General features: G+C 47.0%; 53 protein-coding genes (1 of these 53 only partly in view). 22 read left to right on the plus strand and 31 right to left on the minus strand.

Annotation, left to right across the window (positions count from 1 at the left end; genetic code table 11):
- The 15 genes from RJ47_RS18230 to RJ47_RS18300 all read right to left on the minus strand — a co-directional run.
- Positions 1–1279, minus strand: partial view of a GumC family protein gene (locus RJ47_RS18230; protein WP_038134520.1) — the 5' portion only. 146 nt of this gene lie to the left of the window's left edge; only the first 1279 of its 1425 coding nucleotides appear in the window; the start codon lies at positions 1277–1279; the stop codon falls past the left edge of the window.
- Positions 1276–2391, minus strand: a complete 1116-nt coding sequence (locus RJ47_RS18235; protein WP_039486030.1) for a glycosyltransferase — start codon at positions 2389–2391, stop codon at positions 1276–1278. Before RJ47_RS18235 ends, RJ47_RS18230 begins: the two co-directional genes overlap by 4 nt.
- Position 2392: 1 nt before the next feature.
- The gene (locus RJ47_RS18240; protein WP_039486033.1) at positions 2393–3115 is read right to left on the minus strand and encodes an acyltransferase; all 723 of its coding nucleotides are present in this window, start codon (positions 3113–3115) and stop codon (positions 2393–2395) included.
- A 90-nt stretch (positions 3116–3205) separates the two neighbouring features.
- On the minus strand, positions 3206–4591 hold the full coding sequence (locus tag RJ47_RS18245; RefSeq protein ID WP_039486036.1) for an O-antigen ligase family protein: 1386 nt from the start codon (positions 4589–4591) through the stop codon (positions 3206–3208).
- A 13-nt stretch (positions 4592–4604) separates the two neighbouring features.
- Positions 4605–6026, minus strand: coding sequence for a lipopolysaccharide biosynthesis protein (locus RJ47_RS18250; RefSeq protein ID WP_039486038.1), 1422 nt, complete (start codon positions 6024–6026; stop codon positions 4605–4607).
- 10 nt (positions 6027–6036) lie between these two features.
- Positions 6037–7209: a glycosyltransferase family 4 protein gene (locus RJ47_RS18255; RefSeq protein WP_039486039.1), complete on the minus strand. Its 1173-nt coding sequence runs from the start codon at positions 7207–7209 to the stop codon at positions 6037–6039.
- A complete protein-coding gene (locus RJ47_RS18260; protein WP_038134534.1) occupies positions 7202–8410 on the minus strand; it encodes a glycosyltransferase in 1209 nt (402 codons plus the stop codon). Before RJ47_RS18260 ends, RJ47_RS18255 begins: the two co-directional genes overlap by 8 nt.
- Positions 8411–8557: 147 nt before the next feature.
- Positions 8558–9577, minus strand: a complete 1020-nt coding sequence (locus tag RJ47_RS18265) for a glycosyltransferase family 4 protein (protein ID WP_039486041.1) — start codon at positions 9575–9577, stop codon at positions 8558–8560.
- Positions 9555–11024, minus strand: a complete 1470-nt coding sequence (locus RJ47_RS18270; protein WP_039486043.1) for a sigma-54-dependent transcriptional regulator — start codon at positions 11022–11024, stop codon at positions 9555–9557. Before RJ47_RS18270 ends, RJ47_RS18265 begins: the two co-directional genes overlap by 23 nt.
- Before the next feature lie 19 nt (positions 11025–11043).
- Positions 11044–13368 (minus strand): response regulator, encoded by a 2325-nt coding sequence (locus RJ47_RS18275; RefSeq protein ID WP_039486055.1) that lies wholly within the window; start codon positions 13366–13368, stop codon positions 11044–11046.
- 9 nt (positions 13369–13377) lie between these two features.
- Positions 13378–14181, minus strand: a complete 804-nt coding sequence (locus RJ47_RS18280) for a phosphate/phosphite/phosphonate ABC transporter substrate-binding protein (RefSeq protein WP_039486058.1) — start codon at positions 14179–14181, stop codon at positions 13378–13380.
- Positions 14182–14189: 8 nt separating this feature from the next.
- A complete protein-coding gene (locus RJ47_RS18285) occupies positions 14190–14885 on the minus strand; it encodes a chromosome partitioning ATPase (RefSeq protein ID WP_005473835.1) in 696 nt (231 codons plus the stop codon).
- Positions 14885–16984: an SLBB domain-containing protein gene (locus RJ47_RS18290; RefSeq protein WP_005473843.1), complete on the minus strand. Its 2100-nt coding sequence runs from the start codon at positions 16982–16984 to the stop codon at positions 14885–14887. The genes RJ47_RS18285 and RJ47_RS18290 overlap by 1 nt, the downstream gene beginning before the upstream one ends.
- Positions 16971–17807, minus strand: a complete 837-nt coding sequence (locus tag RJ47_RS18295; RefSeq protein WP_039486061.1) for an OmpA family protein — start codon at positions 17805–17807, stop codon at positions 16971–16973. The genes RJ47_RS18290 and RJ47_RS18295 overlap by 14 nt, the downstream gene beginning before the upstream one ends.
- Positions 17808–17831: 24 nt before the next feature.
- Complete coding sequence (locus RJ47_RS18300) at positions 17832–18152, minus strand: STAS domain-containing protein (RefSeq protein WP_005473746.1); 321 nt, start codon at positions 18150–18152, stop codon at positions 17832–17834.
- Positions 18153–18435: 283 nt separating this feature from the next.
- On the opposite strand from RJ47_RS18300, the gene RJ47_RS18305 reads away from it, so the two are divergent.
- Positions 18436–19287 (plus strand): DNA ligase, encoded by an 852-nt coding sequence (locus RJ47_RS18305; protein WP_039486063.1) that lies wholly within the window; start codon positions 18436–18438, stop codon positions 19285–19287.
- A gap of 3 nt (positions 19288–19290) precedes the next feature.
- Here the strand turns inward: RJ47_RS18305 and RJ47_RS18310 are convergent, their stop codons facing one another.
- Together RJ47_RS18310 and RJ47_RS18315 are read right to left on the minus strand one after the other, a co-directional pair.
- The gene (locus tag RJ47_RS18310; protein WP_039486066.1) at positions 19291–20289 is read right to left on the minus strand and encodes a DUF3080 family protein; all 999 of its coding nucleotides are present in this window, start codon (positions 20287–20289) and stop codon (positions 19291–19293) included.
- Between the two features lie 93 nt (positions 20290–20382).
- The gene (locus RJ47_RS18315) at positions 20383–21753 is read right to left on the minus strand and encodes an MATE family efflux transporter (RefSeq protein ID WP_039486069.1); all 1371 of its coding nucleotides are present in this window, start codon (positions 21751–21753) and stop codon (positions 20383–20385) included.
- Positions 21754–21898: 145 nt separating this feature from the next.
- Here RJ47_RS18315 and RJ47_RS18320 point away from each other — a divergent pair, with 145 nt between their 5' ends.
- On the plus strand, positions 21899–22513 hold the full coding sequence (locus RJ47_RS18320; protein WP_039486072.1) for a riboflavin synthase: 615 nt from the start codon (positions 21899–21901) through the stop codon (positions 22511–22513).
- A 71-nt stretch (positions 22514–22584) separates the two neighbouring features.
- Here RJ47_RS18320 and RJ47_RS18325 read toward each other — a convergent pair whose 3' ends face one another.
- Together RJ47_RS18325 and RJ47_RS18330 are read right to left on the minus strand one after the other, a co-directional pair.
- Positions 22585–22788 (minus strand): CPXCG motif-containing cysteine-rich protein, encoded by a 204-nt coding sequence (locus tag RJ47_RS18325; protein WP_038134565.1) that lies wholly within the window; start codon positions 22786–22788, stop codon positions 22585–22587.
- A 236-nt stretch (positions 22789–23024) separates the two neighbouring features.
- On the minus strand, positions 23025–23891 hold the full coding sequence (locus RJ47_RS18330; protein ID WP_038134567.1) for a fructosamine kinase family protein: 867 nt from the start codon (positions 23889–23891) through the stop codon (positions 23025–23027).
- Positions 23892–24253: 362 nt separating this feature from the next.
- Between RJ47_RS18330 and RJ47_RS18335 the strand changes: the two genes are divergently transcribed.
- Entirely contained in the window at positions 24254–24598 is a 345-nt protein-coding gene (locus RJ47_RS18335) for a DUF3802 family protein (RefSeq protein WP_038134570.1), read from the plus strand.
- 6 nt (positions 24599–24604) lie between these two features.
- Here RJ47_RS18335 and RJ47_RS18340 read toward each other — a convergent pair whose 3' ends face one another.
- Positions 24605–25114, minus strand: coding sequence for a C40 family peptidase (locus RJ47_RS18340; RefSeq protein ID WP_039486075.1), 510 nt, complete (start codon positions 25112–25114; stop codon positions 24605–24607).
- A 95-nt stretch (positions 25115–25209) separates the two neighbouring features.
- On the opposite strand from RJ47_RS18340, the gene RJ47_RS18345 reads away from it, so the two are divergent.
- Entirely contained in the window at positions 25210–27240 is a 2031-nt protein-coding gene (locus RJ47_RS18345) for a methyl-accepting chemotaxis protein (RefSeq protein WP_039486078.1), read from the plus strand.
- Positions 27241–27246: 6 nt separating this feature from the next.
- On the opposite strand, the gene RJ47_RS18350 is transcribed toward RJ47_RS18345, so the two are convergent.
- Positions 27247–28035 (minus strand): sterol desaturase family protein, encoded by a 789-nt coding sequence (locus RJ47_RS18350; RefSeq protein WP_038134578.1) that lies wholly within the window; start codon positions 28033–28035, stop codon positions 27247–27249.
- 81 nt (positions 28036–28116) lie between these two features.
- On the opposite strand from RJ47_RS18350, the gene RJ47_RS18355 reads away from it, so the two are divergent.
- The 4 genes from RJ47_RS18355 (at position 28117) to RJ47_RS18370 (ending at position 30946) form a co-directional block, all read left to right on the plus strand.
- Positions 28117–28857 (plus strand): tRNA-uridine aminocarboxypropyltransferase, encoded by a 741-nt coding sequence (locus RJ47_RS18355; RefSeq protein ID WP_038134580.1) that lies wholly within the window; start codon positions 28117–28119, stop codon positions 28855–28857.
- Positions 28858–29001: 144 nt separating this feature from the next.
- A complete protein-coding gene (nagK, locus tag RJ47_RS18360) occupies positions 29002–29910 on the plus strand; it encodes an N-acetylglucosamine kinase (RefSeq protein WP_039486082.1) in 909 nt (302 codons plus the stop codon).
- Positions 29911–29981: 71 nt separating this feature from the next.
- A complete protein-coding gene (locus RJ47_RS18365; RefSeq protein ID WP_039486084.1) occupies positions 29982–30455 on the plus strand; it encodes a GNAT family N-acetyltransferase in 474 nt (157 codons plus the stop codon).
- A 32-nt stretch (positions 30456–30487) separates the two neighbouring features.
- Positions 30488–30946 carry a GNAT family N-acetyltransferase gene (locus RJ47_RS18370; RefSeq protein ID WP_039486087.1) on the plus strand — a complete coding sequence of 153 codons (459 nt, stop codon included), beginning with the start codon at positions 30488–30490 and terminating at the stop codon, positions 30944–30946.
- Between the two features lie 39 nt (positions 30947–30985).
- Here the strand turns inward: RJ47_RS18370 and RJ47_RS18375 are convergent, their stop codons facing one another.
- The 6 genes from RJ47_RS18375 to RJ47_RS18400 form a co-directional block, all read right to left on the minus strand.
- Complete coding sequence (locus RJ47_RS18375) at positions 30986–31252, minus strand: DUF2960 domain-containing protein (protein ID WP_039479445.1); 267 nt, start codon at positions 31250–31252, stop codon at positions 30986–30988.
- A gap of 61 nt (positions 31253–31313) precedes the next feature.
- Complete coding sequence (locus tag RJ47_RS18380) at positions 31314–33092, minus strand: bifunctional molybdopterin-guanine dinucleotide biosynthesis adaptor protein MobB/molybdopterin molybdotransferase MoeA (protein ID WP_039486089.1); 1779 nt, start codon at positions 33090–33092, stop codon at positions 31314–31316.
- Positions 33089–33676, minus strand: a complete 588-nt coding sequence (gene mobA / locus RJ47_RS18385; protein ID WP_039486091.1) for a molybdenum cofactor guanylyltransferase MobA — start codon at positions 33674–33676, stop codon at positions 33089–33091. The genes RJ47_RS18380 and mobA overlap by 4 nt, the downstream gene beginning before the upstream one ends.
- Entirely contained in the window at positions 33654–34370 is a 717-nt protein-coding gene (locus RJ47_RS18390; protein ID WP_039479441.1) for an energy-coupling factor ABC transporter ATP-binding protein, read from the minus strand. The genes mobA and RJ47_RS18390 overlap by 23 nt, the downstream gene beginning before the upstream one ends.
- Positions 34371–34379: 9 nt before the next feature.
- On the minus strand, positions 34380–35078 hold the full coding sequence (locus RJ47_RS18395; protein ID WP_038186927.1) for an ABC transporter permease: 699 nt from the start codon (positions 35076–35078) through the stop codon (positions 34380–34382).
- A 5-nt stretch (positions 35079–35083) separates the two neighbouring features.
- Positions 35084–35902 (minus strand): substrate-binding domain-containing protein, encoded by an 819-nt coding sequence (locus RJ47_RS18400; RefSeq protein ID WP_039486093.1) that lies wholly within the window; start codon positions 35900–35902, stop codon positions 35084–35086.
- 260 nt (positions 35903–36162) lie between these two features.
- Here RJ47_RS18400 and RJ47_RS18405 point away from each other — a divergent pair, with 260 nt between their 5' ends.
- From RJ47_RS18405 to RJ47_RS18415, 3 genes are all read left to right on the plus strand, one after another.
- Positions 36163–37608, plus strand: coding sequence for a sigma-54-dependent transcriptional regulator (locus tag RJ47_RS18405; RefSeq protein ID WP_038134599.1), 1446 nt, complete (start codon positions 36163–36165; stop codon positions 37606–37608).
- Entirely contained in the window at positions 37598–39625 is a 2028-nt protein-coding gene (locus tag RJ47_RS18410; RefSeq protein WP_038186919.1) for a sensor histidine kinase, read from the plus strand. Before RJ47_RS18405 ends, RJ47_RS18410 begins: the two co-directional genes overlap by 11 nt.
- Positions 39626–39796: 171 nt before the next feature.
- A complete protein-coding gene (locus RJ47_RS18415; protein WP_005475831.1) occupies positions 39797–41389 on the plus strand; it encodes an ABC-F family ATPase in 1593 nt (530 codons plus the stop codon).
- A gap of 78 nt (positions 41390–41467) precedes the next feature.
- On the opposite strand, the gene RJ47_RS18420 is transcribed toward RJ47_RS18415, so the two are convergent.
- Together RJ47_RS18420 and fdhD are read right to left on the minus strand one after the other, a co-directional pair.
- Positions 41468–43357 (minus strand): methyl-accepting chemotaxis protein, encoded by a 1890-nt coding sequence (locus RJ47_RS18420; RefSeq protein WP_039486095.1) that lies wholly within the window; start codon positions 43355–43357, stop codon positions 41468–41470.
- 127 nt (positions 43358–43484) lie between these two features.
- Positions 43485–44309 (minus strand): formate dehydrogenase accessory sulfurtransferase FdhD, encoded by an 825-nt coding sequence (gene fdhD, locus RJ47_RS18425; protein WP_039486097.1) that lies wholly within the window; start codon positions 44307–44309, stop codon positions 43485–43487.
- Positions 44310–44502: 193 nt separating this feature from the next.
- Here fdhD and RJ47_RS18430 point away from each other — a divergent pair, with 193 nt between their 5' ends.
- From RJ47_RS18430 to cobB, 11 genes are all read left to right on the plus strand, one after another.
- Entirely contained in the window at positions 44503–44967 is a 465-nt protein-coding gene (locus tag RJ47_RS18430) for a DUF3305 domain-containing protein (RefSeq protein WP_039486100.1), read from the plus strand.
- Positions 44957–45502: a DUF3306 domain-containing protein gene (locus RJ47_RS18435; protein WP_039486103.1), complete on the plus strand. Its 546-nt coding sequence runs from the start codon at positions 44957–44959 to the stop codon at positions 45500–45502. The genes RJ47_RS18430 and RJ47_RS18435 overlap by 11 nt, the downstream gene beginning before the upstream one ends.
- Positions 45503–45692: 190 nt before the next feature.
- A complete protein-coding gene (locus tag RJ47_RS18440; protein WP_039486105.1) occupies positions 45693–47354 on the plus strand; it encodes a 4Fe-4S dicluster domain-containing protein in 1662 nt (553 codons plus the stop codon).
- Positions 47355–47363: 9 nt separating this feature from the next.
- On the plus strand, positions 47364–47999 hold the full coding sequence (locus RJ47_RS18445; RefSeq protein ID WP_039486107.1) for a TorD/DmsD family molecular chaperone: 636 nt from the start codon (positions 47364–47366) through the stop codon (positions 47997–47999).
- A 61-nt stretch (positions 48000–48060) separates the two neighbouring features.
- Complete coding sequence (locus RJ47_RS18450) at positions 48061–48258, plus strand: twin-arginine translocation signal domain-containing protein (RefSeq protein ID WP_039486109.1); 198 nt, start codon at positions 48061–48063, stop codon at positions 48256–48258.
- A 10-nt stretch (positions 48259–48268) separates the two neighbouring features.
- Positions 48269–51124: a formate dehydrogenase subunit alpha gene (locus tag RJ47_RS18455; RefSeq protein WP_038134621.1), complete on the plus strand. Its 2856-nt coding sequence runs from the start codon at positions 48269–48271 to the stop codon at positions 51122–51124.
- Between the two features lie 11 nt (positions 51125–51135).
- Positions 51136–51744, plus strand: coding sequence for a formate dehydrogenase FDH3 subunit beta (gene fdh3B, locus RJ47_RS18460; protein ID WP_038134624.1), 609 nt, complete (start codon positions 51136–51138; stop codon positions 51742–51744).
- A gap of 14 nt (positions 51745–51758) precedes the next feature.
- Positions 51759–52826: a formate dehydrogenase subunit gamma gene (locus tag RJ47_RS18465; RefSeq protein WP_005475792.1), complete on the plus strand. Its 1068-nt coding sequence runs from the start codon at positions 51759–51761 to the stop codon at positions 52824–52826.
- Complete coding sequence (locus RJ47_RS18470) at positions 52810–53226, plus strand: hypothetical protein (RefSeq protein WP_039486111.1); 417 nt, start codon at positions 52810–52812, stop codon at positions 53224–53226. The genes RJ47_RS18465 and RJ47_RS18470 overlap by 17 nt, the downstream gene beginning before the upstream one ends.
- A gap of 315 nt (positions 53227–53541) precedes the next feature.
- Positions 53542–54762 carry an ammonium transporter gene (locus RJ47_RS18475; protein ID WP_038134632.1) on the plus strand — a complete coding sequence of 407 codons (1221 nt, stop codon included), beginning with the start codon at positions 53542–53544 and terminating at the stop codon, positions 54760–54762.
- Positions 54763–54922: 160 nt separating this feature from the next.
- A complete protein-coding gene (gene cobB, locus RJ47_RS18480; RefSeq protein WP_005475808.1) occupies positions 54923–55660 on the plus strand; it encodes a Sir2 family NAD+-dependent deacetylase in 738 nt (245 codons plus the stop codon).
- A gap of 22 nt (positions 55661–55682) precedes the next feature.
- On the opposite strand, the gene RJ47_RS18485 is transcribed toward cobB, so the two are convergent.
- Both RJ47_RS18485 and RJ47_RS18490 read right to left on the minus strand, forming a co-directional pair.
- Entirely contained in the window at positions 55683–56459 is a 777-nt protein-coding gene (locus RJ47_RS18485; protein WP_039486114.1) for a GGDEF domain-containing protein, read from the minus strand.
- Positions 56460–56517: 58 nt separating this feature from the next.
- A complete protein-coding gene (locus tag RJ47_RS18490) occupies positions 56518–57555 on the minus strand; it encodes an extracellular solute-binding protein (protein WP_039486116.1) in 1038 nt (345 codons plus the stop codon).
- Positions 57556–57671 lie beyond the last annotated feature (116 nt).

The raw sequence follows: 57671 nt of genomic DNA on the forward strand, positions 1-57671 counted from the left end.
TGAACACAATCACAGGTAAATTAGACGGGTGGCTAGGTGTGTAAGGTAAGTCGATGATCTTAACACGCTTACTTTGCTCGAATACGCCGAGTGAGCCAGTAAGCTGCGCCATTTCATAGCGTTGAACCAGTTCATCATACAGCTGTCGCTTGAGGTTAACTTCTCGCTCAAGTTGATAAAGCGTTCTTGCGCGGTCACCAAATTGATTGGCTGACGTTTCTAGCTCTTCAATCATGGCTCTCAAACTCTTGGTTTCTTCAGTGAGCGATTCATAGCGGCTACGTACGAGTTGCAAATTGTGCAACTGTGTCACCAGTAAAGGTTGGACTTCGCCAAGTTCGGATAAACGGCCGCTACTCGCGATATCCCACAATTGGTTACTGTCAACGCTGGGTTGCTCGAGATTAATCAGTTGGCTTCTCTCGCTTTCGAGGCGGCGAAGTTCACGCTCTTTACCTTGAACCGCACTGTGACTATTGGTGTACTTTGCTTTTAGCAAGGTGAGTGCGCTGCGCGTTTCGATGATCTGCTCCTCGATTTTACCGACGACGGGGTTTGTACGGGAGAGCTGTTGATCCAAGGAGCCCAAACTGCGTTTCACCCCCGCGAGCTCAGCCTCTTTCTCTGCCAAGCTCTGCTTCAATGAGGCAAGGCGAGAAAGGCTCTGACTTTGCATTTCAGGCGTGACGGATGAAAACTCGTTTTTGAAATTTGCCAGTTTGACTTCAGCGTTTTCCAACGCGGTTTTACGTTCTTCAATGTGGATGGCAAGAAATTCAGCCGAGTCTTTAATCGATGAACGTTCCGGAGCTAGAAGCTGCTCTATAAAGTGATCGCTGATTGACTCCAACAATCCTTTCATACCGTCAGGTCGAGGCGCGGTTAGCGTGATTTTCAAAAAGTCTTTGCCTGGCTGAGTCACGTTCAGACTGGCAGCAAGGCGGTTGATCACGCGATCTTTTTCAAGCGGCGACATGGCGTCATTAATGAGTTGGTGCTCAATGGCCACTGCGGTTAACACATGGCGACTTTTCAGCAGGGTACTCAAGGCGTTGAGTCGCTCTTTAAGCATGGTTGAGACGGCAATATCTTCCAGAAACGGGTTCATTTTTGCGGTTTCTTGAATCAACATACTGGTGTGTGAGACATAATTAGCGGGCGCCATTTTGCCAATAAAGTAACCCGCAAACGGAAAGATCAAGATGGGCAACACAATGATGTATCGCTGTCTCCACGCCGCATTCAGTAACACGATCAGTCGTAATTTAAGCTCGGTCATATGGCCTCCAACAAGCGAGATAACTCGATACTTCGGCTGTCCCAACTTTCGTCAATGAAATGCATGTGGGTTTGCTTACTGGGTTGTTGCTGGACACGGTCGAGTGCAGCGCTGAACTCGTTGACGGTTTGGGCAAACTGCAGCTGGTTTTGGTACGGATATGCCGCTGGAAAAGGCGATGAAATGACCGCCGAGCCTGCTGCGAGATACTCTTTGAGTTTTAACGGGCTGCAAGCGCGAATTTGATCATTAAGTAGAAACGGCAGTAATCCGACGGTCCAATGCTGGCTATATTGTGGAAGCTCGTGATGCGCTTTCGCGCCCAGATAATGCACATTGGGTAATCTTGGTAGTGGGTTATGCGATAGCTCTAATGGGCCGATAAAAACAAACTCCCAATCAGCGCGCTGCTTACATAGCTGTTCGAGCATCTTGTAGTCGAGCCAGTTCGATAAGCTGCCATAAAACCCCGCAATAGGCTTTCCGTTGCTGGGCAAATCTAGGGCGCGAGGGTGCGGCTGGGTAAACAAAGAGACATCAACGCCATGGGGCAGAAAGTGGGTTTTGGCGCGCGGAAACTTGAGGCATAGCTTGTCACTTGCCGCGAGCACAAGATTGGCGTGAGAAACTAAGTCCAATTCATGTTCGCGAACGACATCATGATCAACACCCGCTAAAGAAGTAAAATCATCGCCGCAGTAGTAGACCACCGCTGACTCGTTGAGGTGGCCACACACATCGGCGGCTGTCGGTAGTGAGGTCCAAAGGATCGGCTCTTTAAGCTGCAGCATTTTGATGATGGGTTTAAGCTGGCTGACCATCAGCTGTTTCGCCATGGCTCTCGCAAAGGCCGATGAAGGCGCTGGTATGGTTTTAATATTGGCAACATGGATGTTGGGATGCTGCTGCGACGAAGTTTGGTATCCTTGCTTCGCTTTACCGAGCAATTTATTCCAAGCTCTCCCGATGTCATTTTTGCTCAATCGTGGCTGACGCAAACCAATGGAGTTGACCCAGAGTACGCGGCGGTCATCGGTCAAACGTGTGATGAGGTGTTGGGTGCTAGAAGGCAGTCCGCCAAAGTCTTCACCAAAAACAATAAGATCACGCATCTTAAACCTCCGACTTATCCAGTGAACGAACGACTTTTGCAGGGTTACCGACTGCAACCACAAAGGGCGGTACATCCTTTGTCACAACACTTCCCGTGCCGATGATAGAACCTTGACCAATGGTGACGTTGGGGCAGATGGTGACGTTGGTGCCGATCCACACGTCTTTCTCCAGTAAGATGTCGCCAATGTCTTGTTCCAAATCGCCATCGCCTTTCGCTCGCAATGCAGCATCCATTGAGTGACCGGAATAGCCAAAGAAAAAAGCGCGACCCGCTATGCGAACGTTGTCTTGAATTTCAATTTTCCGACCAACGGCGAACGTGCTTTGCCAGCCGATATCCACATTGCTGCCAACGATCAATTGAGGACGGTGAGTCTGTGGGCGACCGCTGAAGGTGGTTTGTCCGGAAATGCGGCAATCATCACCGATCGAAATTTCGAGAGGACCAGATACAAATGGAACGCCCCCAAATAGATACAAACCTCGACCATACTGGCTCAGGCGCCCTTTAAATGCAGGCGTATGAATCAATACTCGCAAGACGCTGGCTATGACGCTGTTAAACAGGTTATACAGCGCAGCTATCAGAGTGTTGAACCACCTTGGGGTGGGTAGATCGCACGCTCTGACCGCTTTCAAAATGAGAAACACTTTGCGAGAGGTTGGGTTGTCACTCTCTTTAAGCCAAATTTTTAATCCGTTGAGTTGTTGCGTTAGCATAAGCCCATCCTCAATTTACGAGTTATGAGTTAGCTATTACACAGAGCGTGCCAGAAAATAACCTGAACAATTACAAATAGTTAAACTATCTTAACTGTCGCTTTGAGCGGTTTTCTCATTTTGAGTTGAATTTTGAGTGATGCGAGAGATAGCAATGCACAGCGCGGCCAAGATATAAATCGGCCAAGTGAAGCCTTGTGTCAGGAAAGTGCCAGAGACAATGGTGCCGACAATGCCAGCATAAACCGCCATAGAAGTCGCAACGAAGAGTGGTGAGAAAAGTGCAGGGTTTGCGTCGAGGCTTTTCATGGTTTGCCGACTGGTTTTGAGTAAGCCAATGATTAACCAGATAAACACGAGAAGCCCCAAAAAACCTGTTTCAGCTAAGACACCAAACCAAGTGCTGTGTACAGCGTGATTCAACCCGTCCCAATGTGGGCTGTAGAAGAAGTAGTTGACGTAAAAGTTATCTAGGCCAACGCCAGTTAGCGGATTGCTAACCGCCATTTTGAATGCTGCTTCCCACGCGTATAAACGCCCCATAGCTGACGCATCAATCCCTTCTTCGGCAGCGCCGCCTGATTGTCTGTCAGAAATACCCGCCGCCAAGAAAAGCGCGGATGCCGCGACAACCCCTAGGGATATGAGCAACGTTTTTGACTTTATCAATCGGAGCCCGAACATGCCAAAGACCGCCAATGAACCGAGCAACCCGCCACGACTTTGAGTCGCCAGTACTGCCCAAATGGCGAGAAGCACCCCAACAATCCCTAATAGCCTAGCCATGCCGATGTTCTTGGTGGTGGCAAATGAAATGGCAAACGCCAGCGGGAACATCAGCACCAATGAGAGATCATTTGGATCGCCGAGCATCGAGCCTAAATGGCGGCCTATCGTGACACGCGTTCCTTCGACCAATCCAATCCCGTTAAGGGAGTTAAAAATCGCGACCCCAGAGATGAGAATGCCCGAAATGATGATGAGTGTAGCGATTTTTTTCACCGCGTCTTCCGTGTCAACCAACCAAGCGATCGCGAGGGTCATCACGATGATCTTCCAGTAGATATTTTTAAAAAATGCAATCGAAATACCCGGGTTGGACGCAAAAACAATCCCAATAATGACAAGCAACCAAAAAGCAGCAAGTTGGGTTAAGTTTGGATGCCAGTAGGTTTTTACCTGACGACTGATAATGGTATGCCACATGAGCGCAGACAACGCCCCGAGTGAGAGTAGCAACGGGATTTTCAAAGAGTACAGCGCGGGGAAGGCTTCGTGAATTCTGAAAAAAGAGAACAGAACAAACAGGCTGACCAACCAAAAAGTTTGGTTGAGCACGAACAAGATTCCAAAGGGCACTAAGCATAGAACGGCAATGAGAGCAGGGTGCGGTGCTAAACTCCAAATGCCAATAAGGAGAAAGCACAGCACTGTCATGCCAATGATTGCGGTTCTTTGCTTATGTGCAGTCACCATTTGAATGTTCTCCCTACTTTTCACCCGCCGCAGCGGTGGTCGAGAACTGTTTACGGACCTGCTTGATGTCAATCAAGTTGACGCGCTGCGCGTAGGCGATCAGTGCTAACGGTTGAAGGACGAACATTAATAGGGTCACGGATTGCGGCTGTTCGAAACTGCCACTGATGACCAACAGCGAGCTCAAAGCGATCAGCCCTAGCGTAGCACCAGTATGATAAGGAAGTGGCAACAACCGCTGACTCATGATGAGTGCAAACAGGAATCGGCTGACTTGGCCACACAATAGCGCAACCAAAATGGCGTAGACCCCATGTTCAATGGTAAGCGCGCCAACGATAAACGCGATGACGATAGCAACGAGATTAATCGACAATAATTTGGTGGTCTGCTTGGCATGGAGAATACCAATATTGATCATTTCAGTGAGCTCTTTGAACACCATAATCAAAATAGTAATCGCGACCAATTGCGCTGCTTGATGATAGTTTGCTGGCAGCGCTAGCGTGATAAACAACTGGCTCGCCCAAGATAAAGTCACAGCAATCACACAAAGCAACAGCGCGCCCTGTTGAATGGTTTTTGCGACCGCCAAATTGCCTTGAGTCTGTTGTACCTGAAATCGTCTTGGCATCCACCACATGTGAAAGGGTTGAATCATGATGCCCACGCCTAGGGCAAACTTTGCTGCGATGGCGTAAATGCCAAGTGTTTCTAGATCTGTATAGCCGGCAATAAACCAACGCTCTGCGCCGCTTAGTGCAAACGCGACCATTGCAGACAGCATTAAAGGAGAGGAATAGCGCAAATAGCTTTGCAGTTGTTCACGGCTTGGTAGGCGAATGCTAAATGGCAAGTAGACATGCAAAAACAAAAACTGCCCCAGTGTGCAAATGACATTTGCAGCGAAAATAAGTGTCACGTCTGGGCGATAAAACAAAATCATAACCAGTAACGCCACTTGTACAATAACGGTGGTGACGCACAGTTTGAAAAACAGCATGGCTTGATTGTGAAGGCGCAACCAAGCAAGCCCAATCGCGAGCGGCGCTTCATAGCAAAGCACAATACCGATTAAAAATGACTGGCTTTCACTGATGCTCTCAATAGGCGCACCGATAAGGTTGTAAAGGGTGAAACACGCTATCCCTAGGCCAGATGAGATCAGCAGCGTTGCGGTATAGAGCTCACTCGCTTTGCGCTTTTGGGTGTCATGGCAATCAATGGTTCCAATGAAACGGTAGAGATTCTCGTGCATGGCTAAGCCAATGACCATCGAAAAAAAGACCGCTGTGATGCCGATAAACTCAAGCTGACCGAGTTGAACAGGAGAGAGGTAATGCGCCATCAATGGAAGGGTAAACAGCGAGATACCCTTCATCAAAAAGAGGCTAACTGCATAAAGGCTCATGTTTTTAAGAGGATTACTCGCCATGTCCGCCTCCTTAAGCGTGCTGTTCGACAGTTGCCGAATGACGGCACAGGTAACGCGCGAAGGTGTCGTAACGTACCGACGCCTTGTATTGCTGCGCAATATCGAGACCATTTTGGCAACAGCGCTGCATTGCTTGCTTATCATTGAACACGTACAAGAGAGCATCGCACAGTGAGTCAACATCGTTAGGCTGGTATTTGACGCAGTTTTCGTTATGAGTCAGGACTTGATCCCAATAAGCATTGTCACTGGGGATAAGCACGCACATCCCAGCCGCAAGCGCTTCAAGAATCGATAAACCAAACGGCTCATTGTGGCTGGTCGAGACAAAAATGTTGGACTGGCGACGAATCTCATCTAGGCCGATAGGGTCTTGATGCCATTGGGTGTGGGGCAGTTCAACAGGCGCGTTTGAGACGGGCATATTGGTGTTTTGTGGCTGGATGTAGCAAATATTGAACGGCAGCGGATGCAGAGTGTGAGCCAATTTCACTGCATCGATTAAGGTATCGACACCTTTCCACTTCAATAGCGACGCTGCCCAAAAACCAACAGGGATGTCACGTTGGCATGGAGTGGGCCAGCGTGATTCAGTGATGCCGTTAACCGTCTCAAAATAGTTCTCAGATTGAATGAAAAGTTCAGACAATGCACCTACGTCACCGGTATTCAAGCTAGACCAGAAGTATTGTTCGATGGCGTTTTGAATGCTTCTTTTGGTTGAAGGCAAGAAAAAGACCGCATCAGCATTGACGAGGCAATAACCGATTGAACGAGAAAGCCCAACATTACCATGAACCCATTGAATCACGCGTTTGCCGGTCAGCTTCTTGACGAGATAAAGGGGCATGTCGATCCCCGGACCTGAAGCGCCAAGCAGTTGCGAGGTTTGGTAAAACCGCACCATAAAAAAAAGAACAACAACGGTCGCGATCAGTTGCTCAAACCAGTAAAGCAACCCGTTGTGATGTTGAGAGGTCCATTTGCAAAGAGGCAGCGAGCAGATTTTGGCATCATGCAGCTGGTGGAATTCACTTTTTTGCCAGTATTGCTTATCTGCGGTTAACACGATAAACCGCTGCGTTTGAGGGTTACATTGCGCAAGCGCGTCACTGGTGGCGACTTTAGAGCCGCCTTTGAACATGATGGGGTCATAAATGAGAGTTACTGGGCGCTTATCCATGTTGACCTCCCAAAAGACTGAAACGTCTTGCCATCACTGCTTTCAGTGGCTGAAAGGTACTCAAAACACCGATTGAGCGAACAGGTTTGTTTTGCCATAGGTTTAGGTAGACTTTCTCGATCGCGCGACAAGTCACTTCAAGGTCATGATGAGCGATAATGTGTTCATAGCCTTTGGTCGCCAAGTAGGCGCTCAGTTTCGGATTTGCCATCACGAGGCGCATCGCTTTGGTCATGCTCCGGATACCCACATTTTTGTACAGAAGTCCTGTTTCACCATGGCGGACAAATTCTGGAATGCCTCCTTCGTACGGGGCTATCACAGGAATGTTGGCCAATGATGCTTCCGCGATCACCAAGCCAAACGCTTCATTGCGGGCTCCGCTGATGAATGCATCACAATCTTTTAGCCATCCGACCACATTGCTCTGTTCCCCGACAAAGTGAATGCAGTGAGTGAGTCTTAGTAGTTCTGCTTGGTTTTCTAGGTTACTGCGCAGCGGGCCATCACCGATGACAACTAGGTGGGCATTTGGGTATTCCAACGTTAGATGTCTCAGCGCAGTCATGATTCGGTCAACGCCCTTGCGGTGAATCAAAGAGCCAACGGTGGCGAACACAAAGTCATCGTCAGGGATATTGAGTTGTTTACGCACATCGACCTTGGGTTGGTCAATGAGCGCTTGGGTGTCGATACCGTTATGCACAACGGATAGGTTGGATTTCGGATAGCCATCATCGAGTAACGATTGCGCGGCATGTTTACTGACCGCGATAATATGTGGGCTGGCGTTGATACCAAGCGTCAATCTGTCTCGCGCGATGTAGCTGCAATGCAGTTGCGTAACAAGCGGTATGTGCTTGATTTTGGCAGCGGCTATCATCCACTGGCAGGGAGCGGCGCTGTTGACATGAACAAGGTCGATGGACTCTCGCTCAATGATTTTGCAGCCGTATTCGATAAGATTAAGCCAATTTGCAGCGTCAAAACGAGGGGCTTTCCAGCCAAGCAGTAACGGAAACTGATTAACCTCGTTGTCGATGTTCATTATGTCGAGTTGTCGAGACAGGGTTTGATTATTGGTCCAAATAAATGGGTGGTACTGGCGGTCGTCGAGATATTTCACCAGATCTAGCAAGCAACGTTCGCTACCACGAATCCAATTATCACCATAATGAACAAACAGTATTTTCTTCGCCATAACGTGTCCTTCCTGTTCCAAATTTGAACGTTATAAGGAAAGAGCAAGTTAGGTGCCAAGTTGTGCTTTGAATTAAGTTGCTGATTAATAATGAATTGTTTTTTGTTTGCTGACCAATTTTCAAAATGAAAATCAGATTGATAGCACTCAGCTTTGGTAGGTGTCTAAAAGTTGCGGGATGACCGCTTGTTGAGAGAAAGCGTCTTGAACGGTTTGTTTGGCATTTTGTCGAATGGATTCGCTATCTGGGGAGGGGAGTTCAACCCATTGGCGATAAAACTTGGACAATTGGTCAAAGTCATCAAACAGATAGCCGTTTTGTTGATGATTGACCAGAGTATCCAAACTGCCAACGTTCACTGCCATTACAATGATTCCTCGCGCCATTGCTTCTAGTGCCGTCATTGGTAGTCCTTCAAATCGAGAACAGATAATGAGGACATCAATCTGTTCCCAAACGGCGTTCATATTGGTTTGGTGCCCATGGAACGTGACGTTAGGCGGGGCGATTTGTTGCAGCTTGCTTTCGTCTGGTCCAGTGCCATAAATATCAAATTGGCGCTGAGGAAGAGACTGAGCAAGCCTGACAAAGCGATCGGCGGCTTTTTCATGACTTAGTCGACCAACAAACGCGGTCTGTTTTCCTGATGAGGGAGTAACGGTACCAGTATCAATGAAGTTGTTAAACCGCTTTGCGGCAACAGGAAGCTTATCACTGATTGGCGAACTGACGGCAATTGAGGTCGATGAAATCATTGCAGAGTATCGGTCGAGAAGGTCATAGAGTTTTACCCACCCAGTTGGCGTTTCCCCTGCATGATAAGTGGAGATTTGGCGGATTCCAGTGAACAGTTTAGTGAGTTTACACAGCAAACTCGCTTTGTAGCCGTGAGCATGTAGAGCGTTAGGGCGATGACGTTTAACCAGCTTCAATAGGTTCTCGAACGCTTCCCCCTTTTGATTGGCTAAATAGTCACATGGAATATCGAGCGCTACCAGTTTGTCATACAAAGGGGAAGGACGTTGGTATGCGCGGACTAACCAAACTTTGACGTCGACACCGAAATGTTTCAACCCTTTGGCGAGCTCAATAACGTGACTCTCGATCCCGCCAAAGGTTAAGCTGTCGATGACCAACCAAACACTAGTCGGTGTATTGTTGCTCATCTTCTGCTTCCCATGCTTGCTTCTTGCGGTAAACCGTCGATGGGCTTAGTTCCAAAAGAACCGCTGCATTGAGAACATTACCATCGCAATAATCAATGGCTTGTTGAATGGCTTCTCGTTCAATCTGCCACATTGGACGAATATGCGTTGGCGGATTGTCTGCAACTTGCGATGGGGTATACGTGCTCTCTATTTCATCGATGATCGGCTCAGCAGGGGGCGCTTCAACAGAGTGTGGCGTCGGTGGTGGCGCAGTTCTGTTATTTTTAGCCGCTGTGGATTGGCGAACCTGCTCTGGCAAATGATCAACCGTGAGCTTGGTATCATCATTTAATACCACAATATTGCGGATGATGTTTTGCAGCTGCCTAACATTGCCCGGCCAACGGTAACGTTTGAGCAAGGTTTCCGCATCGCGATTGATTGCTCTAAACTGCTTGCCATCTTCTTTGGCGTACAGCTTCAAGAAATGGTTAGCGAGCGTGACAATGTCGTTACTGCGTTCGCGCAGTGGCGGCATGTCGACAGGGACGACATGGACTCGATAATAGAGATCTTCACGAAAGCGTCCTTCTTCGACTTCAACTAGGGGCTCTCGGTTGGTGGCGCAAATGATGCGGACATCCACTTTAACCTCTCGACTACCACCGAGTGGCGTAAACGTCCCAGTTTGAAGAAAACGCAGTAACTTTTTCTGCATCTCCAAGTCCATTTCGCAAAGCTCGTCTAAAAATAACGTACCGCCGTGGGCTTGTGATGCTGCGCCTTTTCGGTCTGTCGTTGCGCCCGTGAATGCGCCTTTTACATGGCCGAAAATTTCACTTTCCATCAGATCTTTCGGGATCGCTCCGCAGTTAATCGCAACGAACGGTTTGTCTGAACGTTTGCTCTCTTTGTGAATGGCTTCCGCGCATACCTCTTTACCTGTGCCACTTTCACCAACGATGAAAACACTCGCGGTGGTCGGTGCGACCGAGTCGATGATTTTGTAAACACCTTGCATTGGCAAACTGGAACCGATGAAACCATGGAAACGGTTTCGGTCAAATTTCGTTTCTATATCTTCCACCAAGTGCTCGAGTTTCACTTGTTGCAAATGAAGGTTGATGGAAGTCTTCAGGCGGTCTGCATTGATGGGTTTTTCAAGGAAGTCTTTCGCCCCTTTTTGCACTAGGCTAACGGCAACATTCACTGAACCATGCGCGGTAGCGACAATCACGGAAGTGGGAATTTGCTGTTCGTTGATCCAATCCAAGATGTCTTCACCATCCATATCTGGCAGCTTAAGATCGAGAATAACGAGCTGAGGAACATTTCGTTCAATGAAGGCGATGGCTTCGCGTCCCGTTTCAACATGGAACAGGTCGTATGGTTCATCTTTGATGTACTGCTTGTACAAAATAGCGAGCGACGTTGAGTCTTCAATGAGTAATACTTTTGGTTTCATGGGGTAATCCTTCGCCACCTTATTTTGTGGATTCAGTGAATCCTTTCATTTTTCGTTGTTCTAGGGCTTCGAGTGAGTCATTGGCCACTTGCTGCAGTTCTTCTTTTAGCTCGAACGCAAGTTGGCACTGCCCATCTAAGCATTGGTGCTCAATTTTCCGTGCGATATTCGACAGTGATCGGTTACCCAGCGCGAGAGAAGAACTGCCTAGTGTGTGCGCTTCAAACTCGAGCGTTTGCTTGTCTTTGTTGTCCATCGCAAGGTAGATTTTTTCGAGACGCTGGTGGGACTCTTCCAAATAGTGGTCGATCAGAAGCGGAATGACGTCCGCACTGGTGTCTTCAATCATCTGCTGGAGTATTGCTTCGTCGACGAGTTCCAAATTGATAGTGTCCTTCTCGATAGGATGAGTATCCATGTTTGGCATTAATGCTTCATCCGTTAGTGTTACGTCCTGTTGCATATTTACTATAGACGTATCTTCGCTAGCTTGCGTAGCCTTTGCGATCGATTTATTGGTAAATAGGTCAATTTTTTCAACAAGTTGTGACAAGCGAAGGGGTTTGGAAATGTAATCGTCCATGCCGCATGCCAAGAATTTTTCTTTGTCTCCCGCGAGGGAGTGCGCTGTTAGGGCGATTATTGGTGTACTGGCACTGCGAGCATCTGGCATGGCTCGAATGGCTTGGCAAGCTTGTATACCATCCATTTCGGGCATGGAGATGTCCATGAAAATCAAATCATAGTTGTATTGTTTCACTTGATTGACGGCTTGGTGCCCATTTTCGGCAATGTCTATCTTTAGGTTCAACCGTTTGAACATCTCTTTAATAACCAGTTGGTTGGCCTTGTTGTCTTCTGCAACCAAGATGGCAAGATCATCTCGCACCGCCGTTTTAGTGTTCTCGTTGCTTTCGCTGGTGCTCGACTCTTCATCGGCGAGCTCTAGCTGGATGGTGAAAGCGAAGGTACTGCCGACATTGGGTTCGCTTTGTACATTGACGTCCCCATCCATCAGGTTACAGAGTCGCTTACAGATCGCTAAGCCAAGCCCTGATCCTTCTTTGCTTCGAGAGTAACTTTGGTCAACCATGGTGAACTCATCGAAGAGGTAGTCTATGGCGTTTTTGCTGATGCCGATTCCAGTATCAGAAATTTCACACTTGATGGTGGCATGGCTGCCCTCGCTAGCGGTGCTGCTTACATGGATGCGAATACTGCCTTCATGGGTAAATTTGACGGCGTTTCCAATTAGGTTGAGTAGAATCTGTTTTACTCGGTTTTTGTCTCCGAGCACCATCACAGGGACGGACGGTTCAATGTAGCAGTGCAGCACCAATCCTTGAGCTCGCGCTGTTGGGTAGAAACTGTCTGTAACACTGGTAATACAGCGATGTAAGTCAAAAGGGCGGTTTTCGAGGATCAGCGTATTTGACTCCATGCGGGTGAAGTCGAGAATATCGTTAATGACAGAGAGCAAAAAGTGGCCAGACTCGGTGGCCGTGTTGACGAGTTTTTGCTGTTCTTTGGTCAAATTTGTCTCTTCTAGGATATTGAGAATGCCAAGCACGCCATTCATGGGCGTACGAATTTCATGAGACATTGAAGCGAGAAAACGACTTTTTGAGCTGCTCGCTTGTTCCGCGTCAGCTCTGGCGGTGTTGAGGTCGATGTAGTCTTTCTCGAGTTTGGCGGACATGCTATCAAAAGCGCGTGCCACATCACCCAGTTCGTCGGGGCGTTGATCGTTTAATTGGAAACCCGGTCCACTTTGACCAAGTGTATGTGCCGCCGTTGCCAAGCGGGTCAAACTTCGTGTTAAGTAGGTACCTAAAACAAATGAAAATAGCGCCACCAGCACCACTTCAATCGACGCAATGGCGATGATGGCTTGTTTGGCCTCACTCAACATGGCACTAATGGGCGCAGTTTCAAAGCCGATATCGACCGTCGCGAATTCCGTTGTTCCAACACTGATAGGGACTCGAACATCAAAAACACCATCCGATACGTCATCTAGCGAGCGGTCTTCAATCATCTGGCGCGCCAGCAGATCTTTATCGCCAGCGTGCGCCATTTCCCTGCCATTTCGCAGTACTCTGACGTAAGCCACATCTTCAAGTTGAATAAACTCGTCAATGAGATCATTAAGCGTCGCGAGATCTGTGGACAATACTGCATTTTTCGCGGCATGGCTGAACATGGTCGCGGCTCCATTTGCGCGCTGTATCAACTGTTTTTCGTTTGATTGCGACAAGAAAGTCATGGCGTAGAAGGTCAGGACCATAAGCAGCGCAATTTCAATCACTGCGATGCCGAGGATGGTTTTGGTGCGTATAGACATAACGACCACCTATTGAGATAACAGATTGATGTTTAAGCGTCGAACGTCGTCCCAGTCTTGGTCTTGAGCTGGGACGAAGCCCTTAATATTGAGCGTAGAGAGTTGTTCAAGGGTTACTGGGTCATTCTCGAGCTTGTAGAGAGCTTGGCTCACTTCTTGGCGCGTTTTCTCTGCGACCCTAGGGTGTACAGCGATAGCATGAGGCGTGTAACCCTCAGTGACATAAATAGGTGTCAGTTGATCGCGTGTCTCTGCAGGCAAGGAGTTGAATGTGCGGAAAATACCGCCTCCTGCTGGGTAGAATCCTTTAGCGACCGACAGATAAACAGAATCATGCGAAGAGACGTACTCGGGCTTAAATGGAATATCAGATTGAGCAAGCGCCCCGCGGGTGAGGATGGAAGCCGCAAACGCTGCAGGAGAAGGAAACGCAAGAGTGGTGTTGGCCAGTTGTTCGATTGACGTGATCCCGCTGTCTTTTCTTACAACGATGATCCCTTTAATGAGTTTGTCTTTGGCTTTAGCGACGGCAAGATACCCAGTTTGCTCACTGTAGACACTGTAATGATAGGGATTCATGTAGGCGAAGTCGTAGTCGCCTTGCTCTAGTCGCTTCTCGAAGGTTGGAATATCAGAGGCGGTACTAAAGACGATTTTGTGGCCGGTTTGCGCGCTGATGTGGTCTAAAATTGGCCCCCATTGCTGCGCCAATCGACTGGCCGATTGTTGTGGGACAATGCCAAAAGTGTACACTTTGGCGTAGCTATGCACACTGATTAAGCCTGCCAGTATGACTAGAATTATCCTTTTCATCGTCGCTCCTAAGCCGAGTGTGCGAGTAAATCGTTGGCCAAAATTCGATTGCATAACTTTTCTCTCCAGCGCTTGGGCAAAAATGTCAGGCGGTTGAGTTCTCTAACCATTTCTTGACCTAACGTCGCTTGATGTTGGAGATTAAGGACGGAACCAAGCAATTGAATCGATGAGTGAGAAAGCAGCTCCGTTGCTTTGGAGAGTTGCCCCGAGGTGGTTTTCCCTCCCATGACCACCAAGATGGTATGATCGCAGGCATTTGCTACGACTTGCGCTGGGATATTACTGCGATTGATCTGCAATAGCGGTGAGGTATCGCAAATGACCCGATCAAAATCATTGAGCCAACTTTCAACATTGACAGAAAGTTGAGCAGGGTCTCGATAGCTTAATAACTCCGCTTGCTGGCTAGGAACCGGAAGCCCTGTAAAGAGTTGGTGAGACTCTTTGTGCTCAAGTAGTACGCCACATTGTGCATGGAGTGTGTTTGAAACCAACCCGGCAGATTCAAACGCCGGATGGAAGGTGTTCAAATCCACTATCAAGGTTTTCAATCCTGCGAGTAGGTAACGTTCCGCCAGTGCGGTTGCTACAGACGTGACGCCGTCACCTGATTGGCAAGCTGTAATACAGAGAGAACGGCTTTGGCTCATTTCTGCCGCCAAGTAGATTTGTTCAATTTCGCTGTGCGTTGCAGGAATCATTACAATGCTCCTATCAGTACAATCGTGGTCGTCAGTCTTAGGATGTCCTCAAGCCCAACACGTGCCTTCTCTAAGAAACTTTCGCCACGGTCAGGGACATAAATGGTGTCACCAGAGCGAAGTACAGGCAGTTGGTAGATATTGGCTGTTTTGCTGAACTCGATAAGATCAAAGGTACGAGCTTGACCTTGGCAGCAAGACATATTGACGATCGATATCTTCTCTAGGTAAGCGCGCTCAGCAGGGCCTCCCGCCTCTGCTAGCAAGTCCAAGATGGTCATGTTGTCATCGAAGACGTAACGGCCCGGTTTGTTGACGGCGCCAAGCACTCTTACGGTGGACTCTTTCGAGCGGTCGAGCCAAATCTTGTCTTTCTCAGGAATGTAGATGGTGTCGCCCATCGTCACGTTGGGTAGCAGGCTTTCGTCGCCAGTTTCAAAATAGAGCGACAGATTCAATCGGCTCACTTTCGAGTAACTCTTATCGCGATGAGTGATGCGAATGTTGTGGATGTCGGCGTCTTTGGTTGGGCCATCAGCCGCAGACAAAATATCCAAAAAGTGCATGTCTTTAGTGAAGCGGTAGCGGCCTGGTGCGTTAACTTGGCCAAACACGTAGATTGACGCATCTGAGCTTTGGCGCACCCACTGGGATTTGTTGTCCGACGGGTCTTGCGGAAGGTCGTGAATACGCACAATAGAGCCCGCTGAGATTTGAGGAAGTTCGGCAGGGCGAGCGCCGTTGAGGATAAACTCATCTAAGTTGAACACTTCCATGCGTCCGGCTTGTGTTACGACCTCGATCTTTGATGTATCAGCTCGCAGTGTTGGCCCGCCAACGTGAGAGAGCAGGTCAATCAGGTTCATTTCATCAGACCATTCAATGCGCCCCGGACGAACCACTTCTCCCATCACACTAACGGCGCGGTCTGGTGCGATTTTTAGCCATGACTTCTCGTTCATGTCCGTTTTCTCAGGAACAAAAATCGCATCACCCGCTTCAATTTTCGGCGGACTACGACGTGAGAGCCCTTCGGTGAAGGCCGTCAAATCAAACTTCACAACTTGGCCGTTAGCCTTGATCAAACGAATCTGGCGAGATTCTGCAAATCGAGTAGGGCCGCCAGCATTGGCCAAAATATCCATGAATGACGCATTGCGTTTACCTTCATAAGCGCCGGGGCGAGCAACTTCACCCATGATGTAAATGACATTTGCCCCAGCTTTGATTTCGTCTTCTTGTTTCGGCACAAAGATGGTCGCACCGGGCTTCAAAGTCGGAAGCAATGACACGTCACCGCTGTCAAGGTAGGTTTTAAGGTTGAAAAGCTGTGGCGCATTGTTGGTGATGACGCGAATTTGCTCGACGGAAGCGTAGCGGGTCACACCTCCGGCACGCATGAGAATATCGACCAAGTCAGTATTGGCTTTATAACTGTATGAGCCTGGCGCATTCACTTCGCCAAATACTTTAATCGCTGTGCGTCCATCTGCGCTGTCGCCTGCATCGGCCAGTTTACTTGAGTCAAATTCTTGCTCGATGTTGCCCACCAAAGGAGAGGTCGGGACGAAAATGGTATCGAGAGAGTTGAGTTGAGGAAGGATGGTTTCATCACCCGAATCAAGAAAAGATTTGTAATTGAAGGTGATCTTTTCTTTGCCTCGCTTGATTAGCAGATTGTTTAACTGCGCGCCCGGACGGATCCCGCCTGCGGCATGTAAGGCCATTTGCACATCGGCGCTTTTCGTTAAGGTATATTCACCCGGAGAATTGACATAGCCTTGCACAGAAATGAGAATTTGCTGTTCAGCAACGAAAACAGAAGCGGAAGAAAGATCTCGATAGACTTTTTCCAACGCATCTAACACGGTTCGCTCGAGTTGTGCTTCGGTATATCCAGCGACAAACAAGGTCCCCACTTCAGGTAAGGTAATGCGCCCGCGTTTGTCGACTTGAAATCCTTTGTTGAGCGACGCTTCTCCTGGTAGATCAACTTGGATGAGGTCACCCACTTGAACGCGCACTGTTTCTTCTGCGTGCGAGTTCGGTAACCCGATGACCACTAACAGCGCGATGAGAATGAGCTTAGTCCATGGCATGGTAACCTCCTTGAAGCGGCAGGTCTTTTTCTTGGGTATCAATAACTTCGATGCTTACTCTGCGGTTGGTCAGTTTAACGCCCTCTGAATTGCCTTCGTGCAACGGCAGCGTATCTCCAACAGAGTGAGTCGCGATTCGGGTTGGCGCTAGGCCAAATATAGAGAGGTAGCGCTTAACTTGTTGAGCTCTTTCCAACGCTAGCTTTTCGTTGTACGCCACGTCGCCTACGGAGTCAGCATGGCCGGTCACTTTTAAATTCAAGCTTGGGTGGTCTGCGAGCATATTCGCCGCTTTAGCCAAATGCCCCATGTATTTCGGGTTCACTTCAGAGGAGTTAAAGGCGAACTGATTGTCCACGTTGAGCAGATTAAACAGCTCATCAATCACCGCTAAACGTTGATGGAAAGCACCTTCGTCCATCGGAGGGACACACTTGGTTTGTGATGTGACGTAGTCAAGCTGCAGTTCGAGCTCGTTGAGGCGCTTTCTTTGAATCACAATATCGTTGGCAGCATCAAGAAGAAGCCCTCCCTCAAGCTCGCGAGCGATGCGGTTTTGCTTTTCGATTGCTTGCACGACCGCGGCAGGGAAACACCAGCGAGCGCCTTCTCGGATCAGAGAGTCAAGATGAAGTTTAGTGAGTTGCCAGTCAAAGCGTAGACCGTGTTCAGGGCCTAGCGGCTCGTCTGGCATCACAGGAGTGAACTTCGATTGAATGTAATTTTCTGCGAGACCGCCCTGGCTTTGTTGCGGGTAACTGGTACACCCGACAACGCTCGCAATAGATACAGCTAGGGCTATGTATTTGATGTAAGAAACCATGCCAACTTCCTTTGTTTTATTATTTTAGTGTTTGCTTGAGTTCACCGGAATCGCTTGATCGATTCTCAGTAAGTTCATAATTTCCAGTGGTTGACCGGAAACGTTCTCTAAACGCATGCCACGTTGGCGTTCGATCAATCGTTTGTATAAGTAAACAATGGCACCGACTCCCGAAGAGTCCAGAAATTGCACTTGGCTAAAGTCGATTTCGATCTCGCGATCACTTTTGTCTGCAATGATTTCATCGATATGGGGCTGGGCACTGCGGCTACCGGCAGCATCTAAATTTCCGTTGATGACAAGAGTAAGAACAGTGTCGCTTGCTTCAATTTTACGTAGTTCCATGATGCTATCTCCTTGTTGGGTTGATATCTAAAAAGCAGAATACGTGCCAAAAATTAAAGCCTTAATATTCAATAGCTTAATATTATTTACTTGTGGCTTCTCAAATTGAGAACGGCGTTTTTCTCAATTTGATAGCCAGTTTTTGTGAATAGGAAAATGTGTAATTGATAGAGAACGTTTTATTTAACTAACTAGATCTAGCTCGTAATGATGAAAGGGACAGATTGAAGCGTAGTAAACAGGCAACGCAAAATGGCCCGGTCACAATCAACGAGCGTTACTCATGAACTATCAACTCACGAGCCTTGCTGCTTCAGTCCTTATCGCCTTGTCTATGTCAGCAAATGCTGCGAATGTCGATGACTTTCTTGTCGCGGTGCCGCTAGCACACAGTTACGATCAAAAAATCGAGGTGTCAGAATATTGGAAAAGCGAGAAGCTTGATGGCATAAGAGCGATTTGGACGGGTAAGCGCCTCGTTACACGCAACGGGAACCCAATACATGCGCCCGACTGGTTTGTAGAACCGCTTCCTCCATATCCTCTTGAGGGAGAACTGTGGGCAGGAAGAGGTAACTTTCATCTGGTTCAACAAACCGTGTTAGACACCAAACCAACGGACGCGGCGTGGCGTAAAATCGATTACATGTTGTTTGATATGCCGGAGGCCGCCGGAGACTACCAGAAGCGATACCACAACGTGATCTACTTTACCCGAGCCAGCAAGCGAGACCACATTAAGTATATTGAGCACACTCCAATAAAAAGTGAAACCGAGTTGTTCGGCTATTTAGATACTATAGATAGTGCAAAGGGAGAGGGGGTGATGCTGCGGAAAATCACCAGTCGCTATCAAGCTGGCCGAAGCAACGATCTTTTGAAGTTAAAGAAACACCAAGATGCAGAAGCTCGAGTGGTTGGATACAAAGTTGGCCGAGGCAAGTACCATGGGCTGATGGGCGCTTTGCTCGTTCAACTGAACTCGGGGATCAAATTCTACATTGGCAGTGGGTTTAGTGACATTCAACGAAAAGATCCCCCTGAGTTAGGTTCGGTGATTACCTTTCGCTACAACGGCTATACGCAAAATGGTGTCCCCAAGTTTGCTCGGTTTGTGCGAGAGCGTGTCGAATGACCTCTAGTTGCGCGTTGGTGATGCGCCGCAGCGTTTAAACAGCGTTTTCCAGTAATTGACGTGATCGGCGATGGCCTGCCTAAACTCTGTATGAAGCGTATCAATGGGGTAGGTGTAATCAGCGTTGGCATTGCGAACAAAATCGAGTTGCGGTGAAACTTGAAGGTACAGACGATCGAGTTTGGCGAAGTAGGGCTGCAACTGTTCAACGTAGTAAAGCTGAAAGACATTTCGCAGTGTTTTGAACCTTGTGTCATTTCTTCCGACGCCACACACTATGACAGCGTCATACTGTTCGAGTTGTTGAGTAATCGCTGCTAGCTTGGACGAGGCATTTTGCATCGAATAACTCAAAGAGCCGACCAGCGGTTGTTTTTCTATCACTTCTTGATAGTCGGTTAGTACAGTGTCCCTGCTTTCAACTTGGGAACGTGAGATCGCTTGGTGGGTTTTTGAAACCGCTTGTAGCCCTTGTTTTAACTCAGCAGAAAGTGACGACATGTCTGTCGCTACCCAGTTGCTGCCATTAAGTTGCGCGCGCATTTCTTGGCTGACAAAAACAAGATTATTGAAATGATCTGGCAGTTGACGCCGTTTTGCATCAAGAACCACTTTTAGCTCTGCTTTCATTTCTTCAGAAATCTCAGGCGAAGCCAGACAACGCGAGAGGCCAGCGACGAGCTGAGTTTGGTAGTCGAGATTACGAAAAGCGTCTTGTACTTTCCCCAATATGGAGTTTTTCTCCGCGATCAAGTTGAAGAGATCGCATTTCCTCAACTCATAGCTGTCTAAAAATCCGAATGGAATGTCTGGGGCCTCCATCATCAATTGTCGCTTCTCGGGTAAGGCAACGAGAGCATTGTCAGGCAGTGTTATGTCAGGCGATTGCTGCACGTTTGAGATACGACTGGTATAGGTTGAGAAACTCGCGTCAACAGGGTGTTGATTCCACCAACATCCAGAAATAAAGACGGTGCCCAAAACAGTCACAACCCAACGCATAAAAAACCTCGATACAATTCACCTTCTCGAAATCATACGCGTATAGATAAAAAAAAGGCCAGTTTAAACTGACCTTTAAAAGCAAATTAGGGTTTATTTAGCGGCCAACTCCAATTGAATCGTCTCAGGCTGTTTATGCATCCAGTGGAGTCGGACTCCGAGCATAATTGCCGCAGAAGACAGACCAATAATAAAGCCATACCAGAAACCATGTGCGCCCATTGGCTCAACAATCCAGTCTGTCATGCCCAAGATATAACCCGCAGGTAATCCCAGAATCCAATAGGCGATAAAGGTACGATTGAAAATCGCCGCCATATCTTTGTAGCCGCGCAATGCGCCAGCGGCAACGACTTGTATGGCATCGGTGACTTGATAAACCGCCGCCAACAATAAAAGTTGTAGCGCGATTTCGATAACGGCTCGGTTGTCTGTGTATAGCAACGCAACTTGTTCACGAAATAGTACCGTCAACGCAGCGGTAATGAGCGACAGTGCAACTGCCACAATCAGACCCACACGAGAGGCGACTTTTGCACCGTCGACATTATTCTCACCCAGTCTATGACCTACGCGGATACTGGTTGCAGCGCCAATACTCATTGGCAACATAAATACCAGTGATGAGAAGTTAATAGCAACTTGGTGTGCGGCGACAACTAAAGGCCCGAGGGGCGCGACGAGAAGAGCAACAACCGCAAAGAGTGTCACTTCAAAAAACATCGCAGCGGCAACAGGGAAGCCAAGTTTGAGCAAGCGAATCAGGGGTTTGAGCTCTGGGCGATGAAACTGACCAAACACGTTCACGTGTGCGACTCGGTTTGATGTCAGTACATAAAACAGCAGCATTGCAAACATGATCCAGTAAACAATCGCTGTCGCCACACCACAGCCCACACCGCCAAGTGCTGGAGCACCAAATTTTCCGTAAACAAAAATCCAGTTCAACGGAATATTAAGCATCAGACCAATAAAGCCAATCACCATCGCAGGTTGAGTCAGAGACATACCATCAGTAAAACTGCGCAGTGCTTGGAAAAGCAAAAATGCCGGAACAGCAAACATCACCGCAGACATATAGCCATTGGTTTTTTCTGCCATCAGCGTTTCGACATCCATTAAGCCTAAAATCGTTTTGGTTTGAAATAAAACGGCGATGATCGGCACTGAGATGATTAGCGCCATGGCCAGACCCTGTTGGATCTCATAGGGAATTTTTACTTGTCGGCCAGAACCATTGAGCTGAGCGACAACGGGCACTAACGCCATGAGCAATCCGACCCCAAATAGTATCGATGGTAGCCAAATGCTGGCCGCAATGGATACCGCCGCCATGTCTGTAGCACTTACGCCACCCGCCATCACGGTGTCAACAAAACCCATACCAGTTTGTGCCACGGAAGCAATTAATACGGGGGTCGCCAATTTAACTAGGGTGTTGGCTTCTGTTTTATAACGATGCACGTAGAACTCCAAAGGAAGCAATCTTTTCAACACAATGCGGAGTGAACGCGATTGAAAAGAGAAAAGGAAATTTAGCTTTGCGCTATTGTGCCGAATGATAAAGAAATGTCACACTAAGCACCATCAAAAACTGAAGGATCTGTATATGTTTACGGGAATTGTGCAAGGCATGGCGGAAGTGGTTGCCATAGAAAAGAAAGAAGCGTTCCAAACCCACAAACTTCGATTGATTGGGGAAATGAATCAGGGCTTGTCCATTGGTGCTTCAGTTGCGCACAATGGCTGCTGCCTTACCGTTACCGAAATCGAAGGCGAGATTGTTTCGTTCGATTTAATGCAAGCTACGTTGAAACTGACAAACTTAGGTGAGCTTCAAGTGGGAGACTGCGTAAACATTGAACGAGCCGCTAAGTTTGGTGATGAGATTGGTGGCCACAGTATGTCTGGTCACATCACGTTGGTCGGGGAAATCGTCGATGTCATCGATACTCCCAACAACCGAACAATTTGGTTTGAACTACCTCAAGCGTCAATGAAATACGTATTGGCGAAAGGGTATATTGGTTTGGATGGTTGCTCTCTCACTATCGGGGAAGTAGAGCAGAACCGCTTTTCTGTTCATTTAATTCCTGAGACGCTGCAACGCACACGGTTTGGACAGCGTAAAGTGGGAGAAAAAATCAACGTTGAATTTGACCCACAAACACAAGCTATCGTTGATACGGTTGAACGGGTGTTAGCGAGTAAACAGCTGGGATAAAGAGTGTTAGATTCCGGCGTTACTAGCCGGAATTATCACCCATCAACGTCCGTGTTGATGAAGGTAGAACGTTAAAAAATTTGCTCATCGTCTGCATCAACAAACAACTCAATGGAGTCCATTTGCTCATTGACCATCATATTGAGATGGATAGCATGGCAACATGCAGGGCAGTCATCGTAAAAGTTTTGACTGCCGTTAGACGCATCCAATGTGATTGAAATGGAATGTCCGCAATGGGGACAAGAAACGACTTTCTCGGTGTAATTTCGCATAACTCTCTTCCTTACTTCTCGATGAGATAAATGGCTTTCAAGGTGAAACGTCCATGTGACACTTCAATCTTAAGTCGAGAAGTTAGTATTAGATGTGAATTAAGTACAAACTTTGATTTGGCTAATAAATTTCAAAACTGGGTATAACCAGCGTCTATTATTGCCTCTTTTCTGTTTGACAAAACTTACCATCAACACTTGTAACCAATTGTTAAATATAGGTTTTGCTAAAATTACTAGTAAGATAATATCCGATTAATCAACTTCTGTGATTGTTCTAAATAGTGTCCACCAAATTGATTGTAGTGATTCAATAGGTGATACAAGCTGTAAATATCTTTTCGTTCAGAGTATTTAAAATCAAGAGGTAAGATACTCTCGTAGCCTTGATAGAATTCTGGCTGGAACCCCTCGAACAACTCGGTCATTGCAATATCGCACTCTCTGTCGCCCCAGTAGCAGGCTGGGTCGTAGCAAATCGGGCCAAAAACGGAATTAGCGACGTTACCATGCCACAAGTCACCATGTAGGAGTGACGGGGTGGGTTGATGAGTGGCTAATTGATCGTGTACGACTTCAATAAACTCGTTGATATCGACTAGATTGACGCCCTTTTCTCTGACCAACTGCAGTTGCCATCCGATACGTTGCTCAGCAAAAAAGCGCGCCCATTTGCGGTCCCATTTATTGGGTTGTAGCGTCGCGCCAATGTAATTATCGTGATCAAATCCGTACTCTTTTTGCTCTCCCCACTTGTGGAGGCGCGCAAGTTGTTGACCGAACAAAAAGCTGTTCTTGTCATCATCTAACTGCTTAGTCGGGAGGTAGTTAAGAACGATAAAAGCGTTTTGCTTTGATTTGCCCGTTAGAATGACTTCGGGTACAAAAACGGTATTGCTCTCACGCATGATGCGGATATTCTCCGCTTCGATTTCAAACTTGGATAAGAATTGACGCGTATTTACTTTGACGAAATAACGTTGCTCTCCGTCTGAGACCATGTAGCACTCGTTAATATCACCTCCCGAGACACGGACCTTTTCTTCAATATTAAATGAAAACATCAGAGTTTCAGACAGCTGCTGAGCTATGGCTTGCCACATACTTGTTCTCCATTGAATACGCAACATACTCATTGTAGAAGATGGTTCCGCAGTAAACTGGACAGGAGTGCAAAAAATTCAATCATTTAGCAAATTTTCATGCTTGATTAGGCAAACTGTGACCTGAATCGCTTCTATCTGCTATGAATTAGAACAGTATTTCGAACTAAGCAAAATTGGTCTATTTAGACTTATCGTGTTCAAAAGCAAAGAATTAGTGCAGATATTGGGTTTAAATACACAATATTAACGATTGTTGGGGAAATTATCGGCAACCGAATCCCCATGAGTTGTGTAAACTTATTGATATGGCATAGTATTAAAAGGTATTGTGTCGTCATAATGATAAATGGAGATGTGCTGTGGTTGTTGAAACCGATGGTTACTTGGCTTTGATCGAGCACTTAGCGTTTAATTTAGACGTGTTTGCATCTGATGATGGGGATACGGGTTCAGAAAGCGTAGAAGATGTGGTAACCGACATGGTTGCTAGTAACATCATGGCTATTTTTGAACAAAACCCTGAGCTGCACTCAAGTGTTCGTTTCCAACTGTTGAAAGAAGCTGACTCTGTTGTCGAAGATTTGGGTGAAGTATTGGCTGGTGTCTGGGCCAAGCCCGCGACTAACGGTCAGATCGAGTTTTTAGACGAATACATCGCCCTCGTAAAGAACCTGTTTGATTCTGCTGTCGCGAAATACGATTAAACCAAGTCAATTCATTTCAGGCGAGGAAATCACTCGTCTGAAATGCCAAAATTTTGAAGCCCAATATGGGTTATCTAGCCTCGAAATAATCACCCCTTTTGATGTCGAGGCGTGCATAAACTGCTTGTTTCCCACATAAATACCCACATGCCTGACGTTGGGCGACGTTTTAAAAAACGCTAAATCTCCGATTTGTGCTTCGTCGTATGCGAGCTTAGCGCCGACCTTTACTTGCTGCTTTGTTGTTCTTGGTAGCGATAGATTGAGCGCATCATGAAACGCAACTTGCACAAAAGCAGAGCAGTCAACACCATTCAATGAGCTGCCGCCCAGTCGGTAGGGAGCTCCTTGCCAAAGCTGATACACGTCCAAAAACGCTTCCTTCATCTCCGTATGGAAAGGGCTACTACTCTGGTTTGCTACCAGTTCGTCAATACTTCCATGCTCTGGTGATGACGTGCATCCAAAGAGAGAAGTAAGGGCTATCAGTGTTAAGCAACTCGAAACTTTTTTCATGCAACATTAATGACTTATTAGTGAAATCTTTCTGTCATGAGCGCTAAATAGTATTTCGCCATATAAACTTACGTATTACTTTAGGTTAGGCTTACATGGCTCAGACATCTGGCAAGCGATCCTTGTCACTTATTCAGTCACTTAGCGCAATTTTTATTACCATCACTCTACTCGTCGTGACCCTCTCTGTCACTACCGTCAAGGGGATAAACCGAGTCAGCGACCAGTTTACTGTTCTTTCGGATAACGCATTACCGCTCTCTATGACTAACGCTAAGCTTACGCAGTCTATCCTAGAGCAAGTCAAACAACTGAGCTACAGTCGGCAAGCCGAGACGCTTGGTGATCTTAGTGACATTGAGTCAACCATCACTAATTTGGGACAGGAAAGCCAGGGGTATGTCCAAGATGTTGTCGCCACCTCAAGAGACTTTTCTCAGTCAATAAAAACGGAACAACTTGAGCAGCTTGAAGTAAACCTTGATTTGCTGCGGAGCAACACGAATAGCATTCTAGATACCCAGCGTAGGCTGCTGCAGATGCAAGAAATGATCGATTCACAGGTATCAGGGTTTCGCTACGGACTTAGCTCAATTGGTCCAGAGATGAATCGCATTAGCTCTTTTTTAACGGGAGACAACCCTGAATCAGCCGATGCAGCGAACCGCTTTATCGCTAGTGCCAGCTCTATGGAAAGCACGTTTTTGGTTTTGATGATGCAAACCGATTTAGCCAAGGCATTGCCAGAATATAAAGAAATGCGTAATCGCATCGCAGGCATCCAGTTAGCGTTCGACGACTTTGCGCAGTGGCATCCAGAAGTGGAAGAGTTTGCGAGCTTAACCGCTCCTTATGAGATGGTGAATTCGGGCTTCAAGGATGATGGAGTATTGCAGCAAATCCTAGCAAAACTCGAACTGATGCAGACACAAAGAGCGCTCAATAGTGACGTTGTGACATCGGCAAACGAAACAATTTTGTTGCTCAACGCGATCTCCAATCAAGCGGAGCAGCTAGTTCACAAAAGCCAGCAAGACGTTTCTACTACAATTGATTACATCGCATTCATCGTGTTGGTGAGCGGCGTCGGGCTGGTGGTGTTAATCGTTGTTTCTTGGCTGGTGCTAAGAGGCTGGGTTAACCTTGGATTACGCAATATTCTTAAAAGCCTATCACGCCTTACTCAACATGATCTTACCCAACAAGCAGAACGGGTCGGTCCGTATGAGATGCAAGAAATCGCGCTTCAGCTTAACGACGTTGTGGAGTCAACCAGATCATCCATCGCTAGCGTGACAAGAAATTGTGAAACCTTATACCAAACGGCCGAAATCAGTCACGACGCCGCAGAGTCATCCAATCAAAGCTTAACCATCCAGAACCAATCTTTGGCCAGTATGGTAGAAACACTCTTAGAGTTGGAACAGTCGATATCTGAAATCACAACAGTAACCAATGAGTCTTATTCGGAGTCAAAGGTTGCGGCTCAGCATTCTAGCCACGGTGTTCAGGCCATTGAACAGAATCAGCAACGACTTAAATCGCTAGAAGCATCGTTGAACCTAAATGATGCCTCTATGGAGGAGCTTGATAGCCGCGTTAAGCAGATTCGAGAGATGGTCGATATGATTTCAGGGATAGCAGAAAATACCAATTTGTTGGCGTTGAATGCGGCGATTGAAGCAGCAAGAGCAGGTGAGCAAGGGCGAGGGTTTGCTGTGGTTGCCGACGAAGTCAGAAAGCTCGCCAGCGATACCTCGCAGCAAACGTCGAACATTCGTGAGCGAATGAATGAATTGGTCGCAGCGGCAGAACACTCACGAACGGCAGTGAATCATTCTCGCCAAGAAATGTCGCACGCCCTAGAGTCGAGTGATTTGGTTAAAGTCGCCTTTGAAGATATTGAGACCGCGGTGAACCAAATTCGTTCTAGAGTAGAGAAAGTGACCATCGCCACCGAAGAGCAAAAAAGAGCGACCGCTGAAGTTAGCGAAGCAGTGGCCCTTGTTTCGGACCAGGGTGTGAAGACCAAACTTCAATTGGAATCCATGGTTGAGAGCGCTCAGCAAGTCTCCAACATTGCTGGTCAGCAGCAAACGCAATTGCACAAATACCGACTCAATTAGGCTAGATTAATGTTGGCGAAAAGGCTGGGTGAGCATCTTGTCCAGCCGCTGTTCTTCACGGCGTTGAAATAGCGGAATACCAATTTTAACCTTGTCATGACCGAGTTCAGGCTGGGCGCGATAGGTGCCAAACCATTGATCCCAAACAGACAAGAAAAAGCCGAAATTAGAGTGCGTCTCTTTGACAATGACTGAATGGTGCACTCGATGCATATCTGGCGTCACAATCACACGGCGCAACCATCGGTCGATATTGAGGGGCAACTTTGCATTACTGTGATTAAACATCGCACTGGCATTGAGCACGATTTCAAACACCACAATCGCGATTGGCGAAACGCCCAGAATGAAGATAAACGCGACTTTAATCCACATCGACATCAAAATTTCGATAGGGTGGAACCGAGTGCCAGTGGTGACATCAATATCTTGATCGGCGTGGTGCATTCTGTGTAAGCGCCATAGCCAAGGAACGCGGTGAAACACCAAGTGCTGAAGGTATATCACCAGATCGAGCAGGATTACACTCACTAAAAGTTCGACGACCCAAGGCAATTCCAGCGTATTAAACAAACCGTAGTGGTACTGCGTTGCTCGCGTTGCGGCTTCAAAGGCCAAAATAGGCATAAATAAGCTGAGACAAATCGAGTTAAATGCGATTAGCCCAAGATTGTTCGCCCAACGGTAGAGTTTGTTCTGAGTTAGTACCTTTCTTGGCGTCAACCACTCCCATAAGGCGCAGGCCGCTAGTACGGAGAGAAATACAGTCAAACGAATCATTTCCGGGTTGTGCATAGGATGAGTTCCACACTTTATCTTGCAACTTGAAGCCTGACGGGTACACTTTGCACCCTTTGCCATTATTACCAAAAACCTATGAGAGTCCACGCTTTTCACCATCTATATCAACGCAGATTGGCGCAATCGACCAAGCCGTTCAATGCTCGTGGTTGCAAGGTTAAGCGCTGTCAATATTGTCAGGTGTCAGAGCAATACTGTATTTGCGAACATCAACCCAAGATAAAGTCAGATGTGGCAGTGATGCTGTTGCTGTCTGAAAACGAAGTTTTTAAACCAAGCAATACAGGGCGACTGATCTTAGATACGGTGGAAGAGGGCTATGCGTATCAATGGAGTCGAACAGAACCAGATGCAGAGATGTTGGCGCTGCTGGCAAACGAAGCGTATCAGCCAATCATCATTTTCCCAGACGAGTATGTTGAGGAGCGCTCTCGGTTAATTGATATTAATCCCCGAGTGTACTGTGGTGAGAAAAAACCGCTATTGATCTTTCTGGATGGCAGTTGGCGTGAAGCGCGGCGTATTTTCCGTAAATCGCCTTATCTCAACTCATTGCCCGTTTTGTCGATTCAGCCAGAGTCACTGTCGCAGTATTTGATGCGTCGCTCAGACAACGAACAACATTTGGCAACAGCAGAAGTTGCAACCATCGTTCTCAAGCAGCTAGGCGAAGTGCATGCATCTAAAGTTCTAGCAGAGTGGTTTGATGCCTTTAGAGAAAGCTACCTGTTAAGTAAAACTCGAATGAAGACCGATGAACGCCGTCTTGCGTTGAAACATTACATGCAGGAGCGGGAAAACGAGAAACCTGTCTAAAAGTTGAGGCCTAGTTGGCGATAGTCTGCGCATTTAATACGAGCTGGCAATTAAATCGGTCATAGGTCACGGATTGTAGGCTTAGCTATATGGATAATAAATCAGTTTTTGATTTTATATTTTGGTATTTATGGGAGAGAGCCAATGTATTACGGCTTTGACGTTGGTGGCACTAAAATTGAATTTGGTGCATTTAATGACAAACTAGAGCGTGTAGCGACAGAGCGTGTACCAACGCCGACGGATGATTATGCACTACTGATCGACACCATTGCAGGTTTGGTTGAAAAGTATGACCACGAATTTGGCTGCGAAGGCAAAATTGGCTTGGGTTTACCGGGTATGGAAGATGCGGACGACGCAACAGTACTTACCGTCAACGTTCCTGCAGCGAAAGGCAAGCCACTGCGCGCTGATCTTGAAGCGAAAATCGGTCGCACCGTTAAAATTGAAAACGACGCAAACTGTTTTGCGTTATCCGAAGCTTGGGATGAAGAGCTTCAAGACGCACCATCCGTTATGGGTCTTATCTTAGGCACCGGTTTTGGTGGCGGTTTGATCTATGAAGGTAAGGTGTTCTCAGGTCGCAATAACGTAGCCGGCGAACTGGGTCATATGCGTTTACCTATTGATGCATGGTTCCATTTGGGCGACAACGCGCCGCTGCTTGGTTGTGGTTGTGGCAAAAAAGGCTGCCTTGACAGCTACCTTTCTGGACGCGGCTTTGAGTTGATCTACGAACACTACTTTGGTGAGAAGAAGAAAGCTGTTGAGATCATTCAAGCGCATGCGGAAGGTGAAGAAAAAGCCGTAGAGCACGTAGAACGCTTCATGGAGCTATTGGCTATCTGTTTTGCAAATATCTTCACAGGGAATGATCCTCATGTTGTTGCTTTGGGTGGCGGGCTATCCAACTTCGAACTGATTTACGAAGAAATGCCTAAGCGTGTTCCCAAATATCTACTCTCTGTCGCTAAGTGCCCTAAGATCGTTAAAGCGAAGCACGGCGATTCAGGCGGTGTACGTGGCGCAGCGTTCCTAAACATCAAATAGTCTTGATTTAAATGACTAAATTTGAGAGCTTGCTTTGGCAAGCTCTTTTTTATTGCAGTAAGGAAACCGCAATGACGCTAGAACCGTTTTCACCCTCCCACGCCCAATATCTTATTGATTGGATTGATTCTGCCAAACTCAACTATTTGTGGGGTGGCTCCGCTTTTGAATATCCCCTCACTCGAGAAGCGATCCTGACCCATACCGCCAAACCTGAAGTGAGTGCGTTTCTGCTTAATGATCAGGCTGCGCCTGCGGGCTACATCGAGCTTATTGAACAAAGCTCAGTATGCGCCCGCGTAAGCCGAGTGTTTGTGGCTGAGCCCTATCGGGGAAAAGGAACTGCGCAACAAATGATGCAGGCTCTGTTTGAAATCGCCAAAGGGCGAGGATATCTCCAATTAGATTTGTGCGTGTTTGCTAGCAACATAAAAGCTATCAATTGCTATCAGACGCTAGGGTTTAGTGAAGTAAAACGGGAACAGGGAGTCCGCGAGTTTGAAGGGGAGTCTTGGGAACTGATCTATATGAGCAAACCTCTTTAACTCCAACGAAACAGTAGAAGGACCAACGAGAAATGATACGAAACTACCACCCCGACGATGCCTACGAGCTTTGGCAGATCTACTTCAATACGATTCGAAAAGTGAACATTCGAGATTACACGGACGATCAAGTCCGCGTCTGGGCAAAAGAAGATCTCTCTCAGCAATTATGGGCTGAGAAGATGAAGTCGCTGTCACCTTTTGTTTGTGTCAGAGACGGCGTGATCCTTGGTTACTCAGACCTTCAAACCGATGGTCTGATCGACCACTTTTTTTGCCACTACGAATATCAAGGTGTGGGTGTTGGAACGGAATTAATGGAAAAGATTCATCAGACGGCGAAAGAGAAGGGGATTCGTCAGCTCTATTCAAACGTGAGTATCACCGCGAGGCCTTTTTATGAGCGCTTTGGATTTGTCGCTGTGAAAGAGCAGCACAACGAAAAAGAGGGGCAGGTTTTAATCAATTTTCGTATGGAAAAATCGTTATAAAAGCAGAACACACGGCTCTGCTTTCAAACATGTTAACGCTTACTTGTTTTTCTTGCCAACCCCAAGGTTTTCTTTTTGTTGCAGCGTTAGCTTTTCAAAACCGAGTTTTCTGAAGTGATTGTCGCGGTAGTTTCGTACCGCTTTTGTATCGGAAACCGCCTCGATTTGCTGCTCCATTTTTAGGTACTGAGAAATATCGATCCCTTCTGCTTCAGCGACGGCTTCATGAATGTTGCGGTGCTTTTCATAAGAAAAGGTCAGGGTCTTGTCTTCACCTTTGTAGGTGTAAAGGATGGTACGAGCCATAAAGATCTCTCAAATAGTCGAAAAAGTTTAAGGCCGACAAAGCGGCCTTAAGTTCATGGGGCTAGATTCTGCCTTGAAGCGGGATGATTGTCACGCTTTCACCGACTTTCACTGTATCGACAGAGGGAGAAATCTCAATCAAGCAGTTGGCTTCACTCATAGAACGCAGTATCCCTGAGCCTTGCTTGCCAGTGGTTCTTACGGTTAGCTGGCCTGAGTGGTCAAGTTGGTAAATACCTCGGCTAAACTCTGTGCGACCTTGACGAGAGCGAAGATTCTCAGAAGCCATCGCATTCACCTTGAGCGGCGTCCAATTGTGTTCCCCCTGCATCTTGCGAAGTGCGGGTTCAACAAAGTTGATGAATGAGACCATAACGGCAACAGGGTTTCCTGGCAGACCAAAGAATGGTTTTTGATTTATGTGGCCAAAAGCGAGAGGGCGTCCTGGTCGCATGTTGATACGCCAAAAGTCAATTTTCCCAAGTTTATCGAGCGCTAGTTTGATGTAATCTGCATCGCCAACAGAGACGCCGCCTGAAGTAATCACGACGTCTGCTTGCTCGGCTGCCTTTTCCAATGCGTCGATCATTAACGCTTCATTGTCTTCCAATATACCAAAGTCAATGATGTCACAGCCCAACTTCTCTAAAAGACCCATAATCGTGAAGCGGTTTGAGTCATAGATGGTGTTTTCTTGCTGCTTGCTTCCCGGCGCTTGCACTTCATCACCCGTTGAGAAAACGGCGACTTTCAGTTTACGAAAGACCGAGCACTCACCGAATCCGAGAGAGGCGATCATGCCCATCTCTGCTGACGCGATGCGCTGGCCTTGATTAAACACATTGGCGCCGAGTGGTAGATCTTCCCCTGCTTGGCGAACGTTCTGCCCACGCTTAATAGGTGCACCGTTAAATGTGACATTGTCACCGATTTCGGTCGCTTGCTCACGCATCACTACTGTGTCCGCGAACTCAGGCGTTGGTGCGCCCGTCATGATTTTTACCGCTTGGCCTTTGTCCAAAGCATGAGGATAAGCGTGACCTGCAAGGACTTCCGCCACCACGTGGTATTGGGCTCGGTCTAAATCGTCGCCGCGAATTGCATAACCATCCATCGCAGAGTTAGTGTATTGAGGTACGTTGACCGGTGATTGAACATCGCTTGCCAATACTCGGCCGTAACTTTGTTCAACAGGGCAAGTTTGAGTCTCGGTAACGGTATCGACCAGTGACAAGATTTTCTCTTGCCCTTGTGTTACCGAAAGAAACGCAGGAGATAGAGTGTCACAGCATGCGGCTTCGGTTTTCGCTGCCGAAGGCTGTTTCGAAGCACGAGCATAATCGACGACAAACTTGGCAATCGTTTCAAGGTCGTTGATCGACATTTGTGGCAGTGATGTATCTGCTACCACTTCATCGGCAGCAATGGCGATAATGTTGTTATCGTTCGGGTAAAGCCAAGGTTTTCCCACTTCTTCACGATGAAGCTCTATCTTAGGGAAAGCGATGTTCTTGCACCCCTCAACAAGGATGATGTCGAGTTTTTCGGTATCAAATCGGCTGAGAAGGTAATCAAACTCTGACTCTGACTCCGGTGTTTCGGTCATGAGAGCGAAACGGTTTCGGGAGGAAATCAACATTTGCGATGCACCAGCTTTTCGTAAGCGGTAGCTGTCTTTGCCTTCCTTATCGACGTCAAAGTTGTGGTGCGCATGCTTCAACATGCCGATGCGTAAACCTGCATCAGTCAATTTAGGCAGTAGTGCTTCAAGTAACGTTGTCTTGCCCGTGCCAGAGTAGGCAGCAAAACCAAGAATCGGAATTGGGAGAGATTTAATCATGCGGATAGTGTTCCAAATTGAGCCAGTTCTTCCGGAGTGTTTAAGTTAACGAAGCAATCGGGAGAATCACTAAAATCGACGTAAGCGGTATTACATTCTTTGTAAAGCAAGATGATTTTTCTGTCGCCGCGTTCTAGAAATGCGGTGAGCTTAGTAAGCACACGTTTGTGATAGAGCGTGAAGACAGGTTGTTTAAACTCACCATCGTGAGCGACCAGGATGTCGGTATCCTTGTTTACCGCTTGGCAGAATCGTTCGACCAAATCGTGGTTGATTTGTGGACTATCGCAAGGCACAAATCCTACCCAGTCAGTTGTTGCGTGAACCAACCCAGCGTGAATCCCACCCATTGGGCCAGGAAAGTGGGCAAATTGGTCACTAAACACCTGTCCAAACTGAGCGTAAGCATCATGGTTACGATTGGCGTTGATCAGTATATTTGGAGTTTGAGGAGAGAGTCGCTCAATAACATGTTGTATCAGCGGTTTATGGTTCAACTCTATTAAACCTTTGTCTTTTCCGCCCATACGGCTGGCTTGACCACCAGCCAAAATAACCCAACTAGTTTGCGTTGGAAGAAGCATAGCTGTTCTCTTGTTTTGCATCAGTAATCACTTGTAACAGCGGAGACTCTATCAAAGTTGTGTCTTTTATCCACCATTGCTTGCGACATAAATCCGTTAGCGCGTTCTTTTGGTGGCTAGTGACGACGATACTCGACCCTCGTTGAAGTAAGTCTTTCGCCATCACAACCAAGCGCTCGATCGACTCTTGATCTAATGACGCACTGGGCTCATCCATTAAAAGGATTGAGGGTTTGAGGATCCAAGCTCGTGCCATTGCCACACGCTGTTTTTCACCGCCAGACAACACCGAGATGTGTTCATCAGCGAGTGTTTCCAAGCCTACCATTCTTAATGCGGTGATGACTTGAGCTCGCTTATCTTTCTGCGACTCTTTGTGAAATCGAATGCCGTAAGCGACGTTTTGGTAAACGGTGCCATCAAAGAGGTAGGGGGATTGATGGAGATAGATAACATCTTTACGACCAGTACGGCTAAACAATCGGTGAATCCAATGATCATTGGGCGCATTGACCGAGCCTGTGGTTGGCTTGATCAAACCAGACAAAATCTTCAGTAGGGTGGTTTTACCTACGCCATTGTCACCTTTTAAATAGATCGCGTCATTGGGGCCAATAGAAAGATGAGGGATATGAAAAAGCACACGCTCTTTGTATCGCATGGACAGTTGCTGCGCATTGATTTTTATTGTCATACAGCGTCCTTATGTTCTTAGATACCCTTTACCACGCATCGAGGTAAGAGCGAAGTTTAACGCGAGCGCCAGTGCCAGTAACACCATACCTAGTGCGACACCTTGAGCAAATGCGCCTTTATGGCTTTCCATCGCGATGGCGGTCGGAATATTACGGGTGAGCCCCATGATATTGCCTCCGACCATGGTTGAGCAGCCCACTTCGGTCACAATTCTTGAAAAAGCTGCAATGGTTGCCGCCATCAAAGGAAATCGAGTTTCCCAAATCATGGTAGCGGCGATGCGGGTTGGTGAAGCGCCGAGGGTAATCGCAGTTTCAATGGCGCGGCGATCACTCGATTGCAGTGCGCCGTGCATCATTGAGACTAAAACCGGAAAGCCAATCAGCATTTGGCCAACGATCATCGCCTTTTGAGTGAAGAGCATTTGCCAATCTCCCATAGGACCTGAGCGGGAGAGTAGGATATAAAGCAGCAGACCAATCACCACAGTCGGTATGGCTTGCAACGTATTAACCAGCGATAAGAACAACCATTTCCCGCGAAATTCTGTATACGCCAGAATAAAGGAGAACAGGATAGCAGGTAAAAGCACCAAAGAAATCGCAGTCAGAGAAACACTAAAGGAGACCGCAACGATCTCCCATAGTTCTCGATCCAAACTCACCAATAAGGCAAGGGCATCAAGGGTAGTTTGCCAAAGGCTCATAGAGGTTATTTCTCGTTCGCGTTCGCGACAAACAACTGCTTACCGCTCAACTTGAACTCGTTGATCAGTTGCTGGCCTTTAGGGTTTACAAGCCAGTCACTGAATACTTTAGCGCCTTGGTAGTTGATGGTTGGGTAGCGCTCAGGGTTTACCAAAATCACTTGGTAAGGGTTAAATAGGTTTTTGTCACCTTGGAACAGAATTTTAAGATCGAGCTTATTGTTGTACGCAAGCCACGTACCGCGGTCGGTCATGGTGTAACCTTGCATTTCATTCGCCATGTTGAGTGTTGGCCCCATGCCTTGGCCCACGCTGCGGTAGCCGCCAAAGTTTGGTTCGATCTTACTTTGCTGCCAAATGCCTTTCTCTTTTTTGTGAGTACCCGAATCGTCGCCGCGTGAGACAAACGTCATGTTCATGTTGGCGATCTTTTGGAATGCTTGAGCAACGTCTGCTGATTCAGCGATCTTCGCAGGATCTTTTTCTGGGCCAACGATAACGAAATCGTTATACATCAGTTTACGCGGTAAGACACCGTAACCTTTTTCAACAAAATTCGCTTCCGCTTTTGGTGCGTGAGTCATCACCAAATCCACATCGCCGTTTTCGCCCATTTTTAGGGATTTACCGGTGCCCGCGGCAATCACGTCAACTTTGTAGCCTGTATCTTTTTCGAATTCAGGAAGCAGGTAGTCGAGTAAGCCTGAGTGGTAGGTGCTTGTGGTAGTCGCTAAACGAACATGAGGCTGTTCATCTGCCGATGACGCTGAATAGCTAACGAGGGCCAAGGACGCTGTTGCAAGAGTTAAAGTCATTGTTTTCATTATATTATCATTCCATGTGATGGTATTGACTTGCCAAAATAATCTTCTAAGTTGAGATAACGTAGCGGTCTCTACTTTATCGATAGACACGCATTTAAAGCAATCTTAATGCCAATAATTGGGATGATATAAATCACGAAATATCAATGATTTATCATTGCAAAATTTGATGTGAGACAAAATGTCGCAGATTAGTTTATTCCCTTGGCCTAAAGCTTGGTACACTCTGTCCCAACCTCTATTTAATTGAACGAGTCATTATGTCCCCAACGTTTGATCCCAATAAAACCTCCCAATATCAGGCCTTTTCCGTATTAGTGGTGGATGATGAAACCGGTATGCAGGCCATATTGAATAAGGCGCTCAGCAAATGGTTTTCTCGCGTCGATACCGCTGGCTCTATTGAACAAGCTGAGACAATGCGGGTCGCCAATCATTACGATTTGATCATATTGGACATCAATTTGCCGGGGCGCTCGGGGATAGAATGGAAAGAGGCTTTCACGGATGAAGATCGCAAGGCTGACGTTATTTTTATGACAGGCTACGCCGATCTAGAAACCGCGATTTCAGCGCTTAAACTGGGGGCTTCAGACTTTATCTTGAAGCCGTTTAACCTTGAGCAAATGCTGCAAGCCGTCCAGCGCTGTATGGATAAACGCTTGGCTGAGCGACACCAGTACGCGCTAAGCCACGATTTTAAGCGCCATATTAAAACGGAAATTGTAGGTGGGTCAGAGCGCACCAAACAACTTAAACAACTGATCAGCCAATTTGCTCCGTCTCGAGCTTCTGTACTAATCGAAGGAGAGTCAGGAACGGGCAAAGAGCTGGTGGCGCGAGGTGTGCATGAAGCGAGCCAGCGTAAAGGCCCCTTTGTTCCTATTAACTGTGGGGCAATCGCTCCTGAGCTTCTCGAAAGTGAACTGTTCGGCCATACCTCCGGCGCGTTTACGGGAGCAAAGAAAAACCGTGAAGGCATGTTCCGCGTTGCCAGCGGTGGCACACTATTTTTGGACGAAATCGGGGAAATGCCACTCTCTATGCAGTCGGCATTGTTACGCGTATTAGAGCAACGCACTATTCGTCCGGTAGGTAGCGAGAAAGAGATCACCATTGATGTTCGTGTGGTTGCTGCGACGAACCGAAACCTACAAGAAGAAGTCGACAAAGGAAACTTTCGTCGCGACTTATTCTACCGACTCAACGTATTGAAGATTGACGTTGCTCCACTGAGAGACCGAAAAGCGGACTTAATCGAGTTGGTACCATTCTTCACTCGAATGCTGTCTGCCGAGTTAGGCGTGACGGATCCTAAGTGGGCCCATGAAGACATTATCGCCATGAATGACTATGACTGGCCTGGTAACATTCGTGAGCTAAAGAACTTGATTGAACGATGTATCTTACTTGGTAAGCCTCCTGCTCATTACTGGCGTGAGGTAAATGGCGTACCACCGCAGCAAAATGTCTCTGTGACGGTATCAAGTGGCTGTGAAATGATTGACCTACCTCAAGCCAATGATGTTCAAGGCTATCCGAGCAGCTGGACACTGAAAGAAGTGGAGAAAGCGCATATCCAGCAATTAGTTGACCTGCATGACGGCAACAAATCGGCAGCTGCAAGAGAACTTGGCGTAGCGCGCAAGACACTAGAGCGCAAATACAAAGAGTGGGATGCGGAGGAGTCTAATTATGCCGAATAACGGCAACTTGTGGACAAAGTGGCGCTATCGCTTCAAAACCATGGTGCGCTATCGTCTGATGATTCTGACGTCTGCACCGATATTTTTGACCTTGGTTGCCTTGATAGGCATCACCATCTATTGGTCGATTCATTACACATGGCAAAGCGCGCTGCTTGATGTTTCTGAACGCTTGGGCGTTGCGGATAACAGCATCGAGTTAATTCAAGAGAAGCAAGCCAATCACGTTAAGGCGTTTTCTGAATCATTCGATTTTGTTTACGCGATCAACAATCAAAGCGAGTTTGATGACTTTAGCGGCTGGGTTTCAGAGCAAAAGCATCGCTACAATCTCGACTTCCTGCGTTTTCACCGAGTAGAGAGACCAGAAGACAAGTTTCGCTTCCTAGATTTAACGCTTAAAGAGTCTTTTTTTGATGTGTTAGACGAGCATGAGCTGGATGAGCTTGATAAAGAACTCGTTAAACGGGCGCAAATTCCGATTTTAAACAGCCAAAAACTTGAAAGGCGCGGGCTGGTGAGCCGCACTGTCGTCCCTATCTACGATCAAAAAAACAATATCATCGGTTTTTTAGATGGGGGATTGCTGCTCAACAACAGCACGGTGTTGGTCGATCAAATCCGCGATCTTATCTATCCGTCTAAACATGACAGCTTGAGACCTGTGGGGACCTTAACTGTCTTTCTGGATGATCTCCGTGTCAGTACCAATGTGCCCCTGGATAGCAACGATCGAGTCGGACGCGCCATTGGTACGCGCGTCTCTTCAGAGGTCAATCGCGCCGTATTGCATGAAGGGAGAGAGTGGGTCAACCGCGCATTTGTGTATGATGCTTGGTACATCACCGCATACCAACCGATACGCGACCAATATGACAATGTGATTGGAATGCTCTACACCGGTTATTTGCTGTGGCCGTTTGTCAAAGCGTACATGACCAACATCGCTGAAATCTCGGTAACGACACTGCTGTTGCTGTTGGTATCTGGTCTGATTGTTTACCGTGGTTCACGAGATTTGTTCAATCCGATTGAGCATATTCATCGCGTAGTCAAAATGATTCAAATGGGTAAAGAGACTCGAATTGGCACCTTGGGCTTAGACGAAAACCATGAACTCGCACAACTTGCTCGCCAATTTGACAACATGCTTGATTTGCTCAAACAGCGGAAAAACGAGTTGAAAGCTGCGGCCATTGAACTTGAAGCCAAGGTAGAAGAACGTACCGCCAGCTTGATGGAAAAAACCGAAGACCTTGAGCTTCATATTCAACTCTTGAATCAAACTCGCGATAAGTTGGTTGTAAACGAAAAACTTGCCGCGCTTGGTGAACTGACTGCTGGGATCGCGCATGAGATCAACAACCCAAGCGCGGTAATACTGGGCAACGTGGAGTTGATTCAATTTGAACTTGGTGATGATGCCGAGCGAGTAAAAGAAGAGATAGACGCAATCCACGCGCAAATTGACCGCATTCGTAATATCACACGCAGTTTGCTTCAATACAGCCGTCAAGGTGGCGTGCAAGACGAGATCACTTGGCAGCATGTCAATCCCGTTGTCGATGAGAGCATTACACTGGTGAAAACGGGCACCAAGAAACGCGATGTTGAGTTTGTTACTAAGCTCAATGCCAAAAGCTCTGTCGAGGTCAATCGTCACCAACTGTTGCAGATTTTGGTCAATTTGCAGATGAACGGAATCCACGCAATGGACGGAAAGGGCAAACTGACGATAACCACCGAGGATTGGTTGGAAGGCGATCGTTGTGTTGGCGCTATCATCCACGTAACGGATCAAGGATGCGGAATTAAGCCTGAAAATCTGAAACGCATTTTCTCACCTTTCTATACCACCAAACGTGAAGGCACTGGGCTTGGACTGTCTGTCTCCCAAAGTATTCTTAGCCAAACGGGTGGGGAGCTTAAGGTGGAGTCACAATGGGGCAAGGGGACAACCTTTAGTATCTATCTCCCTCAACGAGCGGAAACCGACTTTAAAATCACCAACCTATAACATCTAACGCGGAGCCAAAGTGCTCCGCTTCTTCTATCTGACATCTTGCTTTGGGGAAAGTGAACCTAAATCACACTTTGCCTGTTAGGAAACAAAGTTAAAACAACACTTGAAGTTATTCGCGGTAAACAGTAGTGTGGCGCGGTTTTTCATCATTTAAAGGTAAACACATTGATTTCCACTAATAACATTACGCAGCAATTTGGTGCTAAGCCGCTGTTTGAAAATATTTCGGTAAAATTCGGTGAAGGTAACCGCTACGGTCTTATTGGTGCAAATGGTTGTGGTAAATCAACCTTTATGAAGATCCTAAGTGGTGAGCTTGAACCAACAGGCGGTAACGTAAGCTATGACCCAAATGAGCGCGTTGCCAAGCTGAATCAGGATCAGTTCGCATACGAAGAGTTCACTGTCATCGATACGGTGATTATGGGCTACAAAGAGCTTTGGGAAGTGAAGAAAGAGCGTGACCGCATTTACTCTCTGCCAGAAATGACAGAAGAAGAAGGCATGCTGGTTGCGGATCTTGAAGTTCAGTTCGCTGAGATGGATGGCTACATGGCGGACGCGAAAGCCGGCGAGCTTTTGCTAGCGGTGGGTATCCCAGAAGAGCAACATTACGGTCTGATGAGCGAGGTTGCACCAGGTTGGAAACTTCGTGTTCTTCTTGCACAGGTTCTTTTCGCTGACCCGCACATCATGCTGCTTGACGAACCAACCAACAACTTGGATATGGACACTATTCGCTGGCTAGAAGAAACCCTTAACCAGCGTAACTGCACAATGATCATCATCTCGCACGACCGTCACTTCCTAAACTCTGTGTGTACACACATGGCCGATTTGGATTACGGTGAACTGCGTGTTTACCACGGTAACTACGATGAGTACATGACGGCAGCAACTCAAGCTCGTGAACGTCTACTGTCTGACAACGCGAAGAAGAAAGCGCAAATTGCAGAGCTGCAAACCTTCGTGGCGCGTTTCTCGGCAAACGCATCAAAAGCGAAGCAGGCCACCTCTCGTGCGAAACAGATCGATAAGATTCAATTGGATGAAGTTAAGGCATCAAGCCGTCAGAACCCGTTCATTCGTTTTGAGCAATCTAAAGAGCTGTTCCGTAACGCTCTGATCGTTGAAAACCTAAGCCAAGGTTTTGAAGACGATCTGTTCAGCAACTTTGATGCGATTTTTGAAGTGGGTGAACGTGTTGCCATCATCGGTGAAAACGGCGTGGGTAAAACAACGCTGCTTAATACACTGGCGGGCGTCCTCGAGCCACGCACAGGCGAATACAAGTGGTCAGAAAACTCAAACATTGGCTACTACGCTCAAGACCATGCACATGACTTTGAAGAAGACATGAACTTGATGGATTGGATGGGCCAATGGCGTCAAGAGGGCGACGACGAGCAAGTTCTGCGTAGCTTCCTTGGACGTATGCTGTTCTCGCAAGATGACATCAAGAAGTCTGTAAAAGTGCTATCGGGTGGTGAGCAAGGTCGTATGCTGCTAGGTAAACTGCAAATGCATAAGCCAAACATGCTGTTGATGGACGAACCGACGAACCACATGGATATGGAATCTATCGAATCACTGAACAACGCACTTGAGCAATACAAGGGCACACTGTTCTTCGTTTCTCACGACCGCGTATTCGTTGACTCACTGGCAACCCGTATTCTAGAGATCAAAGATGGTCAGATTCACGATTTCCGCGGTACTTACGCAGAGTTCCTAAAAGCGCGTGGTATTGACGGATAATTCGTTGAAAATATTGCTAAAAGAGCCTCACTATTGAGGCTCTTTTTGTATCCGACTGACTTTCAAATAGACTGCTTTCTAATATTTGAACTGTGCGACAATCCCTTCGAGCTTGTGGCTGACGCCTGATACCTGTTCACTGCATTTCACAGAACTAGAGACAATTTGATAGGTATTGCCCGCAAGGTGAGCAATCTCTGTGATATTGCGATCGATTTCCGCAGAGACGGCGGACTGTTCTTCAGAGGCAGTAGCGATTTGCGTATTCATATCAAACATTTCACTGATTTGAGTGCTGATACTCTCAATCGCCGTCACCACTTGATGAGTATGGGTGTTGGTAGTTCTTGCTTGCTCAGCGCTAGACGCCATTTTCGACACCGTTTGCGAGATACCATTGGTTAATCCTTGGATGGTTGATTCAATCTGGTGGGTCGAATCGTTGGTCATCACCGACAATTGGCGAACTTCATCGGCGACGACAGCAAAGCCTCGTCCACTTTCTCCCGCACGGGCGGCTTCAATCGCGGCGTTTAGCGCAAGTAAATTAGTCTGTTCTGCGATGCTTTGAATGGTCGAGACGACCTGATGAATCTCTCTGCTTTGTTCTTCAAGCGCCATGATTTGCGCTTGCGACTGCTCAATGCTTTCTGCTAATTCATCAATTCGATCACCAGTATTATGAGTCATATCGAGGGCGTTTTGCGCTTCACTTTTTACACGCTCAGCATTTTGCGCAGCTGATTCAATGTTGGCGGTAATCTCGTTGGTGGTCATGACCAGCTCATTTACCGCCGTGGCTACCGATTCTGATTCCAGTTTTTGCTGCTCCGCATTCTTCATGCTTTGAATCGCAGCATGTTCGGAGCTACACGAACTTTCGCTAAGGACATTCATCACGCTTGCTAAATCTTTGATGTGGCCGTGAAGGCTGGCAATAAACAGGTCAAACGAATTGGCCAGACTCGCCAGTTCATCATTGCCTTTCGCATTCATTCTCACGGTTAAATCACCGTTGCCGCTCGCGATTTGCATCATGAGTGTATTGATCGCTTTAATTCTGCTCAGAATGCTTCGACCAATCAAAAACAGGAGTGTGGACAACAACACAACGAGTCCAAAGCCAATGGAATGAAGTTGGCTTTTAATTGCCTCGCTTTTGCTGACAATCGCTGCGTTGATTTCAGATTGGAGACCTGCAATCGCATCCTCTGTCGTATGGACGTTATCTCTCAGCGCTCCTCGCAATCCTTCATTGGCGCTCAAACCCAATACCACGGTCTTGTCGATATGGGTTAATAAGTTCTCTTTATACTGTTCAAACGCATTAAAAACATTCGACGGCATCGGTGAAAACTGAGCAAAACGCGCCATCGCTTGGTTGACCATTTCAATGCTTTCTCTGGACGGAGCGGCGAGATAACTCAGATCAGACTCAATGAGTTCGAGCAAAGCAACTTTAAGCAAGAAATCCTCATGTGTAGACACGGTCTTTTTCAGGCGCTCTCGGTCGCCTGCGACTTGCAAAGACAAACTCTGCTGACCGCTTTGGGCATCAAGCTCATTGACTTGCGCTGCCAATTGATGAAATTGGAGCTGATACTGGTTTAGCGTTGAGACGATTTGTGCGCTTTGTTGATTGAGGTTGAGTTGGTGTTCGTTTAGAGAAGCTTGTAGGCCGGAGATACGGCGAGATAGTTGTTCAAATGTGGAGTCAAACTGAGTGACATATTTGCTGTCTTTGCGAGCAAGAAAATCTTTCTCGTGTCGACGAAGCATGAGTAAATCCACAGAGCTACTCAAGTTGTCGCTGGCTGCCCGTTCTAGCGAGGTGAGGTCTGCCAAACTTTTTTGTTCGTAGTAGGCGTATACAACAACACCTACGAGTAGAGTCAGATTAATTAAGACCAGTTTTGTTCTGATAGACAGCGAGAGCGTAAAGCCCTGACCTTTCGGTGTACCAGCCATGGACACCTCCCCTTATTAGACCAATGACGTTGCACAACCACTGATGATGAAGTTTTTGTGACATTTTTGTTTCAGTGGTTATACAACTAATAGCGTAAAGGGGGTGGTTTGCAAGCTGGGTCAAAGGCTATTGATTTCCTTTGACATCAAATTCTATCTTTTCTGCGCCGGTAAAGACTTGAAACCTCAAACCTTTTGCCCGTGCAATGGTGGTAATGCCAAATTTTTTCGCCAAGTCGAGTCCCATTTGCGTAACACCCGAGCGGGAGAGCAAAATAGGGATACCCATTTGGGCAACTTTGATCACCATTTCTGAGGTGAGTCGTCCTGTGGTGTAGAAGATTTTGTCGTCACCAATCTCTTGGTTGAGCCACATTTCCCCAGCGAGTGTATCAACAGCATTGTGACGACCAACATCCTCGACAAATGACAGAACTTCATCAGATTTGCATACCGCGCAACCATGGACTGCACCAGCTTTTTTGTAGGTGTCGTTGTAATGGGTTAACACCTCAAGCGCGGAGTAGATATCGGACTGCTTGATTTTGATTTGCGGCACTTGGTAGTTTTCAAGTTGCTTCATGACGTTGCCATACATGGTCCCTTGACCGCAGCCAGAGGTGACGGTTTTCTTTTTAAGTGCGCCTTCTATTTCTTTTGTATCTTCTTTCGTTACAACCGCGGCTGTGTGCGTTTCCCAATCAATAATCACTGACTCTAACGCATCAGGATCAGAGATAAAGCTCTGGTTCTTAAGATAGCCAAGGACGAGCGATTCAGGTCGAGAGCCCAACGTCATGAGCGTGACCACTTCTTTCCAGTTGAGCATCACAGTCAAAGGACGTTCACAGGCAATTTGCTTGGTAAGCTTTTCGCCATACTCGTCGAACACTTCTACTTCGATGGTTTGTAGGGGATTTTCACTGGTTTTAATAATGTTCGCTTTCACCACATGAGGTCCTATTGATAACGTTGGTTATTATTATTGAAACAGCTTACTTGCAAATAACATTCCCAAGTTTGTCTGTGTCGTGTTTTTGAACTTGTCCATTACCTTACCACAAGATATCGAACTACATTTTCAATCAGCGTAGGTACAAATATTGCTTGTGACAAAAGTAACAACAACTCGGGGTAGGTAAACAATGTCAAAACAACCGTCGACTCAAGTCAATTTAACAAAAACAGAAGAGTTATGGCCGATACAATGTGAGCTTATCTCTCATGAGATCTCTACAGGTATCTGGGTAACCACGCAATGGCAGCTATCGGGTTTTGAACTCGCACCTAGTGACGCTAGCCAAAACGTGGCGCTTCTTCAGCTTCATCGAGACGAGAGAACAGACTATCGTTTCAATCTTAGCTCCCAGCAGCCTAAACTCTTTCTTGTACTTGATTCGGTTGATAATGACGACGAGCCTAATATCGTCGCGCTGACAGCTTCTCAAAGCGTTGCTGGGCAATATATGGATGGAGATTATCTCGTCCTTTCTAAAGAGATGCCACTTCCGGTACAAGCATGGATGGAAGCCTATATTGGTCGACATGGTGAACTGCTCGAGCAAAGAAGAAAGAAACGTAAGGGAGCAGGGCGCGCTAGTGGCAACTAATTTTCTAAGTCGTTGGTCTCAACGCAAACTGGATGTCGGTTTCGATAAGGCAGAAGAAAGCGTTGAAACCAACGAATCAGCGCGAGTCAGTGAGGCTGAAAGCCACGTCGAAAAGCCGTATGAGACTACAACGGATGACGCTCAAATTCTTTCTGATGGAAGTGATGCTCAGGGTGTGGCGACACTGCTTGCGTCACAAGTAGAGAGTAGCGTTAAGAAAGCCGCACTTCGGAAGTTGTTTTTATCGGGTGAGTTTAGTGAAGTAGACCGCCTCAATGACTATGATCATGATTATCAATCGGTTAAGTCATTGTCGAGTGAAGTTGCCAGTAAACTGAGAGATTGGGTCAATGATGAAAGCGAAGATAAAGACATGGAGTCACACTCTTCCGCTAGTGACCATGAACCCTCGACTGAGCCAGCCGATGCCACATTGGCTGCGGATTCACAAAACGTCATTAACGCAGAAGGCGAGGACTCGACCTTAGATGCTGGCAGTGAACAGGTGGGACAAAATATACCACACAAACAATAGGTACATTTTGACTAAATACTAACTAAAGCGGGTGGGACATTTTGTCTCGCCCGCTTTTCATTTCTCGTTATCTCACTGCATTTTCCCCTAAGTTATTGATAAATTTATATTAAAAAGTTGGTACAGCAATTGCTACCACTCAGCAGAGTGAATATTCATGTTCTTACTGGAATAGAACTGGAAGTGAGCAATGCTTAAACAACTACTACAAGAATCAACGTCAACCAACGGAAAGGCACGTTTATACGCCTTCGAAAATACCGTTGAACTGACGAATCTCATTCCACCTACAGTCAGCTATGAAAGCGGTGGTCACACTTTGATCGTTGGCCCTACGGCGATTATCGAAAGCGCGGCTGAGCAGCTGGCTCAAATGAAAAGCCTGACACTTCTCTCCACTGATGGGGAAATGGGTCAACACGCTAACCTTTACTTTGCAAACAGCGTTCAAGTCTCTGGCTTTCTCGGCACGTTTGAGGTTGTGATCGAAAACAAAGGCACGTCGAGCAATCTTGCGAAAGTCGCTATCAATCATGACTGCTTTGATATCGTGCTCGATCTGTGTCTTGAAAGCTGCATGAAAGAGGAAGTGCCGGTTCCTGGTTATTACCCCGTTGGACGTGGCTATCCAAAATTGGCGGAAGCGTTAGAAGAGATTCCAACCTTGATGGGCACCTTTGATAAGCCTAAGTATTTTCGCCTAGATACTGATTTGTGTGCACACAGTTCACGCGGTGTTAAAGGCTGTGAGCGCTGTGTCGACGCTTGTCCTGCGGGAGCGTTATCGAGTGAAGGTTCAGATAAGACGGGTCACCGTATCGAGATTAACCCGTATTTGTGTCAAGGCGTAGGCACATGTGCGACTGCTTGCCCGACAGAAGCGATTCACTATGCACTGCCGAATCCGCAAGAAACACAAAAATTCGTTGAGCGCACCTTGGCGAACTACGAACAAGCCGGTGGTGTCGACCCCATTGTCCTAATCTGCAGTTCTCGTCATGAACAGTATAACGTCATGGCATTGAAAGCCCTCCCAGATAACGTTGTTCCAATCGTTGTAGAAGAGTTGCCTTCCGTGGGAATAGACAGTTGGTTAGCGGCATTGGTGAACGGGGCCACGCAGGTTCTTTTTGCGGCAAGTCGCTTTATGCCACCGACCATCATTCGAGTGCTCAATAATGAAGTCTCTATTGCTCAAGAGTTATTAAGTCAGCTCGGGATCGCGAAAGAGACTATCGATATTTTGTATTTGGAATCTCTACGCGAAGGTCAACCAACACTTTGCACGGATTCATTTGATTTAGCGCTTGGCGATCTTGAAGGCAATAAACGTGCTCGTCTATTTTCGGCGCTTGATGCGCTCGCTAAAGCGCGTATCCCTGTTGAAAATGTCGTGGATCTTCCAGCTAACGTGCCGTTTGGCTCTGTTTCATGCGAAAGCAAAGACTGCACCTTGTGTATGAGCTGTGTGGCGGTTTGTCCGACACGCGCACTTCACACGGATGGCACCTCGCCATCTCTTCAATTTGTTGAACAAGACTGTGTTCAATGTGGGCTATGTGAAAAAGCGTGCCCTGAGAATGCGCTTAGTTTGACGCCTCGAATGAACTGGGACAGTCAAACGCGTCAGAATGCGGTGGTGCTGCATGAAGAGAAAGCCGCGGAATGTATTCGTTGCCACAAACCGTTCGCGCCGCAATCAATGATTGACATGCTGCAAAATAAGTTACGCGGTCACTCTCATTTCTCTGATGAAGCAGCGATCAACCGTATCGCCATGTGTGAAGACTGCCGAGTGGTAGATATGTTTGAGTCAATGGCTCAAGACCCGATGCAACAACTCAAATACTAGGAGCGGCGTGTGAGTATCGAACAACAAACATTACGTACAGAGATTTACTTGCTGCTTTCAGCACTGCTGCGTCAATCGCCTCCAACAGAGATGCTTGCGTTCCTTTGTCAACTCGAGGCGGAATCAGAACAAAGTGACATGCAAAAAGCGTGGCAGGGCATTTCTACTGCGGCAGCCAAAGCAAACATTAGTGCACTGGAAGACGAATACCAAGAGTTGTTTATCGGCATTGGCCGTGGAGAAGTTGTGCCATTTGCTTCTTGGCATCGCACAGGTTCTTTAATGGAAAAACCACTGGCAGAGATCCGCAATGATCTTGACCAGATGGGGTTTGAACGTGAAGAGCAGGTGAAAGAACCAGAAGACCATATTGCGGCATTGTGTGAAGTGATGGCGATGATCACTCAAGAGGATGAAACGCTTCAGCAAGCGTTTTTCAATAAGCACATTGCACCTTGGTTTGGCTCACTCGTTAATCAAATTCGCGAGGCAAAGAGCGCTGACTTTTATCTGAACGTTGCCGCATTGCTCAATGCATTCCTTTCGCTAGAGCAAGTGCGCTTTAGCGAGAAAACGAAAAGCAGTAAAACACAATTAAAAATTGATGTGAAAAACGTCACTGAGTACGACCAAGCTCAGCAGTAACGAGTTCGCGTCGATAAGAGAGACGCTGAGTCTCCAAGTACCGTAAAGGTAAGGAAGCAAAATGAAAGATAATAAAGAAATAAACACAAGGCGTAGGGATCTTCTTAAAGGCTTGACCACAGCTGCCGTTGCAGGTGCTGTTGTTACAGGTACTGCAACTGTGGCAAACGCATCGGAGACGGTAGCAGTGGATAAAGAGTCAAAGAAGACAGGTTATCGCGAAACGCAACATATCCGTGATTACTACGAAACCCTATAGGAGCTAAGCAATGAAACTCGTTAAACGCTCCGATAGTGTGAGCAAAGAACAAAATCAATTGGGTATTTCACGCCGCGCATTCATGAAAAACAGCTCATTGGCTGCTGGTGGTGCGGTTGCAGGTGCGTGCCTATTTACACCGGGCATGATCAAGAAAGCAGAAGCAAAATCTGTTGATCCAAGTGCTAAAACCGACGTCAAACGTACGATCTGTTCTCACTGTTCTGTGGGCTGTGGTATCTATGCCGAAGTGCAAAACGGTGTGTGGACAGGGCAAGAGCCTGCGTTTGACCATCCTTTCAACGCTGGTGGCCACTGTGCTAAAGGGGCAGCACTGCGTGAACATGGACATGGTGAGCGTCGCTTGAAATACCCAATGAAACTGGAAGGCGGTAAGTGGAAAAAGCTTTCTTGGGATCAAGCGATCGAAGAGATCGGCAATAAAGTGCTCGATATTCGCAAAGAATCAGGTCCTGACTCAGTGTATTGGCTTGGTAGCGCGAAGCACAATAACGAGCAAGCGTACATGTTCCGCAAAATGGCGTCACTGTGGGGCACCAATAACGTCGATCACCAAGCGCGTATCTGTCACTCCACAACCGTAGCAGGTGTAGCAAACACTTGGGGCTATGGCGCGATGACTAACTCGTTCAATGACATGCACAACTGTAAGTCGATGCTGTTCATTGGCTCCAACCCAGCTGAGGCTCACCCAGTTGCCATGCAGCACATCTTGATCGCCAAAGAGAAAAACAACTGTAAGATCGTTGTTGCTGACCCGCGTCGCACACGTACCGCTGCAAAATCAGATCACTACGTATCGCTGCGTCCAGGCTCTGATGTCGCCTTCATCTGGGGTATCTTGTGGCATGTCTTTGCTAACCAGTGGGAAGACAAAGAATTCATTCGCCAGCGCGTATTCGGCATGGATGAGATCCGTGAAGAAGTCGCTAAATGGAACCCAGCAGAAGTTGAGCGTGTAACGGGTGTGGCTGAAGCTGACGTCTACAAAACCGCGAAACTGCTGTCTGAAAACCGTCCAGGCTGTGTGGTTTGGTGTATGGGTGGTACTCAACATACAACCGGTAACAACAACACGCGTGCATACTGTGTACTTGAGCTTGCGCTAGGTAACATGGGTAAATCTGGTGGCGGTGCGAACATCTTCCGTGGTCACGATAACGTACAGGGCGCAACTGACCTAGGCGTACTTTCGCACACACTTCCTGGTTACTACGGTCTGTCAGATGGTGCTTGGAAACACTGGTCTAAGGTTTGGGATCTAGACCATGAGTGGGTACAAAACCGCTTCGACCAAAACGAATACCGCGGCAAAAAGCCAATGAACAACATGGGTATTCCTGTGTCTCGTTGGATTGATGGTGTTTTAGAAAACAAAGATAACATCGAACAAAACGACAACATTCGCGCTATGTTCTACTGGGGTCACGCGGTTAACTCCCAGACTCGCGGCGTAGAAATGCGCAAAGCGATGCAAAAGCTAGATATGATGGTTATCGTCGATCCATACCCAACCGTCGCAGCGGTAATGAACGATCGTACCGATGGTGTTTATCTTCTACCTGCTACCACTCAATTTGAAACTTACGGCAGTGTGACGGCGTCTAACCGCTCTATCCAGTGGCGTGATAAAGTCGTTGAGCCTCTTTTCGACTCCAAGCCTGACCACGAAATCATGTACCTACTGACCAAGAAGCTAGGCTTTGCAGAGCAGTTGTTCAAGAACGTGAAAGTGGAAAACAACCAACCTGTTATCGAAGACATTACTCGTGAATTTAACAAGGGTATGTGGACGATTGGTTATACAGGTCAAAGCCCAGAGCGTTTAAAAGCGCACCAACAAAACTGGCATACCTTCCACAAAACCACGCTGGAAGCAGAAGGTGGTGTTGCTCACGGTGAAACCTATGGTTTGCCTTGGCCATGTTGGGGTACACCTGAGATGAAACACCCGGGTACGCATATCCTGTACGATACGTCTAAACCCGTTGCTCAGGGCGGTGGTAACTTCCGTGCTCGTTTTGGTGTGGAGTTTGAAGGCACCAATATTCTTGCTGAAGACAGCTACTCAAAAGGCTGTGAGATTGAAGATGGCTATCCAGAGTTTAGTGACAAATTGCTGAAATCTCTGGGTTGGTGGGACGATCTTACTGCAGAAGAGAAAGCAGCAGCAGAAGGCAAAAACTGGAAGACCGACCTATCTGGCGGTATCCAGCGCGTAGCCATCAAGCACGGCTGTATTCCTTTTGGGAACGCGAAAGCGCGCGCGGTAGTTTGGACCTTCCCAGATCGCGTACCACTGCATCGTGAACCGCTCTACACACCACGTCGTGACCTAGTCGCGGATTACCCAACGTGGGACGACAGCGAGTCTATCTATCGTCTGCCAACCATGTACAAGTCAATTCAAGACAAAGATGTATCGGGTGAGTACCCAATCATCCTAACCTCAGGTCGTCTGGTTGAGTACGAAGGTGGTGGTGAAGAGACTCGTTCAAACCCATGGCTTGCTGAGCTTCAACAAGAAATGTTTGTTGAGGTGAACCCGAAAGATGCCAATGATCTTGGCTTCAAAGATGGCGAAATGGTTTGGGTTGAAGGTGCAGAGAAAGGCCGAATCCATGTGAAGGCGATGGTGACTCGACGCGTGAAGCCAGGCATGGCGTTTATTCCATTCCACTTCGGCGGTAAGTTCCAAGGCGAAGACCTTCGCGGCAAGTACCCTGAAGGGACAGACCCATACGTGATTGGTGAATCTGCCAACATTGCAACGACTTACGGTTATGACCCTGTTACGCAAATGCAGGAAACCAAAGTCACCCTATGTAACATTCGCAAAGCTTAAGGAGTCAACAAATGGCTAGAATGAAATTCCTTTGTGACACCAAGCGCTGTATCGAATGTAACGGCTGTGTCACTGCATGTAAGAATGAAAATGATGACGCGCTAGAGTGGGGTATTCAGCGCCGCCGCGTTGTTACCTTGAACGATGGTGAACCGGGTGAGAACTCGATCTCGGTTGCTTGTATGCACTGTACTGATGCGCCTTGTATGGCGGTGTGTCCAGCAGACTGTTTCGAGCACACAGAAGATGGCATCGTGCTGCACAACAAAGACCTTTGTATCGGTTGTGGGTACTGCCTGTTTGCTTGTCCGTTTGGTGCGCCTCAGTTCCCTAAACAGGAAGCCTTTGGCGAGCGCGGTAAGATGGACAAATGTACCTTCTGTGCCGGTGGTCCTGAAACTGAGCCAGGTTCAGTAGAAGAACGTCAGAAGTACGGGGCGAACCGTATTGCTGAAGGCAAACTACCGATGTGTGCTTCACTATGTTCGACAAAAGCGCTGTTAGCGGGTGATGCTGAGAAAGTCTCAGATATCTTCCGTCAACGTGTGGTTGAGCGCGGTGCGAAAGGCGCGGGTTGGACGAATGGTAACGACTTGTCTTACGACGCAACGAAAAGTTAAGGGTGGAGAGATTCATGTTTTCAATGTTTAAACGTGCATCTCTTGTAATGCTGTCAATGATGGCAGCATTACTCTTTGCTTTATCGCTGCCTGCGCATGCTGAGCAAAAAGAGTCTGAAGTTGCACAACGTGAAATGACCCAATTGGCTGGCGCCGATTTTTGGCGTCAAGTTCGTCAAGGCGAAGAGGGCTACACGACGTCTCAGTTCCCAGAGCATGGAATGCTGATCAGTACCCCAGGGCAAACCTGGTACATTTTGAAAGAGAAATGGATGTCACCAGCGGGAGCTGTGGCGATTTTCGGTAGTATCGCTTTCGTTACTCTCATGTACATTGTCATTGGCCCACTTATGTTAAGTGCGCCAAGAACAGGTAAGAAGATCAAGCGTTGGTCTCGATTGGATCGCGCTCTTCACTGGAGCATGGCATTCACTTTCTTAACCTTAGCGTTTAGTGGGCTAATGCTGGTTTATGGTAAACATTTCCTTAAGCCGTACATTCCGTCTGAGCTATGGGGCTTCATCATTATGTTGGCGAAGCAATACCATAACTACATTGGTCCAATCTTCTACGTGTTGCTGCTATGTGTGCTGATTAAGTGGTGGCGAAAGTCGATCTTCAAAAAAGTCGATCTTGCTTGGTTTATGAAGCTTGGTGGCATGGTGGGTAAACATAAAGGCTCGCATCCATCAGCAGAGTTCTCTAACGCTGGTGAAAAAGCGCTGTTCTGGTTACTCATTGTTGTGGGAACGGTCGTTGCGATCAGTGGCTTGGTATTGGATTTCCCAATCTTTGGTCAGACGCGACGGGATATGGAGCTTTCTAACCTGGTCCATATGTTAGCGGCTCTGATTCTAATCTGTGGTTTCGTGTTCCACATCTATATCGGTTTATTCGGAATGGAAGGAGCACTTGAAGGTATGGTAACGGGTGAGGTTGATGAAACTTGGGCCAAAGAGCACCATGACCTTTGGTATGAAGAGATGATGGCTAAAGAGCGAGAAGAGCAGGGTGGAAATGCAAACACCGCGAGCTCTGACCACGAAGTAAAAGGAGCGCAGACGAATGAACAAACCTCATAATGGCATTTGGGTTGCGTACATCTTAAGTTGTTTTACTCCGTTTACCTGCTTAATTTCAGGCGTGATTGCGATTGTTTACGCGGGTTACCGTTTAGATCGAGGTGAAGATGGCGAAATAATCGATTCTCACTATTACGGCTTGATTCGAACTTTTTTCCTGAACTTAACCTACTTTGTCGTATTGATCATCACGGTAGCGACGTCAAATGGTGTCCTGAAAGGGGTCAACGATTACTGGTATCAAAGTCATATCATCGATGAGATTGCTTATTACATCCCATACGTAGGAATGTTGTTTGGTGTAATTGCGATAGTGATTTGGTTTGTCCGCATGTTCCAAGGCATGAGCAAACTCAGAGACAACCAACCATTTAGCTTTTCAAAAGGACCAAACCTGTAAAAAGCCTCTTACTAAGTGAGCCCTGATTTCTTCAGGGCTCTTTTTATGCACCAAAAGATTGCGCCTCTATCTGGTGCAACTATCCCTCTCATGGTGCATATCCTCACCAAGTTTGCACATTTAAATCGTCATTCCTAATTTAATTTCTTTAATAATTTTAATAAATTCAATTACTAATATGTAGATTATAAAATTATAGTTTAGTGGCATGTAACTTGCCGTATCAGGGCTTCAAGCAATATCACCAATGTGGTGAGCGATGTTATATGACGCACAGGAAAAGTGCGCGACAAACAAAAATGGAGACTTATACGGATGAGCGTAACAGCCAGTCAGGTTCATGGAGCCGTTCAAACCCTGACTCAAAGTTCGGACACACTTTTTCTTCTTCTTGGTGCCATTATGGTGTTCTTAATGCACGCTGGGTTCGCATTTCTCGAAGTCGGTACGGTCAGACATAAGAACCAAGTGAATGCTCTGGTTAAAATTCTTGCAGACTTCGGCATTTCAGCGCTTGCCTATTTCTTCATCGGTTATTGGGTCGCTTATGGAGCAAACTTCTTCGCTGACGCACAAACTCTTTCACAAGGAAATGGGTATGAGTTGGTCAAGTTCTTCTTCTTACTAACCTTTGCCGCTGCGATTCCAGCCATCGTTTCTGGCGGGATTGCTGAGCGAGCTCGTTTTTATCCTATCCTTGTGGCGACCTTCTTTACGGTTGGATTGGTCTACCCAGTGTTTGAAGGCATGATCTGGAATGGCAACTTTGGTTTGCAGGCTTGGTTCGAATCACAATTTGGCTATGGGTTCCATGATTTTGCAGGCTCCGTTGTTGTGCATGGTGTCGGCGGTTGGATTGCGTTGGTTGCGGTTCTCTTTCTCGGTATGCGTAAAGGGCGAATCAGAGCAGGAAAGCACACCAACTTTGCGCCATCGAATATCCCGTTTTTAGCGCTCGGCGCATGGATTCTGTGTGTTGGCTGGTTTGGATTTAACGTGATGTCAGCGCAAACGCTTAATGGCATCAGCGGACTCGTCGCGATGAACTCATTGATGGCGATGGTAGGTGGAATTGTTGCTGCCTTAATCGCAGGCAAAAACGACCCTGGCTTTATTCACAATGGTCCTTTAGCAGGTCTGGTCGCCATTTGTGCCGGGTCTGACTTAATGCATCCCATTGGCTCTTTGATTACGGGTGCTGTCGCGGGGGCGTTATTTGTTTATCTATTTACCTACCTTCAAAACAAAACCAAAATCGATGATGTTCTTGGAGTTTGGCCGCTCCACGGAGTTTGTGGGGCGTGGGGTGGCATTGCTGCCGGTATTTTCGGCCAGACTGCGTTAGGAGGCCTCGGAGGCGTGAGCTTTGTGGTTCAGTTGCTCGGCACATTAGTCGGCATTGGGATTGCGGTTGGGGGCGCTTTGGTTGTTTACGGCATCATTAACAAAGTATCTGGCTTACGCTTATCGGAAGAAGATGAGTTCAATGGTGCAGACTTGGCGATTCATAAAATCTCTGCCACGAGTGACGATTAAACAATCGGTTGAGATAGGGCGGCTTCGGTCGCCTTTTTTGTTTTAGTTCACATTACGTTGTATAACTCGTTTGATTTCGACTATGGTCTAATCCGCATAACTTCTGATGTTATTAGCGAAGTGCTAAGCTACATCTAAAGGAAAAATATAAGGATGTGGTATGAAGTTTCCGTATCGTAACGTCGTAATTCTCACTGGAGCAGGGATCTCAGCTGAATCAGGTATTCAAACTTTTCGAGCACAAGATGGCTTGTGGGAAGATCACCGCATAGAAGATGTCGCGACCCCTGAAGGATTTGCCCGCGACCCTGATCTTGTTCAAGATTTCTATAACAAACGCCGCATCATGCTACAAGAACCGCATATTGAACCCAATGCAGCTCACATCGCATTAGGGCAACTGGAAGCTGAGTTAGACGGGACGGTTACCGTGATTACACAGAACATCGATAACCTACATGAGCGAGGTGGCAGCTCGAACGTCATTCACATGCATGGCGAACTCCTAAAAGCACGTTGCAGCGTATCGAATCAAGTGGTTGAAGAGTTGGGAGAAATCAAAACGGGCGATCTTTGTCATTGCTGTCAAATGCCGTCTCAAATGCGACCTCATGTTGTTTGGTTTGGCGAAATGCCATTACGAATGGGAGAGATTTATCAATCCCTAGAAGACGCAGATCTGTTCATTTCGATTGGGACATCAGGGGTTGTTTTCCCCGCAGCTGGATTTGTTCACGATGCGAAAATGCATGGCGCCCATACAATAGAAATCAATTTAGAGCCAAGTGCTGTTGAGAGCGAGTTTGAAGAGAAGCGTTATGGAAAAGCCAGTGTGGAAGTCCCGAAACTGGTTGAGGAAATCCTAGCTTTGCAGAAACCTCAAGCAAAGCACGCATAAACGTTGCGTTTTGAATAGATGCTCAGCGCTTGCCTCGCTGAGCTCTTTTCATTTCATACATGGCTTTATCTGTATTGATTAACGCTTGATGGAACTGAGTTTTGGTTGTTGAATCAATACCATAGCTAAACTTGATGTCTTCTCCTTCTAGATGAGCGTTGATCTTGTGAATGAACGCGAGTCCTGCCCCTGGCGACGCCACAACAGCAAATTCATCGCCACCCAGTCTAAACGCTTGTTCCGCATCAGAAGTCGATTCTCGTAACGCCTGCGCAAAGCGAACCAACATAATATCGCCTTGCGCGTGACCTTGTGTATCGTTGACTAGCTTTAAGCCATCCAAATCAAAGTAGATTAAGTCAAATTTTTCGAGGGTGATGTTGTTGAGCTTTTTTCGGTTGTATAGCCCAGTTAACTCATCAATAGTGGCGTTCTCTTTCGCTTTATTGACCATACGAGTAATGCCAAAGGCCAACAACAAGAACGAAAGTTGTAACAAGCCGTCTTCTAGAAACGAGTCAACTAACGGATGTTGCGCTGCGATGTCGTTGAAGTAAGTGATTTCCGTGACGACTTCATAAAAACTGTTTGTGATCAGTAAGCCAACCCCATAATTAACCAATGAGTTGGAACGCACTGTTCGCAGAGAGATGTAAGCTAAATAAATTACCAGAAAGAGGGTGTTTGTCTCGAAAAGCAGATCGTAGCGTGAATCAACAGCGAAGAAATGACTCATCACCAATAGTAATAATTGGACGATGATCAGCAATGAAAGAAAGAAAAGGGTGACTCTGTACATAGTCCTCTCAAACTAATAAAGCGGCAGATGCCGCTTTATTAAGTGTAAGATAAATCGCTTAATTATCTACTTTCAGTTTCTGGAAGTATTCGTCGTAAAGCACGCTTGCTTCACCCACTTCGTCTTGCCACGTGCCACTTTCCATCACTTCTTGTGGTGGGAAAATGCTTGGATCGTTCGCAAACTCTTTAGGCAGTAGATCGTGTGCTGTAGCCACTGGCGTAGGGTAGCCAATCTCAAGAGCGATTTTCGCTGCATTCTCTGGGCGAAGTAGGAAGTCGATCATTTTGTGTGCCGCTTCGATGTTCTTCGCGCCTGCTGGAATAGCTAGGCTGTCCATCCAGAAAATAGCGCCTTTTTCAGGCCAGATGATGCTGATAGATGCGCCTTCTTGACGCGCCATGTATGCCGAACCATTCCAAAGCATGCCAAGAGAAACTTCGCCTGCTAAGTATGGGTTTGCTGGGAAATCAGAGTTAAAAACTAATACATTTGGCATTAGCTTTTTAAGCTCTTCATATGCTGCTTTAATTTCATCTGGATCCGTGGTGTTTGGTGAGTAACCAAGCTTAGTTAGGGCGATATGGAAGACTTCGCGCGAGTCATCCATCAGCATAAGTTGGCCTTCCCACTTGCTATCCCAGAAATCATCCCACTTAGTTACTGAAGAGCTGTCAAGCATGTCTGAGTTAATGCCAATACCTGTCGCGCCCCAGATGTAAGGGATAGAGTAACTGTTGTTTGGGTCGAACGGTTTGTTTAGGAAGTTTGTATCAAGATCGGCAAAGTGAGAAAGCTTCTCTTTGTCAATTTTTTGTAGCATGCCTTCTTTGCGCATCTTAGAGACAAAGTAAGTAGACGGTACTACTAGATCGTAACCAGAACCTTGAGTCTTTAACTTAGCGTACATGCTTTCGTTAGACTCGTAAGTTGAGTAAATCACCTTAATTCCGGTTTCTTTTGTAAAGTCTTCAAGAACTTCGTTTGGAATGTATTCAGACCAGTTGTAGAAGTAGAGTTCTTGATCAGCAGCCATTGCAGGGGAAGCGATCAGAGTCGCCGCGCACAGTGCGCTTGCATAGAATTTACTTTTCATTATTTTTCCGTTTTTCCTGTGCTTAGACAGCATAAGCATTTCCAAGCTTATGTACGCTGGGTAAGCAGTGAGTTAAGTCGCTTGTTAGAACAACAAACCATGCAAACGGAAATTAT

The sequence above is a fragment of the Vibrio sinaloensis genome, assembly GCF_000808535.1.
GTDB lineage: Bacteria > Pseudomonadota > Gammaproteobacteria > Enterobacterales > Vibrionaceae > Vibrio > Vibrio sinaloensis_D.

Coding starts and splice junctions, on each gene's coding strand:
- nagK (WP_039486082.1), top strand. CDS start 29,002: ATGTATTACGGCTTTGACGTTGGTGGCACTAAAATTGAATTTGGTGCA.
- RJ47_RS18350 (WP_038134578.1), bottom strand. CDS start 28,035: ATGCACAACCCGGAAATGATTCGTTTGACTGTATTTCTCTCCGTACTA.
- RJ47_RS18440 (WP_039486105.1), top strand. CDS start 45,693: ATGCTTAAACAACTACTACAAGAATCAACGTCAACCAACGGAAAGGCA.
- RJ47_RS18235 (WP_039486030.1), bottom strand. CDS start 2,391: ATGCGTGATCTTATTGTTTTTGGTGAAGACTTTGGCGGACTGCCTTCT.
- RJ47_RS18245 (WP_039486036.1), bottom strand. CDS start 4,591: ATGGTGACTGCACATAAGCAAAGAACCGCAATCATTGGCATGACAGTG.
- RJ47_RS18430 (WP_039486100.1), top strand. CDS start 44,503: ATGTCAAAACAACCGTCGACTCAAGTCAATTTAACAAAAACAGAAGAG.
- RJ47_RS18255 (WP_039486039.1), bottom strand. CDS start 7,209: ATGGATAAGCGCCCAGTAACTCTCATTTATGACCCCATCATGTTCAAA.
- RJ47_RS18390 (WP_039479441.1), bottom strand. CDS start 34,370: ATGACAATAAAAATCAATGCGCAGCAACTGTCCATGCGATACAAAGAG.
- RJ47_RS18355 (WP_038134580.1), top strand. CDS start 28,117: ATGAGAGTCCACGCTTTTCACCATCTATATCAACGCAGATTGGCGCAA.
- RJ47_RS18395 (WP_038186927.1), bottom strand. CDS start 35,078: ATGAGCCTTTGGCAAACTACCCTTGATGCCCTTGCCTTATTGGTGAGT.
- RJ47_RS18250 (WP_039486038.1), bottom strand. CDS start 6,026: ATGGCGAGTAATCCTCTTAAAAACATGAGCCTTTATGCAGTTAGCCTC.
- RJ47_RS18275 (WP_039486055.1), bottom strand. CDS start 13,368: ATGTCTATACGCACCAAAACCATCCTCGGCATCGCAGTGATTGAAATT.
- RJ47_RS18370 (WP_039486087.1), top strand. CDS start 30,488: ATGATACGAAACTACCACCCCGACGATGCCTACGAGCTTTGGCAGATC.
- RJ47_RS18325 (WP_038134565.1), bottom strand. CDS start 22,788: ATGCGAAATTACACCGAGAAAGTCGTTTCTTGTCCCCATTGCGGACAT.
- RJ47_RS18345 (WP_039486078.1), top strand. CDS start 25,210: ATGGCTCAGACATCTGGCAAGCGATCCTTGTCACTTATTCAGTCACTT.
- RJ47_RS18490 (WP_039486116.1), bottom strand. CDS start 57,555: ATGAAAAGTAAATTCTATGCAAGCGCACTGTGCGCGGCGACTCTGATC.
- RJ47_RS18295 (WP_039486061.1), bottom strand. CDS start 17,807: ATGGTTTCTTACATCAAATACATAGCCCTAGCTGTATCTATTGCGAGC.
- RJ47_RS18475 (WP_038134632.1), top strand. CDS start 53,542: ATGAGCGTAACAGCCAGTCAGGTTCATGGAGCCGTTCAAACCCTGACT.
- RJ47_RS18410 (WP_038186919.1), top strand. CDS start 37,598: ATGCCGAATAACGGCAACTTGTGGACAAAGTGGCGCTATCGCTTCAAA.
- RJ47_RS18290 (WP_005473843.1), bottom strand. CDS start 16,984: ATGCCATGGACTAAGCTCATTCTCATCGCGCTGTTAGTGGTCATCGGG.
- RJ47_RS18340 (WP_039486075.1), bottom strand. CDS start 25,114: ATGAAAAAAGTTTCGAGTTGCTTAACACTGATAGCCCTTACTTCTCTC.
- RJ47_RS18450 (WP_039486109.1), top strand. CDS start 48,061: ATGAAAGATAATAAAGAAATAAACACAAGGCGTAGGGATCTTCTTAAA.
- RJ47_RS18380 (WP_039486089.1), bottom strand. CDS start 33,092: ATGATTAAATCTCTCCCAATTCCGATTCTTGGTTTTGCTGCCTACTCT.
- RJ47_RS18465 (WP_005475792.1), top strand. CDS start 51,759: ATGTTTTCAATGTTTAAACGTGCATCTCTTGTAATGCTGTCAATGATG.
- fdh3B (WP_038134624.1), top strand. CDS start 51,136: ATGGCTAGAATGAAATTCCTTTGTGACACCAAGCGCTGTATCGAATGT.
- RJ47_RS18310 (WP_039486066.1), bottom strand. CDS start 20,289: ATGCGTTGGGTTGTGACTGTTTTGGGCACCGTCTTTATTTCTGGATGT.
- RJ47_RS18400 (WP_039486093.1), bottom strand. CDS start 35,902: ATGAAAACAATGACTTTAACTCTTGCAACAGCGTCCTTGGCCCTCGTT.
- RJ47_RS18365 (WP_039486084.1), top strand. CDS start 29,982: ATGACGCTAGAACCGTTTTCACCCTCCCACGCCCAATATCTTATTGAT.
- RJ47_RS18305 (WP_039486063.1), top strand. CDS start 18,436: ATGAACTATCAACTCACGAGCCTTGCTGCTTCAGTCCTTATCGCCTTG.
- RJ47_RS18375 (WP_039479445.1), bottom strand. CDS start 31,252: ATGGCTCGTACCATCCTTTACACCTACAAAGGTGAAGACAAGACCCTG.
- RJ47_RS18470 (WP_039486111.1), top strand. CDS start 52,810: ATGAACAAACCTCATAATGGCATTTGGGTTGCGTACATCTTAAGTTGT.
- RJ47_RS18320 (WP_039486072.1), top strand. CDS start 21,899: ATGTTTACGGGAATTGTGCAAGGCATGGCGGAAGTGGTTGCCATAGAA.
- RJ47_RS18420 (WP_039486095.1), bottom strand. CDS start 43,357: ATGGCTGGTACACCGAAAGGTCAGGGCTTTACGCTCTCGCTGTCTATC.
- cobB (WP_005475808.1), top strand. CDS start 54,923: ATGAAGTTTCCGTATCGTAACGTCGTAATTCTCACTGGAGCAGGGATC.
- RJ47_RS18285 (WP_005473835.1), bottom strand. CDS start 14,885: ATGATTCCTGCAACGCACAGCGAAATTGAACAAATCTACTTGGCGGCA.
- RJ47_RS18260 (WP_038134534.1), bottom strand. CDS start 8,410: ATGGCGAAGAAAATACTGTTTGTTCATTATGGTGATAATTGGATTCGT.
- RJ47_RS18265 (WP_039486041.1), bottom strand. CDS start 9,577: ATGAGCAACAATACACCGACTAGTGTTTGGTTGGTCATCGACAGCTTA.
- mobA (WP_039486091.1), bottom strand. CDS start 33,676: ATGCTTCTTCCAACGCAAACTAGTTGGGTTATTTTGGCTGGTGGTCAA.
- RJ47_RS18280 (WP_039486058.1), bottom strand. CDS start 14,181: ATGAAAAGGATAATTCTAGTCATACTGGCAGGCTTAATCAGTGTGCAT.
- RJ47_RS18485 (WP_039486114.1), bottom strand. CDS start 56,459: ATGTACAGAGTCACCCTTTTCTTTCTTTCATTGCTGATCATCGTCCAA.
- RJ47_RS18300 (WP_005473746.1), bottom strand. CDS start 18,152: ATGGAACTACGTAAAATTGAAGCAAGCGACACTGTTCTTACTCTTGTC.
- RJ47_RS18270 (WP_039486043.1), bottom strand. CDS start 11,024: ATGAAACCAAAAGTATTACTCATTGAAGACTCAACGTCGCTCGCTATT.
- RJ47_RS18330 (WP_038134567.1), bottom strand. CDS start 23,891: ATGTGGCAAGCCATAGCTCAGCAGCTGTCTGAAACTCTGATGTTTTCA.
- RJ47_RS18240 (WP_039486033.1), bottom strand. CDS start 3,115: ATGCTAACGCAACAACTCAACGGATTAAAAATTTGGCTTAAAGAGAGT.
- RJ47_RS18455 (WP_038134621.1), top strand. CDS start 48,269: ATGAAACTCGTTAAACGCTCCGATAGTGTGAGCAAAGAACAAAATCAA.
- RJ47_RS18405 (WP_038134599.1), top strand. CDS start 36,163: ATGTCCCCAACGTTTGATCCCAATAAAACCTCCCAATATCAGGCCTTT.